Source organism: Pseudoduganella sp. jia 9 (genome assembly GCF_055502615.1).
Window position 1 is genome coordinate 111,829 of sequence record NZ_JBUPWE010000014.1, and the last position, 56,045, is coordinate 167,873.

General features: G+C 65.0%; 54 protein-coding genes and 1 riboswitch (2 of these 55 only partly in view). Of the genes, 18 read left to right on the top strand and 36 right to left on the bottom strand.

The window, feature by feature from the left end; translation table 11 throughout:
• The 3 genes in view from ACY34H_RS19690 to ACY34H_RS19700 are tightly spaced (at most 34 nt apart) and all read right to left on the bottom strand, a layout consistent with a single transcriptional unit that may run on beyond the window.
• Nucleotides 1-195, bottom strand: partial view of a hypothetical protein gene (locus ACY34H_RS19690; protein WP_464979159.1) — the 5' portion only. The gene continues 30 nt to the left of window position 1, outside the view; 195 of the gene's 225 nt are visible here — the first part of the coding sequence; the start codon lies at nt 193-195; its stop codon lies beyond the left edge, outside the window.
• Nucleotides 196-222: 27 nt separating this feature from the next.
• A complete protein-coding gene (gene proC / locus ACY34H_RS19695; protein ID WP_464979160.1) occupies nt 223-1,062 on the bottom strand; it encodes a pyrroline-5-carboxylate reductase in 840 nt (279 codons plus the stop codon).
• A gap of 34 nt (nt 1,063-1,096) precedes the next feature.
• The gene (locus ACY34H_RS19700) at nt 1,097-1,792 is read right to left on the bottom strand and encodes a YggS family pyridoxal phosphate-dependent enzyme (protein WP_464979161.1); all 696 of its coding nucleotides are present in this window, start codon (nt 1,790-1,792) and stop codon (nt 1,097-1,099) included.
• A gap of 61 nt (nt 1,793-1,853) precedes the next feature.
• Here ACY34H_RS19700 and ACY34H_RS19705 point away from each other — a divergent pair, with 61 nt between their 5' ends.
• The 3 genes from ACY34H_RS19705 to ACY34H_RS19715 are packed head-to-tail and all read left to right on the top strand — an operon-like array spanning nt 1,854 to nt 4,556.
• Entirely contained in the window at nt 1,854-2,897 is a 1,044-nt protein-coding gene (locus ACY34H_RS19705; protein WP_464979162.1) for a type IV pilus twitching motility protein PilT, read from the top strand.
• A 9-nt stretch (nt 2,898-2,906) separates the two neighbouring features.
• Nucleotides 2,907-4,040 (top strand): PilT/PilU family type 4a pilus ATPase, encoded by a 1,134-nt coding sequence (locus ACY34H_RS19710; RefSeq protein ID WP_464979163.1) that lies wholly within the window; start codon nt 2,907-2,909, stop codon nt 4,038-4,040.
• Nucleotides 4,041-4,076: 36 nt separating this feature from the next.
• Nucleotides 4,077-4,556: a glutathione peroxidase gene (locus ACY34H_RS19715; protein ID WP_464979164.1), complete on the top strand. Its 480-nt coding sequence runs from the start codon at nt 4,077-4,079 to the stop codon at nt 4,554-4,556.
• 4 nt (nt 4,557-4,560) lie between these two features.
• Here the strand turns inward: ACY34H_RS19715 and ACY34H_RS19720 are convergent, their stop codons facing one another.
• A complete protein-coding gene (locus tag ACY34H_RS19720; protein ID WP_464979165.1) occupies nt 4,561-6,036 on the bottom strand; it encodes an FAD-linked oxidase C-terminal domain-containing protein in 1,476 nt (491 codons plus the stop codon).
• Nucleotides 6,037-6,123: 87 nt separating this feature from the next.
• Between ACY34H_RS19720 and ACY34H_RS19725 the strand changes: the two genes are divergently transcribed.
• The gene (locus tag ACY34H_RS19725) at nt 6,124-6,678 is read left to right on the top strand and encodes a cob(I)yrinic acid a,c-diamide adenosyltransferase (protein WP_464979166.1); all 555 of its coding nucleotides are present in this window, start codon (nt 6,124-6,126) and stop codon (nt 6,676-6,678) included.
• Nucleotides 6,679-6,700: 22 nt separating this feature from the next.
• Here the strand turns inward: ACY34H_RS19725 and ACY34H_RS19730 are convergent, their stop codons facing one another.
• The 4 genes from ACY34H_RS19730 to ACY34H_RS19745 form a co-directional block, all read right to left on the bottom strand.
• Nucleotides 6,701-7,534 carry a hypothetical protein gene (locus ACY34H_RS19730; protein WP_464979167.1) on the bottom strand — a complete coding sequence of 278 codons (834 nt, stop codon included), beginning with the start codon at nt 7,532-7,534 and terminating at the stop codon, nt 6,701-6,703.
• Nucleotides 7,535-7,545: 11 nt separating this feature from the next.
• Entirely contained in the window at nt 7,546-8,295 is a 750-nt protein-coding gene (locus tag ACY34H_RS19735) for a hypothetical protein (RefSeq protein WP_464979168.1), read from the bottom strand.
• Entirely contained in the window at nt 8,292-9,461 is a 1,170-nt protein-coding gene (locus tag ACY34H_RS19740; protein WP_464979169.1) for a sialidase family protein, read from the bottom strand. The genes ACY34H_RS19735 and ACY34H_RS19740 overlap by 4 nt, the downstream gene beginning before the upstream one ends.
• A 260-nt stretch (nt 9,462-9,721) precedes the next feature.
• Complete coding sequence (locus ACY34H_RS19745; RefSeq protein WP_464979170.1) at nt 9,722-10,624, bottom strand: LysR family transcriptional regulator; 903 nt, start codon at nt 10,622-10,624, stop codon at nt 9,722-9,724.
• A gap of 114 nt (nt 10,625-10,738) precedes the next feature.
• Here ACY34H_RS19745 and ACY34H_RS19750 point away from each other — a divergent pair, with 114 nt between their 5' ends.
• On the top strand, nt 10,739-12,019 hold the full coding sequence (locus ACY34H_RS19750; protein WP_464979171.1) for an SGNH/GDSL hydrolase family protein: 1,281 nt from the start codon (nt 10,739-10,741) through the stop codon (nt 12,017-12,019).
• 42 nt (nt 12,020-12,061) lie between these two features.
• Here the strand turns inward: ACY34H_RS19750 and dxs are convergent, their stop codons facing one another.
• Genes dxs through ACY34H_RS19765 form a run of 3 tightly spaced genes read right to left on the bottom strand, consistent with a single transcriptional unit; the run spans nt 12,062 to nt 15,093 of the window.
• Entirely contained in the window at nt 12,062-13,933 is a 1,872-nt protein-coding gene (gene dxs / locus ACY34H_RS19755) for a 1-deoxy-D-xylulose-5-phosphate synthase (RefSeq protein ID WP_464979172.1), read from the bottom strand.
• Nucleotides 13,934-14,830, bottom strand: a complete 897-nt coding sequence (locus ACY34H_RS19760; RefSeq protein WP_464979173.1) for a polyprenyl synthetase family protein — start codon at nt 14,828-14,830, stop codon at nt 13,934-13,936. It abuts the gene before it with no gap.
• Nucleotides 14,827-15,093 carry an exodeoxyribonuclease VII small subunit gene (locus ACY34H_RS19765; RefSeq protein WP_464979174.1) on the bottom strand — a complete coding sequence of 89 codons (267 nt, stop codon included), beginning with the start codon at nt 15,091-15,093 and terminating at the stop codon, nt 14,827-14,829. The genes ACY34H_RS19760 and ACY34H_RS19765 overlap by 4 nt, the downstream gene beginning before the upstream one ends.
• Nucleotides 15,094-15,400: 307 nt before the next feature.
• On the opposite strand from ACY34H_RS19765, the gene ACY34H_RS19770 reads away from it, so the two are divergent.
• The 3 genes from ACY34H_RS19770 to ACY34H_RS19780 all read left to right on the top strand — a co-directional run bounded on the left by ACY34H_RS19770 (nt 15,401) and on the right by ACY34H_RS19780 (nt 18,361).
• Nucleotides 15,401-16,501, top strand: a complete 1,101-nt coding sequence (locus ACY34H_RS19770) for an aromatic ring-hydroxylating oxygenase subunit alpha (protein ID WP_464979175.1) — start codon at nt 15,401-15,403, stop codon at nt 16,499-16,501.
• 72 nt (nt 16,502-16,573) lie between these two features.
• A complete protein-coding gene (locus tag ACY34H_RS19775) occupies nt 16,574-17,497 on the top strand; it encodes a DMT family transporter (RefSeq protein ID WP_464979176.1) in 924 nt (307 codons plus the stop codon).
• A 9-nt stretch (nt 17,498-17,506) separates the two neighbouring features.
• On the top strand, nt 17,507-18,361 hold the full coding sequence (locus tag ACY34H_RS19780; protein WP_464979177.1) for a sulfurtransferase: 855 nt from the start codon (nt 17,507-17,509) through the stop codon (nt 18,359-18,361).
• Between the two features lie 181 nt (nt 18,362-18,542).
• Here the strand turns inward: ACY34H_RS19780 and ACY34H_RS19785 are convergent, their stop codons facing one another.
• The 6 genes from ACY34H_RS19785 to ACY34H_RS19810 all read right to left on the bottom strand — a co-directional run bounded on the left by ACY34H_RS19785 (nt 18,543) and on the right by ACY34H_RS19810 (nt 22,351).
• Nucleotides 18,543-18,869, bottom strand: a complete 327-nt coding sequence (locus tag ACY34H_RS19785; RefSeq protein ID WP_464979178.1) for a hypothetical protein — start codon at nt 18,867-18,869, stop codon at nt 18,543-18,545.
• Nucleotides 18,870-18,895: 26 nt separating this feature from the next.
• Nucleotides 18,896-19,135: an RHS repeat domain-containing protein gene (locus ACY34H_RS19790; protein ID WP_464979179.1), complete on the bottom strand. Its 240-nt coding sequence runs from the start codon at nt 19,133-19,135 to the stop codon at nt 18,896-18,898.
• A complete protein-coding gene (locus ACY34H_RS19795) occupies nt 19,132-19,596 on the bottom strand; it encodes a hypothetical protein (protein WP_464979180.1) in 465 nt (154 codons plus the stop codon). The genes ACY34H_RS19790 and ACY34H_RS19795 overlap by 4 nt, the downstream gene beginning before the upstream one ends.
• A 221-nt stretch (nt 19,597-19,817) precedes the next feature.
• Complete coding sequence (locus ACY34H_RS19800; RefSeq protein ID WP_464979181.1) at nt 19,818-20,333, bottom strand: hypothetical protein; 516 nt, start codon at nt 20,331-20,333, stop codon at nt 19,818-19,820.
• A gap of 368 nt (nt 20,334-20,701) precedes the next feature.
• Entirely contained in the window at nt 20,702-21,511 is an 810-nt protein-coding gene (locus ACY34H_RS19805; protein WP_464979182.1) for a hypothetical protein, read from the bottom strand.
• 135 nt (nt 21,512-21,646) lie between these two features.
• The gene (locus ACY34H_RS19810) at nt 21,647-22,351 is read right to left on the bottom strand and encodes a ZIP family metal transporter (protein ID WP_464979285.1); all 705 of its coding nucleotides are present in this window, start codon (nt 22,349-22,351) and stop codon (nt 21,647-21,649) included.
• On the opposite strand from ACY34H_RS19810, the gene ACY34H_RS19815 reads away from it, so the two are divergent.
• Nucleotides 22,287-22,547 carry a hypothetical protein gene (locus ACY34H_RS19815; protein WP_464979183.1) on the top strand — a complete coding sequence of 87 codons (261 nt, stop codon included), beginning with the start codon at nt 22,287-22,289 and terminating at the stop codon, nt 22,545-22,547. The genes ACY34H_RS19810 and ACY34H_RS19815 overlap by 65 nt on opposite strands.
• Nucleotides 22,548-22,588: 41 nt before the next feature.
• Here the strand turns inward: ACY34H_RS19815 and ACY34H_RS19820 are convergent, their stop codons facing one another.
• Both ACY34H_RS19820 and polA read right to left on the bottom strand, forming a co-directional pair.
• Entirely contained in the window at nt 22,589-23,464 is an 876-nt protein-coding gene (locus tag ACY34H_RS19820) for a dienelactone hydrolase family protein (protein ID WP_464979184.1), read from the bottom strand.
• A gap of 325 nt (nt 23,465-23,789) precedes the next feature.
• Complete coding sequence (gene polA, locus ACY34H_RS19825) at nt 23,790-26,540, bottom strand: DNA polymerase I (RefSeq protein WP_464979185.1); 2,751 nt, start codon at nt 26,538-26,540, stop codon at nt 23,790-23,792.
• 168 nt (nt 26,541-26,708) lie between these two features.
• On the opposite strand from polA, the gene ACY34H_RS19830 reads away from it, so the two are divergent.
• The 4 genes from ACY34H_RS19830 to ACY34H_RS19845 all read left to right on the top strand — a co-directional run bounded on the left by ACY34H_RS19830 (nt 26,709) and on the right by ACY34H_RS19845 (nt 31,324).
• Nucleotides 26,709-27,125 carry a hypothetical protein gene (locus ACY34H_RS19830; RefSeq protein WP_464979186.1) on the top strand — a complete coding sequence of 139 codons (417 nt, stop codon included), beginning with the start codon at nt 26,709-26,711 and terminating at the stop codon, nt 27,123-27,125.
• Nucleotides 27,126-27,196: 71 nt separating this feature from the next.
• On the top strand, nt 27,197-28,156 hold the full coding sequence (locus tag ACY34H_RS19835; RefSeq protein ID WP_464979187.1) for a homoserine kinase: 960 nt from the start codon (nt 27,197-27,199) through the stop codon (nt 28,154-28,156).
• On the top strand, nt 28,153-28,932 hold the full coding sequence (locus ACY34H_RS19840) for a BPSS1780 family membrane protein (protein ID WP_464979188.1): 780 nt from the start codon (nt 28,153-28,155) through the stop codon (nt 28,930-28,932). Before ACY34H_RS19835 ends, ACY34H_RS19840 begins: the two co-directional genes overlap by 4 nt.
• Before the next feature lie 85 nt (nt 28,933-29,017).
• Entirely contained in the window at nt 29,018-31,324 is a 2,307-nt protein-coding gene (locus ACY34H_RS19845; protein ID WP_464979189.1) for a UvrD-helicase domain-containing protein, read from the top strand.
• 67 nt (nt 31,325-31,391) lie between these two features.
• Here the strand turns inward: ACY34H_RS19845 and ACY34H_RS19850 are convergent, their stop codons facing one another.
• From ACY34H_RS19850 to thiC, 9 genes are all read right to left on the bottom strand, one after another.
• Complete coding sequence (locus ACY34H_RS19850) at nt 31,392-33,674, bottom strand: M56 family metallopeptidase (protein WP_464979190.1); 2,283 nt, start codon at nt 33,672-33,674, stop codon at nt 31,392-31,394.
• Nucleotides 33,675-34,029: 355 nt separating this feature from the next.
• The gene (locus ACY34H_RS19855; protein WP_464979191.1) at nt 34,030-35,136 is read right to left on the bottom strand and encodes an S-(hydroxymethyl)glutathione dehydrogenase/class III alcohol dehydrogenase; all 1,107 of its coding nucleotides are present in this window, start codon (nt 35,134-35,136) and stop codon (nt 34,030-34,032) included.
• 102 nt (nt 35,137-35,238) lie between these two features.
• Entirely contained in the window at nt 35,239-35,643 is a 405-nt protein-coding gene (locus tag ACY34H_RS19860; RefSeq protein WP_464979192.1) for a response regulator, read from the bottom strand.
• A gap of 206 nt (nt 35,644-35,849) precedes the next feature.
• A complete protein-coding gene (locus ACY34H_RS19865; RefSeq protein ID WP_281610027.1) occupies nt 35,850-36,479 on the bottom strand; it encodes an ANTAR domain-containing response regulator in 630 nt (209 codons plus the stop codon).
• Nucleotides 36,480-36,708: 229 nt separating this feature from the next.
• The gene (gene thiE / locus ACY34H_RS19870; protein ID WP_464979193.1) at nt 36,709-37,323 is read right to left on the bottom strand and encodes a thiamine phosphate synthase; all 615 of its coding nucleotides are present in this window, start codon (nt 37,321-37,323) and stop codon (nt 36,709-36,711) included.
• 79 nt (nt 37,324-37,402) lie between these two features.
• The gene (gene thiD / locus ACY34H_RS19875) at nt 37,403-38,206 is read right to left on the bottom strand and encodes a bifunctional hydroxymethylpyrimidine kinase/phosphomethylpyrimidine kinase (RefSeq protein WP_464979194.1); all 804 of its coding nucleotides are present in this window, start codon (nt 38,204-38,206) and stop codon (nt 37,403-37,405) included.
• Nucleotides 38,207-38,243: 37 nt separating this feature from the next.
• Nucleotides 38,244-39,035 carry a thiazole synthase gene (locus ACY34H_RS19880; RefSeq protein ID WP_464979195.1) on the bottom strand — a complete coding sequence of 264 codons (792 nt, stop codon included), beginning with the start codon at nt 39,033-39,035 and terminating at the stop codon, nt 38,244-38,246.
• A gap of 16 nt (nt 39,036-39,051) precedes the next feature.
• A complete protein-coding gene (thiS, locus tag ACY34H_RS19885; RefSeq protein ID WP_464979196.1) occupies nt 39,052-39,252 on the bottom strand; it encodes a sulfur carrier protein ThiS in 201 nt (66 codons plus the stop codon).
• A 99-nt stretch (nt 39,253-39,351) separates the two neighbouring features.
• The gene (thiC, locus tag ACY34H_RS19890; protein WP_464979197.1) at nt 39,352-41,232 is read right to left on the bottom strand and encodes a phosphomethylpyrimidine synthase ThiC; all 1,881 of its coding nucleotides are present in this window, start codon (nt 41,230-41,232) and stop codon (nt 39,352-39,354) included.
• 65 nt (nt 41,233-41,297) lie between these two features.
• Nucleotides 41,298-41,404, bottom strand: a riboswitch (TPP riboswitch).
• 96 nt (nt 41,405-41,500) lie between these two features.
• Here thiC and ACY34H_RS19895 point away from each other — a divergent pair.
• From ACY34H_RS19895 to ACY34H_RS19910, 4 genes are all read left to right on the top strand, one after another.
• Nucleotides 41,501-42,169 (top strand): hypothetical protein, encoded by a 669-nt coding sequence (locus ACY34H_RS19895; RefSeq protein WP_464979198.1) that lies wholly within the window; start codon nt 41,501-41,503, stop codon nt 42,167-42,169.
• Nucleotides 42,170-42,400: 231 nt separating this feature from the next.
• Nucleotides 42,401-44,002, top strand: coding sequence for a methyl-accepting chemotaxis protein (locus ACY34H_RS19900; protein WP_464979199.1), 1,602 nt, complete (start codon nt 42,401-42,403; stop codon nt 44,000-44,002).
• 158 nt (nt 44,003-44,160) lie between these two features.
• Nucleotides 44,161-46,962: a valine--tRNA ligase gene (locus ACY34H_RS19905; protein WP_464979200.1), complete on the top strand. Its 2,802-nt coding sequence runs from the start codon at nt 44,161-44,163 to the stop codon at nt 46,960-46,962.
• 99 nt (nt 46,963-47,061) lie between these two features.
• On the top strand, nt 47,062-47,520 hold the full coding sequence (locus tag ACY34H_RS19910; RefSeq protein WP_464979201.1) for a DUF2147 domain-containing protein: 459 nt from the start codon (nt 47,062-47,064) through the stop codon (nt 47,518-47,520).
• Nucleotides 47,521-47,887: 367 nt separating this feature from the next.
• On the opposite strand, the gene ACY34H_RS19915 is transcribed toward ACY34H_RS19910, so the two are convergent.
• From ACY34H_RS19915 to dusB, 8 genes are all read right to left on the bottom strand, one after another.
• Nucleotides 47,888-48,658 carry a glutaminyl-peptide cyclotransferase gene (locus ACY34H_RS19915; protein WP_464979202.1) on the bottom strand — a complete coding sequence of 257 codons (771 nt, stop codon included), beginning with the start codon at nt 48,656-48,658 and terminating at the stop codon, nt 47,888-47,890.
• A 25-nt stretch (nt 48,659-48,683) separates the two neighbouring features.
• Nucleotides 48,684-49,136, bottom strand: coding sequence for a YaiI/YqxD family protein (locus ACY34H_RS19920; protein ID WP_464979203.1), 453 nt, complete (start codon nt 49,134-49,136; stop codon nt 48,684-48,686).
• 13 nt (nt 49,137-49,149) lie between these two features.
• On the bottom strand, nt 49,150-50,199 hold the full coding sequence (gene ruvB, locus ACY34H_RS19925) for a Holliday junction branch migration DNA helicase RuvB (RefSeq protein WP_464979204.1): 1,050 nt from the start codon (nt 50,197-50,199) through the stop codon (nt 49,150-49,152).
• Nucleotides 50,200-50,202: 3 nt separating this feature from the next.
• On the bottom strand, nt 50,203-50,784 hold the full coding sequence (gene ruvA, locus ACY34H_RS19930) for a Holliday junction branch migration protein RuvA (RefSeq protein WP_464979205.1): 582 nt from the start codon (nt 50,782-50,784) through the stop codon (nt 50,203-50,205).
• A 34-nt stretch (nt 50,785-50,818) separates the two neighbouring features.
• Entirely contained in the window at nt 50,819-51,349 is a 531-nt protein-coding gene (gene ruvC, locus ACY34H_RS19935) for a crossover junction endodeoxyribonuclease RuvC (RefSeq protein WP_464979206.1), read from the bottom strand.
• 143 nt (nt 51,350-51,492) lie between these two features.
• Nucleotides 51,493-53,079: a bifunctional phosphoribosylaminoimidazolecarboxamide formyltransferase/IMP cyclohydrolase gene (purH, locus tag ACY34H_RS19940; protein ID WP_464979207.1), complete on the bottom strand. Its 1,587-nt coding sequence runs from the start codon at nt 53,077-53,079 to the stop codon at nt 51,493-51,495.
• Nucleotides 53,080-53,171: 92 nt separating this feature from the next.
• Nucleotides 53,172-53,405 carry a helix-turn-helix domain-containing protein gene (locus ACY34H_RS19945; protein ID WP_131147721.1) on the bottom strand — a complete coding sequence of 78 codons (234 nt, stop codon included), beginning with the start codon at nt 53,403-53,405 and terminating at the stop codon, nt 53,172-53,174.
• Nucleotides 53,406-53,447: 42 nt separating this feature from the next.
• Entirely contained in the window at nt 53,448-54,464 is a 1,017-nt protein-coding gene (gene dusB, locus ACY34H_RS19950; RefSeq protein ID WP_464979208.1) for a tRNA dihydrouridine synthase DusB, read from the bottom strand.
• A gap of 260 nt (nt 54,465-54,724) precedes the next feature.
• Here dusB and ACY34H_RS19955 point away from each other — a divergent pair, with 260 nt between their 5' ends.
• On the top strand, nt 54,725-56,045 hold the 5' portion of the coding sequence (locus ACY34H_RS19955) for a glycoside hydrolase family 31 protein (protein WP_464979209.1). It continues 1,070 nt past the right edge of the window; 1,321 of the gene's 2,391 nt are visible here — the first part of the coding sequence; the start codon lies at nt 54,725-54,727; the stop codon falls past the right edge of the window.

Genomic DNA, 56,045 nt, shown 5'->3' on the forward strand with positions numbered 1-56,045 from the left:
TAGCGCCAGCAGCCAGCCACCGAACGAATACAGCTTCCAGCACGCGCCGAAGCAGAGGAAGTACAGGATGGCCTGATAGGGATTCATCCCGGTCAGCGTCGGCAATCCGGCGCCTTCGGTCAGGTACAGCGTCGTCATCGTCGTCAGGATGCTGACCAGCATCACGAACCACGGTTTTCTCTCCAGCTTGTCCATGCAGCCTCCCCCGTATCGCGATCGACTTCAGCTATCCCCGCCCATCTGTTCGCCCAGTTCCTTGCCGCGCGCCGCAGCGGCCTTCACGGCGGTGACGATCGCCGCCTTCACACCGCTCTCTTCCATGCTGGTCAGTGCCGCATGGGTGGTGCCGCCCTTCGACGTGACCCGCTCGCGCAGCAGCGCCACCGGCTCATCCGACCGGGCAGCCAGTTGCGCGGCGCCGGTAAAGGTGGCCTTCGCCAGCTCCAGCCCCTGCTCGGCCGTCAACCCCAGCTCGACGGAGGCCTGCTGCATGGCCTCGATGAAGTAGAACACGTAGGCCGGGCCGCTGCCGGAAACCCCGGTCACCGCATCGATCTTTTCTTCGTCGTCCAGCCACACGGTAGCGCCGACGGCTTTCAATACCTGGTCGGCTGCCTGGCGCTGCGATGCCGTCACGCCCGGCGAGGCGACGAGACCCGAGATGCCCATGCCGATCAGCGCCGGCGTGTTCGGCATGCAGCGCACGATCGCGCCATAGCCGCCGAGCCAGCGCGACAGGTCGGCGCTGCGGATGCCGGCGGCGATCGACAGCACCAGCGGCGCATGCTTTCCATGCGGGCCGGCGTTCGCCAGCAACGGCACCAGCGGCGCCACGGCCTCGCGCATGCTCTGCGGTTTCACGGCCAGCACGATCACCTCGGCCGCGCTGACGGCGTCGTCGATCGCCGATGCCGTCGTCACGCCATGCTGCGCATGCAGCGCTTCCAATGCGGCCGGATTCGGATCGACGACGTGGATATTGGCGCCCGGCGTAACCTTGCCGGCCAGGCCGGCGATCAGCGCGGCGGCCATGTTGCCGCCGCCGATGAATGCAATCTTCATGGATATCCCTTGCTTGTCTCTGTTAATTGCTCAGTTATTTGTTATAAGTTCGCGCGCCGAAAATGGCGCTGCCCACGCGGACGATGGTGGCACCTTCCAGGATCGCCGCGCGCATGTCGGCGGACATCCCCATCGACAGCGTGTCGAAACCAGGCCCGAATTTGTCGCGCAGTCGTTCGAACAGTTCATGCATCGCAGCGAAGGGTGCACGCTGCGCTGCAAAGTCGTCCGCGGGTTCCGGGATCGCCATCAACCCGCGCAATGCGAGGTTCGGCAGCCGCGCCACCGCCTCTGCCAGCGACTCGACCTCGTCCGGCGTGGCGCCGCTCTTGCTGGCCTCGCCGCTGATGTTGACCTGCACGCACACGTTCAGCGGCCCCAGCGCCGGCGGGCGCTGTTCGGACAGCCGCACGGCGATCTTCTCGCGCTCGACCGTATGCACCCAGTCGAAGTGTTCGGCAATGGGCCGCGTCTTGTTGCTCTGGATCGGGCCGATGAAATGCCATGCCAGGCCCAGCTCTTTCAATGCCTGGATCTTGTCCACGCCTTCCTGTACATAGTTTTCGCCGAACGCGCGCTGCCCGGCCTGGGCGGCCGCGAGCACGGCATCGGCGCCGAAGGTCTTCGACACGGCCAGCAGCTGCACGCAGCCAGCGGGGCGCCGCGCCTCGCCGCACGCGGCCACAATGGCATTTTCGACAGCTTGCAAACGCTCTGGGATTCCGGACATAATCTGAAGCGCCAGCTTGGGGACCATAGCTGGCATTATTTTTTAGGCACAGGGATTATAAATGGACATCTCCGATCTGCTCGCGTTCTCCGTGAAAAACAAGGCTTCCGACCTGCACCTGTCGGCCGGCCTGCCGCCGATGATCCGCGTGCACGGCGATGTGCGCCGCCTGAACGTGGATCCGCTGGAGCACAAGGAAGTGCACCGCATGATCTATGACATCATGAACGACTCCCAGCGCAAGGCGTACGAAGAGATGCTCGAAGTCGATTTCAGCTTTGCCATCCCCGGCCTGGCGCGCTTCCGTGTCAATGCCTACAACCAGGACCGCGGCGCCTCGGCCGTGCTGCGCACGATCCCGTCGAAGATCCTCACGCTGGAAGACCTGAACGCGCCGAAGATCTTCGGCGAGTTCGCGCTGAAGCCGCGCGGCCTGGTGCTCGTCACCGGCCCCACCGGCTCCGGCAAGTCGACCACGCTGGCCGCCATGGTGAATCACCTGAACGAGCATGAATACGGCCACATCCTCACCATCGAGGACCCGATCGAGTTCGTGCATGAATCGAAGAAGTGCCTGATCAACCAGCGCGAAGTGGGTCCGCACACGCTGTCGTTCAGCAATGCGCTGCGCTCGGCGCTGCGCGAAGACCCGGACGCGATCCTGGTCGGCGAGCTGCGCGACCTGGAAACGATCCGCCTGGCCCTGTCCGCCGCGGAGACGGGCCACCTGGTGTTCGGCACGCTGCACACGTCGTCCGCCGCGAAAACGATCGACCGCATCGTCGACGTGTTCCCCGCCGAGGAAAAGGAAATGGTGCGGGCCATGCTGTCCGAATCGCTGCAAGCGGTGATTTCGCAGACGCTGCTGAAGACCAAGGATGGTGCCGGCCGGGTAGCCGCGCACGAGATCATGGTGGGCACGCCGGCGATCCGCAACCTGATCCGCGAAGCCAAGATCGCGCAGATGTACTCGGCGATCCAGACCGGCAGCAATGCCGGCATGCAGACGCTGGACCAGAACCTGACCGACCTGGTACGCCGCAACGTGATCTCGGCGGCCACCGCGCGCTCGGCTGCCAAGATCCCCGAAAACTTTCCCGGATAAGAAGCCGTCATGGAACGCGACCAGGCCAGTAAATTCATGTTCGACCTGCTGCGCCTGATGGTCGGCAAAAAAGGATCGGACCTCTTCATTACCGCCGGCTTCCCGCCGGCGATGAAAATCGACGGCAAGCTCACGCCCGTCTCCGCGCAGCCGCTGACGGCCGCGCATACGGCCGACCTGGCCCGTTCGATCATGAACGACAAGCAGGCCGCCACGTTCGAGCAGACCAAGGAAGCGAACTTCGCCATCAGCCCCGGCGACCTGGGGCGCTTCCGCGTCTCGGCCTTCGTGCAGATGGGCGCCGCCGGCATGGTGCTGCGGGTCATCAACAGCAAGATTCCCGACCTGGACGAGCTGGCCCTGCCGCCCGTGCTGAAGGAAGTCGTCATGGCCAAGCGCGGCCTGGTGATCATGGTCGGCGCCACCGGCTCCGGCAAGTCGACGACGCTGGCGGCAATGGTCGGCTACCGCAACGAGCACAGCTACGGCCACATCATCACGATCGAGGATCCGGTCGAATTCGTGCACCCGCACCGCAACTGCATCGTCACGCAGCGCGAGGTCGGCGTCGACACGGAAGACTGGGAGATCGCCCTGAAGAATACGCTGCGCCAGGCGCCGGACGTGATCCAGATTGGCGAGATCCGCGACCGCGAAACGATGGACCATGCGATCGCGTTTGCCGAAACGGGCCACCTGTGCCTGGCCACGCTGCACGCCAACAGTGCCAACCAGGCGCTGGACCGCATCATCAACTTCTTCCCCGAAGAGCGCCGCCAGCAGTTGCTGATGGACCTGTCACTGAACCTGAAGGGCATGATCTCGCAACGCCTGATTCCGCTGAAGGAAAGCCGCGGGCGCGCGGTGGCGATCGAAATCCTGCTCAATTCCCCGCTGATCTCCGACCTGATCTTCCAGGGCAAGGTGCATGAGATCAAGGAGCTGATGAAGAAGTCGCGCGAGCTGGGCATGCAGACGTTCGACCAGTCGCTGTTCGATCTCTACGAGGCGGACAAGATCAGCTACGAGGATGCGCTGCGCAATGCCGACTCCGTCAACGACCTGCGCCTGGCCATCAAGCTCGAAGGCAAAGGCGCGCACCGCGACCTGTCGTCCGGCACCGAACACCTGGGCCTGATCTAGAGAAACAAAAGAACCACGAGAACCCGAGGAGACCACATGAGCACCGTCTTTGATTTTTCCGCTGTCGGGCTGGCCGGGCAACCGGTGGACCTGGGCCAGTACCAGGACAAGGTGCTGCTGATCGTGAACACTGCCAGTGCCTGCGGCTTCACGCCGCAGTACGCCGGCCTGGAAAAGCTGCACGAACGCTTCCGCGAGCGGGGCTTCGAAGTGCTGGGCTTCCCCTGCAACCAGTTCGGCGCGCAGGAACCGGGCACGCACGAGGAAATCGGCGCCTTCTGCGAAAAGAACTATGGCGTCACATTCCCGCTGTTCGCCAAGATCGACGTCAACGGCGACAATGCCCACCCGCTGTTCCAGCACCTGAAGAAAACAGCGCCTGGCGTGCTGGGCACCGAAGGCATCAAGTGGAATTTCACGAAATTCCTGGTGCGCCGGGACGGCAGCGTGGCCAAGCGCTATGCGCCGTCGACCAAGCCGGACGACATCGCCGCCGATATCGAGGCGCTGCTGTAGGACGCTAGAACCGCGGCAGGTCCGGATGCGGCAGCACGCCGCCCGTCACGCGCATTCGGCCGAACTCGGCGCAGCGCTGCAGCGTGGGAATGGCCTTGTCCGGATTGAGCAGCGATGGCGGATCGAAGGCGCGCTTGACGCCGAAGAAGGCGTTCAGCTCGCCGGCACCGAACTGCACGCACATCGAATCGATCTTCTCGATGCCCACGCCATGCTCGCCGGTGATCGTGCCGCCGACAGCCACGCACAGCGCAAGGATATCGGCGCCGAACGCCTCGGCGCGCGCCAGTTCGTCCGGCACGTTGGCATCGAACAGGATCAGCGGGTGCAGGTTGCCGTCGCCGGCATGGAACACGTTGGCACAGCGCAGGCCATATTTCACTTCCATCTGTGCGATGCCCGATAACACCCGCGCCAGGTGCCTGCGGGGAATCGTGCCGTCCATGCAGTAATAATCGGGCGAAATGCGGCCGGCGGCCGGGAATGCGTTCTTGCGGCCCGACCAGAACCTCAGCCGCTCGGCCTCGCTGGCCGACACCGCGATGGCGGTCGCGCCGGCTTCCTGCAGCACGGCCGCCATGCGCGCGATCTCGTCTTCCACTTCTTCGGGCGTGCCGTCGGCCTCGCACAGCAGGATCGCCGCGGCGTCGAGATCGTAGCCGGCGTGGACGAACGGCTCGACCATGCGCGACGAAGTCTGGTCCATCATTTCCAGGCCGGCGGGAATGATGCCGGCAGCGATCACGCGCGCCACCGCGTTGGCACCGGTGACGATATCGCCGAACGACGCCATGATCACGCGCTGCACCGCCGGCTTCGGCACCAGTTTTACGGTGACCTCCGTGACGATGCCCAGCATGCCTTCCGAACCGATGAACACGGCCAGCAGGTCGAGCCCCGGCGCGTCGGGGGCTTCGCTGCCCAGTTCGACGACGTGCCCGTCGATGGTGGCCACGCGCACGCGCAGCACATTGTGCACGGTGAGGCCGTACTTCAGGCAATGCACGCCGCCGGAATTCTCCGCCACGTTGCCGCCGATGGTGCAGGCGATCTGCGACGAGGGATCGGGGGCGTAGTACAGGCCGTACGGCGCGGCGGCCTCGGAAATGGCCAGATTGCGCACGCCTGGCTGCACGACGGCGGTGCGCGCATGGGCATCGACCCGCACGATACGGTTCAGCTTCGCGGTGGACAGCACCACGCCGTCGGCGATCGGCATCGCCCCGCCGGACAGCCCGGTGCCGGCGCCGCGCGGCACGATCGGCACGTTCATGCGGCGGCACACGTCCAGCACCGCCAGCACCTGCGCCTCGTCCTGCGGCAGCGCGACGATCATCGGCGGCTGGCGGAACGCGGACAGGCCGTCGCATTCGTACGGGCGGGTATCTTCCAGGCGGGACAGCACGCAGGCCGGCGGCAACACGGCGCCCAGGGCCCGTGCGACGTCGCGCTGGCGGCTTTCGGTGAACGGCATGCTCATGGGCCGATTGTAGGGCGAAACGGCAGGCCATGGCGGACGGCGGCGATTCTGGCGTATGCTCGCACCTTTCAACCTACGGAGACGAGCATGGGCAACCGGCTATCGAAGATCGCGACCCGCACGGGCGACAACGGCACCACCGGCCTGGGCGACGGCAGCCGCACCCGCAAGGACAGCGTGCGCGTGCACGCCATGGGCGATGTCGACGAACTGAATTCGAACCTGGGCGTGCTGCTGTGCGAAGCGCTGCCGGACGAACTGCGCGAGGAACTGGTATCGATCCAGCACGACCTGTTCGACCTGGGCGGTGAACTGTGCATTCCCGGCTACCAGCTCATCAAGGAAGAGCACGTCGAGCGGCTCGACGCGCTGCTGGAGAAATACAACGGTACCCTGCCGGCGCTGACGGAGTTCATCCTGCCGGCCGGTTCGCGCGCCGCGGCGCTGGCGCACGTATGCCGCACCGTGTGCCGGCGCGCCGAGCGCAGTATCGTCACGCTGGGCAGCGAGGAAACCATCCACGACCACCCGCGCCAGTACGTCAACCGCCTGTCGGACCTGCTGTTCGTGCTGGCCCGCGTGCTGAACCGTTTTGCCGGCGGCAGCGACGTGCTATGGCACCACGACCGGAAGAGAAGCTGACCGGCCCGGCCGGGGCGACGGGTTACTCCTTGCCGTTCGGGTGCAGTGCCAGGTACGGTTCGGCACCGGCGCCGGCGCTCAGCAGCCAGCCGGTCAGCAGCAGGAATACCAGCAGCATCGCGAACAGCGTGCCCACGCGGCGGCTGTCGGCCGGCGTTTCAAAGATGGGCCGCTTGCCGTAGCCGATGCCGAGGAAGTAGGCGACAAAGACGGTGGCCAGATAGTGCACCGCGCCGAACATTTCGCCCAGCTCGCCCTTGCGCGGGTGGTCGATCACCAGGTGGGAAATCGCCACCAGCACGATGTAGACCACCGATGCGGACAAGGGCGGCAGGTACAGGCCGAAACGCTCGACGAAGTCGCGTACCGCCGGGCGCTTGCGGGCCAGCAGCGGCAGCACGATATTGTGCGTCAGGCCGGCGATGGCGATGAGCTTCAGCAGGATCGTCTTGTGGATGCTGCCCTTTTCGCCGATGGCCAGGTTGTGCAGGTTGGTTTCGCCCTGGCGGTTGTTCTGCGCGAAGTACTCCGGCGTGGCGACGTTCAGGATGCGCTGGAACCAGCTGATTTCCTCCAGCGCGGCCAGCGCCACGATGCCGGCCAGGCCGGCCAGCGCCAGCAGCGGCAGGTCGATGCGCCGTTCGCGCTGCCAATGTTCGACGGCGGCAAAGGCCAGCAGGCCTGACGTCACCGCGAAGCACAGGAACTGCATCCATTCGACGATGCCGTCTTCCACCAGCAGGCGCTGCAGCTTTGCCGGGTCGCCGGACCAGGCAATGGCAAGCCCCATCACGAAGACATTGATGAGGACCGCCACGGCGATCGCCGGATGAACATACCACTTGTTCTGAACCACGTATTACTCCCTTACCGTTTGATTTGTTCGATTGCGGCCGCGCGCGCCGGCGCGGCGTCGGGCACCAGCGCCAGGACGGGTTCCAGGCCCGCTTGCTGCCCCGCTTGCGGCTGCGGTTGCGGTTGCGGCTGGGCTTGCGGCCGCATTGCCGGCACGCGCGCGCCGGCCGCCTGGCGTACGCCGGCGGCAACGGCCGAGCCCAGTGCCCACATCCATAGCAGCGGATCGAGCAGCGCATCCCACAGGTTCCCCGTCGGCAGCCGCAGCAGTGCGTACAGCAGCAGGCCGGCCAGCAGTGCCAGCGCCGGCTGCAGTGCCAGGCCGCGCCAGATGGCGAACGCGCAGGCCGCGATCGCCACGAAACCCAGCAGCGGCGCGCCGACGGCGCCGAAGCCGCCATGGTACAGGCCCAGGGCCAGCACGCCAAAGGTGTCCAGGTACAGGACCACGCCGGCCAGCACCAGCGGCAGCGCCAGCGCCAGCGGCAACACGAGGCGCGGTTTGCTCCCCTGGCGGCGGCGCTCCAGCGACACCAGGCCGAGCCCGGCCAGCAGGCCGCTCGGGTACTGGAAGGCCAGCGTCAGCCAGTAGCTGGGCGACCACTCGCCGGGCAGTACGCACAGGATGGCGAAGGCGGCGGCCACGCCACGCCAGTGGCGCTGCGCCAGGCCGGGCGCGCAGGCCAGCAGCAGGGCCACCAGTACCAGCGCCCAGGCCACTTTGCCGTAAACGATCTGCAGCGCGAGATCGGGCAGCGTCATAACGGATCCTTTCCAGGCGTGATGCGCAGCAGGTGATGGGCGATCGCCTGGCGCTGGTGCGTATACGTGATGTGGAGCTTGTCGCCCACCTGCTGCATGGTCGGATAGGAGAACTCGTCGCCCGGCTTGCCGCTGACGATGTCGGCCAGCGGGCGCCACGTGCGCGCATCGGTCGACAGCGCCAGCGACAGCACGTTGCGGTCGGAGCCGCCCGCGGCCACGTGGTTGTACAGCATCAGGAAGGCGCCGCTCGACAGGCGCAGCGCGGCCAGCGACGTGCTCTGGTTCGCCAGTTGCGTGGGTGCCAGGTCTTCCCAGCTGGCGCCGCCGTCGCGGCTGATCGCCTGCTGCACGCGCTGCTCCTCGCCGGCGTCGCGCATCCAGGCGCGCACTTCGGTGGCCGATACCGGCACGATGGCCGGCTGCAGCGACGAGGTGCCGGTGCCGATGCGGGCCATGCGGCGTGGCGCGCCGCCGGCGTCGAACGCCAGCAGCATCGGGTACTTGTTGCCGATCTCGAAATAGACCGGCAGCCACCAGCCGCCGTCGGCCAGCGGCACCGGCGACGTGCGCACCAGCGTGCTGGTATTGAACAGCGGCGACAGCGGCAATACGCGGCGTACCGCGAAGGTAGCGCCATCATCGCGCGATTGCAGCTGGACGATGCGCGAAGCGGCCCAGCCGCCCAGGCCGGTGGCCACCACGTACAGGTGCACCGTGCCGTCGGGCGCGGTCCAGGCCACCGGATTGCCGATGCGGCGCACGCCGAAGCCGAGCGCCTTGCCCAGCGATTCTCGGCTGGCCACCACCCAGTTACCGCTCCAGGTGCCGTTCGACCAGCGCGATGCATACACTTTCACATCCGGCCCGCTTTCGCGGCTGCCGGCCCACCAGAACGACAGCAGGTCGCCGCCCGGCAGCGCCGCCAGCGCGCTGGCGTGCGCCGAAGGCACGCCGGCCGGCATCGGGATGATCGAATGGCTGACTTCGTTGATGGCGACGGGAGCGGGTGCCGCAACCGTGCTCGCGATGGCGGGCTGCTCGGCCTGCCGTGTAGCGCCGGACCAGCGCAGTGCTTCCGCGGCGGCGGCGCTTGCCACCGCAATGATGCAGGCCAGCGCGACCAGCCTGCCGGTGCGCTGGACAGATGGGGGTACTGCTCCCATTCCGTCTCCGAAAAAGATGGACATGAGAACAGATGACGTGTGTTCCTGCCCGATATGATTTCCAGCCCGCGCGCCTTGATTAGCCGCAGGCTTCAGCTTGATTATCGTCAAGCGTTTTGCGCGGACGAAAGTCGGTATCCTACAGGAAAAAGTAAAGGAAGGGGTAAGCCAGCGGGTCGTCGATCCGGGTAAATTGTGTGCAGCGCACGCTTCGTTAAACACCCAGAAATATTTCCATTGTCACCTTCGCCACGCCGGCGTCAAGCGGCGGCCATGCTGAAGCCGGGCAGTGCCGGCAGGCGCCCAGCGAGAAATTCGATGAACACCCGCGCCCGGGCGCTGCGATACCGTCCCGCCAGCAGGTGCACTTCCTGCGGCACACCATGCCAGCCCGGCAGCACGGGCTGCAGCGTGCCCGCTTCCAGCAGGTCGCCCACCAGCCATTGCGGGCACAGGCCGATGCCGGCACCCTGGACCAGGCTGTCGCGGATCGCCAGCGCGTGGTTCACGCGATAGCGGCTTTTCACCGTGATCGCCATGCTGCGGCTGCCGTCCTGCAGCGTGATGACATCGCCGGCCGGCAGCCACGCGAAGCGCACGTAATCGTGTTGCGCCAGATGATCCGGCGTTCGCGGCAAGGCATGGCGCGCCAGGTACGCCGGCGCCGCCACCAGCAGCCTTGCCGAGACCGCGACCTTGCGCGCCACCATGTCCTGCGGCAGCGCGCCGCCCAGCCGGACGGCCACGTCGATACCTTCCTCCACCAGGTCGACCATCCGGTCGTTCAGGATCAGCTCCAGTTCGATTCCCGGATGCAGCGCCAGGAACTCCAGCACCAGCCCGTTCAGGCGCAACTGCCCCAGCGCCACCGGAGCGCTGACGCGCAGCAGCCCGCGCAACGAGCCGCCGCCGCGCGCCTCCGTCACGGCGGCATCGAAATCGGCCAGCAGGCCGCGCGCCCTGTCGTGAAAGCGCCGCCCTTCGGCGGTCGGCGCCAGGCTGGTGGTCGAGCGTTCCAGCAGGCGCACGCCGACATCGCGCTCCAGCGCCGCGATGATCTTGCTGACGGTCGGTTGCGTCACGCCCTCTTCGCGGGCCACCGCGGACAGGCTGCCCAGCTCCACCGTGCGGACAAAATAGTGCAGCGAACGCATCATATCCATGGCAGGCCTCATTCCAGATCGGCATTAACTATAGTCGATTCCCGCGTCTACCGCGACAGTATGGAATGACCGAACATGCCCTCTCCCGCTGTTTTTCATTCACAAGGAGCCACCATGTTCACGATCCGATCCCTTGCCGCCGCCGTGCTGGCCGCCGTAGTGGCCATGCCTGCCCCTGCATCGCCCCCTGCATCGTCTGCCCTTGCATCGTCCGCCCTTGCATCGCCCGACTGGCAGGCCAGCTGGTACGCGGCGCCGCAACCGGCCTGGCCGCCCGGTTTCGCCCTCGCCACCAACGTGCCGGCGACGGTTGCCGGCAGCACGGTGCGCGAGGTACTGCGGCTTTCCACGGGCGGCACCGCCATCCGCGTGGTGCTGTCGAACCGCTACGGCACGGTGCCGCTGCTGGTCGGTGCCGCGCGCCTTGCCCGCACCGCAGGCGAGCCAGGCGCCACGTCCGCCATCGACACCGCCAGCGACCGGGTAATCACCTTCGCCGGCCGCCCGGAGGTCACGATTCCGCCCGGCGGCACCGCGGCCAGCGATCCCGTCCCATTCCGGGTCGCGGCACTCGAACGCCTGACGGTATCGGCCTGGTTCCCCGGGCCGGCGCCGCTGGCGACCTTCCACTGGGGCGCGCAGCAAACCGGCTATATCGCCCCCGGCAACGCGACGGCGGCGGCGGCACTGGACGATGCGCCACGCCTGCACGGCCGCGCCTTCCTGGCCGCCGTCCACGTCGCCGGACAGGGCGGCACCATCGTCGCACTGGGCGATTCGATCACCGACGGCAATGGCTCGACGCCGGACCGCCACCGCCGCTGGCCGGACTTCCTGGCCCAACGGCTCGCCCCGCAAGGCACGGCCGTCGCCAATGCGGGCATTTCCGGCGCCCGGCTGCTGTCGTCGAAGATGGGGCTAAAGGCAATCGAGCGGCTCGATGCGGACGTGCTGGAGCAGCCCGGCGTGACCGCCGTGGTGGTCCTGCTGGGGACCAACGACATCGGCTGGCCCGGCACGGCCTTCGCGCCGCATGACCCGGCCATGACGGCAGGGCGGCTGATCGACGGCTATCGTGTACTGATCGCCCGCGCCCGTGCACGCGGCGTCCGGGTGATCGGCGGCACGCTGCCACCTTTCGGCAACGCGCTGCCCGGCACGCCGTTCGCGGGTTACTGGACGCCTGCCAAGGAAGCGGTGCGCCGGCAGGTCAACACGTGGATCAGGGACAGCGGGGAATTCGACGCCATGGCCGATTTCGATGCGGCGCTGCGCGATCCGGCCGAGCCGGCGCATCTGCGGCCCGAATATGACTCGGGCGACCACCTGCATCCGAACGATGCGGGATTCGCGGCGATGGCGCGGGCCGTGCCGGCGCTGGCGAGCACGCAATGAAAAACGGCGCCGCGGCGCCGTTCTTATGCAGGTCCGAGCCGGTCAGCCGTTGCTGACCACCAGCCGCGGCTCGCCGCCGAGGAAGCGCGCCTTGATCGACCTGGCGATGCCATCGGCGTCCAGGCCCACGCTGGCCAGCAGCTTGGCCGGGTCGCCGTGGTCGATGAACTTGTCGGGCAGGCCGAGGATCAGCAGCGGCTTGGCGATGCCCGCTTCGGCCAGCGCCTCGGCCACCGCGGCCCCGGCGCCGCCCATCACGCAGCCCTCTTCCACCGTGACCAGGTAGTCGTGCGAAGCGGCCAGTTCCTTCACCAGCTCCACGTCCAGCGGCTTCACGAAGCGCATGTTGGCCACCGTGGCGTTCAGCGTGTCGCCCGCCTTGATCGACGGCGCCACCATCGCGCCGAATGCCAGGATGGCCACGCGCTCGCCCTGGCGGCGCAGTTCGCCCTTGCCCAGGTCGATCGCCGCCAGCGCCGGCGAAGTGGCCGCGCCGATGCCGGCGCCGCGCGGATAGCGCACCGCGGCCGGTCCGGGATACTGGTAGGCGGTGGTCAGCATCTGGCGGCACTCGTTCTCGTCCGATGCGGCCATCACCACCATGTTCGGGATGCAGCGCAGGTACGCCAGGTCGTAGTTGCCGGCGTGCGTGGCGCCGTCGGCACCCACCAGGCCGGCGCGGTCCAGCGCGAACGTCACGTCAAGGTTCTGCAGCGCCACGTCGTGGATCAGCTGGTCGTAGGCGCGCTGCAGGAAGGTCGAGTAGATCGCCACCACCGGCTTCATGCCTTCGCAGGCCAGGCCGCCGGCGAACGTGACGGAGTGCTGCTCGGCGATGCCCACGTCGAAGTAGCGCTGCGGGTATTCGGCATGGAAGCGCACCATGCCCGACCCCTCGCGCATTGCCGGCGTGATGCCGACCAGGCGTTCGTCCTGCGCCGCCATGTCGCACAGCCAGTTGCCGAACACTTCGGTGTAGGTCAGCTTGGCCGGTGCCGCGGCCGGCTTGATGCCTTCGGCCGGATTGAACTTGCCGGTGCCGTGGTACAGGATCGGTTCCGCCTCGGCCAGCTTGTAGCCCTGGCCTTTTTTCGTGACCACGTGGAGGAACTGCGGCCCTTTCAGGTTGCGGATGTTCTGCAGCGTGGGAACCAGCGAATCGAGGTCGTGGCCGTCGATCGGGCCGATGTAGTTGAAGCCGAATTCCTCGAACATCGTGGCCGGCACCACCATGCCCTTGGCATGTTCTTCCAGCTTCTTCGCCAGTTCCAGCATCGGCGCCGGCAGCACCGACTTGCCGACGTTTTTCGCGGCGGCGTAGAACTGGCCGGACATCAGCCGTGCCAGGTAGCGGTTCAGCGCGCCGACCGGCGGCGAGATCGACATGTCGTTGTCGTTCAGGATCACCAGCAGGTTGCAGTCTTCTTCCACGCCGGCGTTGTTCAGCGCCTCGAACGCCATGCCGGCCGTCATCGAGCCGTCGCCGATCACGGCGATCGCGTGGCGCTGTTCGCCCTTGATCTTCGCGGCCATGGCCATGCCCAGCGCGGCGGAGATCGACGTGGACGAGTGCGCGGTGCCGAACGTGTCGTATTCGCTTTCGACGCGGCGCGGGAAGCCGGAAATACCGTCCAGCTGGCGCAGCGTGTGGAACTGGTCGCGCCGGCCGGTGAGGATCTTGTGCGTATAGGTCTGGTGGCCCACGTCCCACACGATGCGATCGTGCGGCGTGTTGAAGACGTAATGCAATGCGACAGTCAGTTCGACGGTACCGAGGTTGGACGACAGGTGGCCGCCCGTCTTCGAGACGGAATCGAGCAGGAAGCTGCGCAGTTCGCTGGCCAGCGGCACCAGCTGGTGGCGCGGCAGCTTGCGCAGGTCGGCCGGGTTGTTAATGGTTTGAAGCAGGTTCATTTATGCCTTCCGCTGCACGATCAGGTCCGCGAGTTCGCGCAGGCGCTGTGCGCCGTCGCCAAAGGCGCCAAGCGCCGCGTGGGCGTCGCGCCGCAATTGTTCGGCCAGGGCGACGGATTCGTCGAGCCCGAGGATCGAGACGTAGGTGGGTTTGTTGTCGGCGGCATCCTTGCCGGCCGTCTTGCCGAGGGTCGCCGAGTCGGCGGTGGCGTCGAGCACGTCGTCGACGACCTGGAAGGCCAGGCCGATCGCGCGGCTGTACGCGTGCAGTGCTGCCAGTTCGGCCGGGGACAGGTCCTTGCCGGCCAGCGCGCCGAGCACCACGGAGGCACGCAGCAGCGCGCCAGTCTTCAACTGGTGCATGCGCTCCAGCTGTTCCAGCGTCAGCGGCAGGCCCACGCTGTCCAGGTCGATCGCCTGGCCGCCGCACATGCCGGCGGAACCCGCCGCATCGGCCAGCAGCCGCACCATGGCCAGCAGGCGTGCCGGCGACACGTCGTCGCACCCGGCCAGAACGGTGAATGCCTGCGATTGCAGCGCATCGCCGACCAGCAGCGCGGTCGCTTCGTCGTACGCCACGTGCACCGTGGGTTTGCCGCGGCGCAGTGCATCGTCGTCCATGCACGGCATGTCGTCGTGCACCAGCGAATACGCATGGATCATCTCCACGGCGGCGGCGGCGCGCGACAGCGTTTGCGCATCGGCGCCGAACAGGGCGCCGGCCGCATACACCAGCAGCGGGCGCACGCGCTTGCCGCCGCCCAGCAGCGCATAGCGCATCGCTGCATGCAGTTTCGCGGGTTCGGCATTGCCGGCAGGCAAATACGCGGACATATCCGCTTCCATGCCCGACTGGATACTGCGCATCCAGTCCTGGAACGTGACTGCTTCCGTCATGGCGCGCCCTCGTCGCCGTCGGCGAAGGGCTTGAGCATGTCGCCTTCGAGGACCTTCACCTGCGATTCCACCTTGTCCAGCTGGCTCGCGCAGAACTTCACCAGTTCCGAACCGCGTGCGTAGGCCGCGACCGACGCCTCCAGCGGCAGCTGCCCGGATTCCATCTGCGTGACGAGCTGCGCCAGTTCGGCCATTGCCTCTTCAAAAGAAGCTGGCGCGGACGCGGACGCGGCATTTTCAGCGATGTTTGTTTTATTGACCATGACTTGATTTTGACTCAGTGCTGGAGTTTAGCCCGTTATTTTAGAACAAAGTGTCCCGCACGGTCCAAAATGACAACGCGGCCAGGCGTGCCATGTTGCAATTGCCGCCAAGGCGGCACCCCTGTTTAACGAAAGGGAGCACAATGCCGGCCACCCCGGGGATGAAACGAAGATTTATCGGCAGAACCAAGCCGTTCACGCTATAATCGCCGGTTCTGTCCGAAATACCGTTCTCATACTCTGAATTCAGGTCTTTGCGGATTCTGTCTCTTCTTGGTTTGCAGTACTTTAATTAAGGGGGGTTGGGATGTCCGATCTGGGTACCCACGCCAGGCTGGCGCGCTCGAATGCGCAACTTCCGGTCCACGTCTATTTTGACGAAGCGCTACTGCAGCGTGAAATGCAGCAATTGTTTCAGAACGGCCCACGTTATGTGGGCCATGAACTGATGGTGCCGAACATCGGCGACTTTACGACCCTCGCTTCGGAAAACGAGGGGCGCATGCTGGTCCGTAATGCCCAGGGTATCGAACTGCTGTCGAATGTGTGCCGGCACCGCCAGGCGCTGATGTTCAACGGACGCGGCAATGCCAACACGATCGTCTGTCCGCTGCATCGCTGGACCTACGACCTGAAGGGCGAACTGATCGGCGCCCCGCATTTCCCGGAAACGCCATGCCTGAACCTGCCGAAAGCGCCGCTGCAAAGCTGGAACGGCCTGCTGTTCGAGCAGAACGGCTACAACGTGATGGAAAAGCTGAAGGACATGTCCGTGACGAAGGACCTGGACTTCAGCGGCTACATGCTCGATCACGTGGAAGTGCACCACTGCGACTACAACTGGAAGACCTTCATCGAGGTCTACCTCGAGGATTACCACGTCGAGCCGTTCCACCCCGGCCTGGGCGGCTTCGTCTCCTGCGACGACCTGCGCTGGGAATTCGGCGCCGATTACTCGGTGCAGACGGTGGGCGTGAACCGCGGCCTGAAGAAGTCGGGTTCGGACGTCTACCAGCGCTGGCAGGAACAGGTGCTGAAGTTCCGCAATGGCGAAGCGCCGCCCTATGGCGCCATCTGGCTGACGCTGTACCCGAACATCATGGTGGAGTGGTATCCGCACGTGCTGGTGGTGTCGACCTTGTGGCCGGAAGGCCCGAACCGCACGAAGAACGTGGTGGAGTTCTATTATCCCGAGGAGATCGTACTGTTCGAGCGCGAATTCGTGGATGCGGAACGCGCGGCCTACATGGAAACCTGCGTCGAGGACGACGAGATCGCGCAGCGCATGGATGCCGGCCGCAAGATCCTGCTGGACCGGGGCACATCGGACGCGGGGCCTTACCAGAGCCCGATGGAAGACGGCATGCAGCACTTCCACGAATGGTACCGAAGTAAAATCGCCGTATAGATAAATGAAAAAACAAGGGGACAGATCCGGATCGCAACGGACTGTCCCCTTGAACCTTTTTGGGACCATGTAATGCAATCGCTTTGGATGTTGTTCGCCAGTTTCCTGTTTGCCGCCATGGGCGTCTGCGTCAAGCTGGCCTCCGATATGTTCTCCACCTCGGAGATCGTGATGTACCGCGGCATCGTGGGCGTGACCGTGCTGCTGGTGCTGATCCGCCTGCAGGGCGGCACGTTGAAGACACGCTTCGCGATGGGGCACCTGTGGCGCAGCATCGTCGGCGTGATCTCGCTGTGGCTGTGGTTCTTCTCGATCGCCAAGCTGCCGCTGGCCACGGCGATGACCCTGAACTACCTGTCGCCGATCTGGATCGCCGTATGGCTGTTTGCGCACGGCTGGTGGCAGGCGAAGAACCAGGTGGCATGGCCGCTGCTGGTGGCGGTGGCCATGAGCTTCGTGGGTGTCGTGCTGCTGCTGCAGCCGGCGTTCCAGTCCGACCAGCTGGTGTACGCGCTGATCGCGATCTTCTCGTCGATCCTCACGGCGGTGGCCTACATGCAGGTGCGCAAGCTGGGCCTGGCGGGCGAGCCGGAAAACCGCGTGGTGTTTTATTTCGCCGTGTCGAACGTGGTGGCCGGCCTGCTCGGCACCTTCGCCGAAGCGGGCGGCGGCCCGGCCGTATTCCATTCGCTGAACACGGGCCACGGCTTCCTGCTGCTGCTCGGTATCGGCCTGTTCGCCACCGCCGCGCAGATTTCGATGACGCGCGCCTACCGCCTCGGCAATACCCTGGTGGTCGCCAACCTGCAGTACACGGGCATCGTGTTCTCCAGTATCTGGGGCGTGCTCGTGTTCTCCGACTCGTTCGACTGGCACAGCTGGCTGGGCATCGGCATCATCCTCGCCTCGGGCAGCGCCGCCACGTTCTACAATACCCGGAACACCGAGCGCGGCAAGGCCGTTGCCTCGACCGACCCCATCGCCAGCGAAGTTTGAGGAGAGTACATGTTCACCACCCTGATCGACGCCGCCGCCCTGGCCGCGCATATCGACGATCCAGAATGGGTCGTGCTGGATTGCCGCCACGATCTGCTAAACCCCGCCTTCGGCCGTGACGCCTTCGCCGCCGGCCACCTGCCCGGCGCGCAGTTCGCCAGCATCGACGACGATTTATCGGGGCCGAAGACCGGCGCCGGCAGCACGTTCCGCGGCCGGCATCCGCTGCCGGAGCGCGCCGCACTGGTCGAGGCACTGCGCCGCTTCGGCATCGACGACGACAGCCAGGTAGTGGCCTACGACGCGCACGGCGGCATGTACGCGGCGCGGCTGTGGTGGCTGCTGCGCTGGATCGGCCATGAAGCGGTGGCCGTGCTCGATGGCGGCTTGCCGGCATGGCAGGCCGCGGGCCAGCCCGTAACGGCCGACCTGGCGCCGCCGCGCGCGGCCGGCACGATCGGCGAACGGCCATCGCTGACGCGCATGGTGTCAGTGGACGACGTGGTGGCAAACCTGTCCACGCAAGCCTTTACCGTCGTCGATGCCCGTGCCAGCGACCGCTTCCGCGGCGAGAACGAGACCATCGACCCGGTCGGCGGCCATATCCCCGGCGCGAAGAACCGCTTCTTCAAGGACAACCTGGGCCCCGACGGCAAGTTCAAGCCTGCCGCCCGGTTGCAGGAAGAGTTCGCGCCACTGTTTACTTCGCCCGCCTCCGCGGTGATGCAGTGCGGCTCCGGCGTGACCGCCTGCCACAATCTGCTGGCACTGGAAGTGGCCGGCATGCCGGGCGCGGCGCTGTATCCCGGCTCGTGGTCGGAATGGTGCGCGGCGCCGGAGCGGCCGGTGGCGACCGGGGCGTGACCTCCGCCGATCGCGCGTTTCGGGATGCAGTGGGAATGGTCAGCGACCGTTCTTGCCTCGAACAATGCCCGACCAAGATGCATATGGCACCGGCGCTGGCCGACCAGATTCCAGCGGTACTGCGCGGCGATGGTTCCTTTGGATGAGCTGAAGCCCTGCATCGATACCAGGCGAATGCCGGTTAATGAATCGAGCGACAACGCCGTGGCGTCCTGTCGTCCGCCCGTTCGAATTCATACGCGCCTTCGTTGACGAAGCCGCGGAATCCATTGGCCAGCCGTATCTCGTAGATGAGGTAAGCCTTGACGTCGATGCACGCGATGACTTCGGCCCGTTCGCCGGCCCGCAACTGCCGCTGCACGGCGGCGGCCGGCTGCAACGCGGCGGCTTGCGTCGCATGCACCGGCACCGGCCCGCGGGCCACCAGGAACAGGTCCGATGGCCTCCGTGCCAGCGCGACGACGAGAGCGGCCATCGACAGGCACGCAAGGACAGCCAGAATCCGCATTACCATTCACCTCACCATCCGCTCCATCATCCTCCGTTCATGTCAAGGTTCGCCGTGCCACCAGCATTACCGCCATCATATTCGAACACCGTGCTGGTCCAGCCGGGGTAATCCTCGCGTACCAACCGGTTCAATGCATCGTACTTGAAGGTCGTCGTGATGCCATGCGCATCGGTACGCGATGCAAGGTTGCCATTGGTATCGAAGGCGTTACTGCTCTTGCCGGCAGGATTACGATTATCAAGCGAAACACCCCAGCTATTCACTCTCGCACTTTCGCAACAATTCCTGCCAATTCCGCAATTGAGCGAGCATTTCGCACCCTTTTAAGAATATTATTTAAGTGGGTCAAATCCGAGATGGATCGCGACAGAATCTCCTCTACCATTTCCCTGGCATCCTTAATGGTTGCAGATCGAATATAAGTTAATCTGAGCCGCACCAAAAGCGGCGTAGACAACGATATCCATCCAAAAAATAATAAAAGAATATATGCAAAGATCGGGGCTCCCAACGTGCGCGGACCAGGTATCCCCTTGACTAATACTCCGTCAATATTCGACATGGCGAACTTATGATCCAGCAGGCGCGCACCTTTCAACTTCCCAGATAGCAGCCATCCCAGTGGAAGCAGGTACATACCCGCATCCACCTCGACAAACCGCACCATGCTTGTAACGGACTCTTCCTTATTCAAAATAAGAAGTGCGACATTATTTGCAGGCACAGTTATCACCCAGTCCCGTCGTCAAAATACCTGGACCAATGCCCCCTTTGAACCCAACCAGGCGCGCCAAGGACCGTTCGGGTGATCGGATATCTATTATGGAAAAGTCGTGCCAACCATTAGTTTTCATGGTGAGATAGGCTCCTCTTAGCTGACAAAAATACTCCATGCACCCATTCTCTTGAAGCTATATCAAGCAATTATGTCAGCCGGATTCCGGATTACGGCTCTTTACCATGCTCCATGCGATCTCTTGCCGCCGCATGAGTTGCGTCCGGGTTACCCTTGAAAACACTTACTATCTGGACGACTTGGCTTGAATAATATTCAGGCTTCTCCTTGAACTGTATGCTCTCGATTCCACCGCAAAAAAATGCAACTTGAGCGATTTGCGTCTTCCCCCTCACTGCTATACGTACATTAATAACGTTATCCTCAAACTCCAGGCCAGACAAAGGCCGTGCTGAACGCACGTAAAGTCTGCAGTAAAATCTCGGCAGGCTGACCCTTTTATTCGACCGCTGCACAAAAATCCGGCAACTTAGCAAGCCATGTAAACATTTTTGAATTTCGTCGTCAAAAAAAGAAAATGCAGCGATCAACACTTTTTCTTCATGTGGCCGCAATCTCCAGCTTCCCTCACCAGTCAGGGAATAGACCAGGTCCCACAATAAATTCAAAAGACTTTTAACGACATCCACATTACCCTCCAGAAATTCCGGCTCCCCGGAAAGCATATTTCATCCCCACTATCCGCAAACACCGGGGCCACGACGGCCAGCCCGGCAAGCAACGAAAGAAATCTCACAGATTGTTTCATTCCACCCCGCTCCTTTTTTATGGAAACGGACAAAATGCTAGCACAGCAATAATATGAAAAAACCTTGTAATAAATATATTTTTAAACTACCAATTCAATAGTCGAAAAGTCGACTGCAACAAAAGTACCGAACAGGAAATAATATATTCCAGGATTAATATCCCGCTGTTATTTTTATCGACCGACAGCCGTTGGCATACAGCACAACGGCCGCCTAGATTACAATTCCCGTTCCGCCGCTGCCTTCAGTGTCTGCGCGATCCACGCCATCGCCGGCGGATCGCATCAGCTGCCGCAGCCGCCCCCGCCGCAGCCTCCGCCGCAACTGCCGCCGCCTCCGCTGTCACCGCCATCGGCGGCGCTGGCGACATTTCCGGCCACGTCGCAAGCCACCTCGCAAGTCACCTCGGTGGCGTTGCCGGCCACCCCGCCCCTGTCGCGCGCCTGGCCGCCGGGCAGCCACCCTTCGGAATCGATCCTGGCGATCAGGCCGGCGGCAAGCAGGAAGTCCGGCGTCAATGCGGGATGCACCTGCCCCGTCCCCACCATTTGCCCTCGCCGGTCGATGCGCGAGCAAACCAGGTCGCTGCCGCGCAACGCATAGGCAAAGCCGCCGGGCATGCGCAGGACGCGGTCCGTGCCGAACAGTCCAGGCACGCTGGGGGCGGCCAGTGGCAGCCCATCCAGCCTGCGTGCGGTGACCAGGGACATGGCCAGCGGCAGCGCCATGCCACCGGCCATGTCGCCTGCTTCGACATGGGGAATGCGCTGGCCGAAATGGCGCTCGCAGAAGGCATCCAGCGTCGCAGGCGAGTGGCGCAGCCATGCGTGCCAGACCGAATCGGCTGCCATCGACGGCAAGGCGCACGGGCGGATGTTGCGCCTGACGCACTCGAAGAAATCCAGCAGCGCATCGGCGGCACGGACATAAAAAAAGGCATCCCGTGGGATGCCTTGGAATTCGGTCTGCGCCGTGCGCGACCAGTATTCGTATAGTGTCGGGGGCAAGTCGCACAGTGCCTTGCGGTGGCGCGACGTGATCAGATGCCAGATGGCCCGGGCATTTCCGATGGGTTTCGACAGGATGTTCAGCATGTGTTGGCTCCGTGGTTTTGTTGTTGTCATTGTCGAAGCCATGCTGGCACAGTGTCATGACAGACATGTGACATGCGGCGCGGTCGGGATGAGCGGCGTCAACCCGCATGCCGCGCCGGCGCGATCAGGGGCGGCTCAGTGGCGTCCCGCCGTCAGGAACAGCACGATGCCCACGCCCAGAGCGATCAGCAGCACCTGCGGCACGGTTTCCTTCATCGTGGCGCGGCGCTGCATCTGCGGCATCAGGTCGCTGACGGCGATATAGATGAAGCCGGACGATGCAAACACCAGCACATACGGAATCAGGTTGCTGGCGCGGTCCAGCGTGAAGTAGCCGAGCAGGCCGCCGGCCACGGCCAGCAGGCTGCAGAGCAGGTTGTAGACATAGGCCCGCGTGCGCGAAAAACCGGCATTGAGCAGCACGATGAAGTCGCCGATCTCCTGCGGGATTTCATGCGCGATGATGGCCACGGCGGCCACGATGCCCAGGTGCGGGTCGGCCAGGAACGCGGCGGCGATCAGGATGCCGTCGGTGAAGTTGTGCATGCCGTCGCCGACCAGGATCATCCAGCCGGCGCGGCCGGCTTCGTGCTTGTCGTGGCCATGCGCATGGTGGTGGCCGTCGCCCTCGTGGTGATGCGAGTGGCGCAGGATCGCCAGCTTCTCCAGCATGAAGAACGTCAGCAGGCCAGCCAGCAGCGTGGCGAACAGCGTGCGCGGGTCGGCGCCCGATTCGAAGGCTTCCGGCAGCGCATGCAGCAACGAAGTGGACAGCATGATGCCGACCGACAGGCTGACCATCCGCTCGACGACCCGCGCCAGCAGCGTGAACGAAAACAGCGCCGCGGCAGTGATGCTGGCGGCGCCGGCGAGCGTGGTGGCCAGCAGGATGGAAGTGAGTACCGGATCGATTTTGGAGCCTCTCGTGCGCTTTACCGCGCGCGCGGCTCCGGGGCCCGGGCAGCGCGCAAACCGGACATTTTACCGTCCAGCTCGCGCTTCTGCTGAAAATACAGTATCAATAAGCCGAAAATAAGGCGAGAATAAGGCGAAAACCCGGGCGGACAGGGGAACGGATCAGGCCACGCCGTGCTGCTTGAACCAGTCCAGCGCGCGCTTCCAGCCATCCTTCGCGTCCGCTTCCACATAGCTGGGACGGTAGTCGGCATGGAAGGCGTGACCGGCGTTCTCGTAGATGACGAAGGTGGAGCCGGACTTCCCTTTCGCCAGCTCGGCCTTCATCTTTTCCACGGAGTCGAGCGGTATGCCGCTGTCCTTGGCGCCGTACAGGCCCAGCACCGCTGCTTTCAGCGCGGCAGCCACGTCGACAGGATGCTTGGGCGTATTGGGAGTGGATTCCCCTAGTAACCTCCCGTACCAGGCCACCCCGGCCTTGACGGCCGGGTTGTGCACGGCATACAGCCATGTGATGCGGCCGCCCCAGCAGAAGCCGGTGATGCCCAGCTTGTCCGCCGCGCCGCCATTCTGGCCGGCCCAGGCGACGATCGCGTCGAGATCCTTGAATACCTGGATGTCCGGCGTCTTGCTGATGATGTTCTTTTGCAGGTCGGCGATCGAGGCTTCCTTTTGCGGATCGCCCTGGCGCGCGAACAGGTTCGGCGCCAGTGCCAGGTAGCCCTGCTTTGCAAAGCGGCGCGCCACGTCGGCGATGTGCTCGTGCACGCCGAAGATTTCCGAAATCACGAGGATGACCGGCAAGCCCGTCTTGCCGGCGGGCTGGGCCCGGTACACGGGCACCGGATAGCCGTCGACCGTCACGTTCACGGTGCCGGCCGTGAGGCCGTCGGTATCGGTCTTTACCACGGTCTCGGCGCTGACAGGCAGCACGGCGGCGGCGAACCCCGTACCGAGCGCCGCCTTCAGCAGGTCGCGGCGGCTGATGCCTTCCGCTTCGCCGATCAGGCTGGCGGCATCGTTGTGCAGGTCTTTCATGGATTCTCCAGGAAGTGTGTTATCGGGAAATTGAAACACAGTGGTAGTGAAAAGCCAACAAATTTGGTATTGCACTTCGGCGGCGTATGCAAAAGGCTGGGGTCAGTCCCCTGACCAGGCGAGCAGCAAGCGCGCTTGCCAACACTTACCGGGGACAGACCCCGGAATGCGAACGCCGTGTGCGACATCCGTCAGCGAGCGGGAGCGCCTGAAAACGCATGCGCGGTGTGCGCGGAAGCGCCTGAAAACGCATGCGCGGTGTGCGCGGAAGCGCCTGAAAACGCATGCGCGGTGTGCGCGGAAGCGCCTGAAAACGCATGCGTTTTCAGTGCGCTTCCTCCCAGTTCTTCCCGACGCCGACTTCGGCGACCAGCGGCACCTTCAGCTCGGCCACGCCGGCCATCAGCTTCGGCAGCGTCTCGCGCACCAGCGCCAATTCGCCGTCCGGCACTTCGAGCACCAGTTCGTCGTGCACCTGCATGATCATGCGCGAGGCCAGGTTTTCCTTCTCGATCCAGTCCTGCACGGCGATCATGGCCAGCTTGATCAGGTCGGCCGCGGTGCCCTGCATCGGCGCGTTGATGGCGGCGCGTTCGGCGGCTTGCCGGCGCGGGCCGTTCGGGGAATTGATCTCGGGGAGCCACAGCCGGCGGCCGAACACCGTCTTCACGTAGCCGTTCGCCTTGGCTTCCAGGCGCGTTTCGTCCATGTAGCGCTTCACGCCATGGAAGCGCTGGAAATAGCGGTCGATGTAGTTCTGCGCGGCGGTGCGGTCGATGCCCAGGTTGGCGGCCAGTCCGAAAGCGCTCATGCCGTAGATCAGGCCGAAGTTGATCACCTTGGCATAGCGGCGCTGCTCGCTGTTCACTTCGTCCGGCGGCACGCCGAAGATCTCGGCGGCGGTGGCGCGGTGGATGTCGACGCCTTCGGCGAAGGCGCGCAGCATCGCTTCATCCTCGGAGATGTGCGCCATGATGCGCAGTTCGATCTGCGAATAGTCGGCCGAAACCAGATGGCTGCCTTCCGGCGCGATGAACGCTTCGCGAATGCGGCGCCCCTCGGCCGTGCGGATCGGGATGTTCTGCAGGTTCGGATCGTTCGACGCCAGGCGCCCCGTCACCGCCACGGCCTGCGCATAATTGGTGTGCACGCGGCCGGTCTGCGGGTTGATCATCTTCGGCAGCTTGTCCGTGTACGTCGACTTCAGCTTGGCCATGCCGCGGTATTCCAGCAGCACTTTCGGCAGCGGGTAATCCTCGGCCAGCTTTTGCAGCACTTCCTCGTCGGTCGACGGCGCGCCGCTCGGCGTTTTCTTGACGACCGGCAGTTTCAGCTTGTTGAAGAAGATCTCGCCGATCTGCTTCGGCGAGCCCAGGTTGAACGGCCCTTCGGCCAGTTCGTACGCCTTCTGCTCCAGTTCGACGATGCGCGCGCCCAGCTCGCTGGACTGCGTGGCCAGCAGGCCCGCGTCGATCAGCACGCCGTTGCGCTCGATCTTCTGCAGCACCACGGCGGTCGGCAGCTCGATCTTGCCGTACACGGCGGTCAGGCCTTCGTCGGCCGTCACGTGGCCGTGCATCGCCAGGTGCAGGCGCAGCGTGATGTCGGCATCTTCGGCCGCGTAATCGGTGGCGCGCTGCAGTTCCACCTGGTCGAAGCAGATCTGGCCGGCGCCCTTGCCGCACACTTCTTCGTACGCGATCGTCTTGTGGTTCAGGTGGCGCATCGCCAGGCTGTCCATGTCGTGCGTGCGGTGCGATTCGAACACGTAGGACTGCAGCAGCGTGTCGTGCACGATGCCGCGCAGCGTCACGCCGTGGTTGGCGAAGATGTGCGCGTCGTATTTCAGGTTCTGGCCCAGCTTCGGCTTCGCGGCATCTTCCAGCCAGGGTTTCAGCCTGGCCAGCACTTCCTCGCGCGACAGCTGGTCGGGCACGCCCGCATAGCGGTGCGCCACCGGGATATAGCACGCCAGGCCCGGCTCGGTCGCCAGCGAAATGCCGACCAGCTGCGCGTTCATCGGTTCGAGCGACGTGGTTTCCGTGTCGAGCGCCACCAGTTCGGCAGCTTCGATGCGCGCGATCCATTCATCCAGCTGCGCCGTCGTCACCACCAGGTCGTAGCGCACGTTGGCCGGCGGCTGGGCGAACATGTCGCCGGTCGGGCCTTCCGGCGCGGCCGGGCCGGTCTGGCCGGGCACCTGCGCCGACGGCGTCAGTGCCTTCAGTTCGCGCAGCAGCGTCTTGAAACCGTATTTATTGAAGAACGCCAGCAGCGATTCATGGTCTTCCTCGCGCGCCACCAGCGATTCCGAGATCGACATCATGTGCTTGGCCAGGTCGCAGTCGGTCTTCACGGTGATCAGTTCGCGGCCCTTCGGCAGCCAGGGCAGCGCCGCCTTCAGGTTGGCGCCGACCGCGCCGCCGATCTGGTCGGCATTGGCGATCACGCCATCCAGGCTGTCGTACTGGGTCAGCCATTTGACGGCCGTCTTCGGGCCGCATTTCGCCACGCCGGGCACGTTGTCGACGGTATCGCCGATCAGCGTCAGGTAATCGATGATGCGGTTCGGCGGCACGCCGAATTTCGCCAGCACGCCGGCTTCGTCGAGCTTTTCGTTGCTCATCGTGTTGATCAGCGTGACGTGCGGCGTGACCAGCTGTGCCAGGTCCTTGTCGCCGGTGGAGATGATCACGTCCATGCCGTTCTTCTCGGCCGTGACGGAGAGCGTGCCGATCACGTCGTCCGCCTCGACACCTTCGACCATCAGGATCGGCCAGCCCATCGCCTTCACGGCTTCATGGATCGGCTCGATCTGCAGCGACAGGTCGGACGGCATCGACGGCCGCGTCGCCTTGTAGTCCGGATAGAGGTCGTCGCGGAAGGTCTTGCCCTTGGCATCGAACACGCAGGCGATGTAGGCGGCAGGGTAATCGGCGCGCAGGCGGCGCAGCATGTTGACCATGCCGTGCATGGCGCCGGTCGGGTGGCCGTCCGGGCTGCGCAGGTCGGGCAACGCGTGGAAGGCACGGTAGAGATAGCTGGAACCGTCGACCAGCAGCAAGGTCTTTTGCATGTTTGCAAGTGGGGTAGTCTGATGCGAATCCGGCATTATCGCAGAGAACAAGCGGCGGCGAATCGTGCGCCGCCGCCGCGGAAATCGCCGTTCACAGCGGAAACGGGTGTCAGTTTGTTACAATGATCCGTACACCAATATCATGGTTAATCCATAAAGGCTCCTATCATGCGCCCCTCGATCGTTCCCGCCATCCTGCTGGCCCTGGCCGCCGGCTCCGCCAGTGCCCAGAGCGGCACGCCGCCGAAGCTGGAACCGGTGCCGGACACCGATACGCCGATCACGGTCACGCCGAAACCGGGGCGCGAAACCACTACCACGGTGCGCCGCGAAGGCGGCCGCATCGCGGAAGAAACCGTGCAGGCGGGCGGCAGCACCTACACGGTGAAGCCGGCCAACCCCAACAGCACGCAGTTGCCGGGTGATGCCGGCGGCCCGCAGGTGCGGGGCCCGCAATGGACCGTGATGCAATTCGATATCGCCAAGAAGCAAAAACAGCGCAGTGCCGATGCCGCGGCCGCAGCCGCGGCGGACAACGCGGCAGAAGTGCCGCCGCCTCCTCCGATGCCACCCGTAACGGAGTGATGCAGCGTTCCCGCCCGGGCGGAAGGCATGCCCGGCGCAGCTCATCCATCCTCGAACCTTACTGATTTCTCATGGCAGTCTTTACCTCGGTCAGCCTGGACGATGTCCAGCCCTGGATCGCGCAATTTCCCCTCGGCCGCGCGGTGGCCCTCAAAGGCATCGCATCCGGCATCGAAAACAGCAATTTCTTCCTGACGACGGAACGCGGCGAATACGTCCTCACCATCTTTGAAAACCTGAGCTTCGAGCAGTTGCCGTTCTACCTGCGGCTGATGGAGCACCTGGCCGCACGCGGCGTGCTGGTGCCGGCGCCGGTAGCGAACGACAAGGGTGAACTCTGCGTGCCGCTGCACGGCAAGCCGGCGGCGATCGTATCGAAGCTCGTCGGCAGCTCCGAACTGGCGCCCCGGCCCGTGCATTGCGCCGAAGTGGGCGCGATGCTGGCGAAGATGCACCTGGCGGGCCGCGACTTCCCGCTGCACCAGCCGAACCTGCGCGGCCTGGCCTGGTGGCATGGCGCCGCCCCGGCCGTGCTGCCGCACATGGCCGAGCCGGAAGCGGCACTGCTGCGCGCCGAGATGGATTTCCAGCAGGCGTTCCATGCCAGCGACCTCTACGCCCGCCTGCAGCAGGGCCCGGTGCATGCCGACCTGTTCCGCAATAACGTGATGTTCGACGGCGAACGCCTGACCGGCTTCTTCGACTTCTACTTCGCCGGCTGCGACACCTGGCTGTTCGACGTGGCCGTGACCATCAACGACTGGTGCGTGGACCTGGACACCGGCGTGCTGGACGTGGCGCGCGTGCGTGCCTTCCTCGATGCCTACCACGCAGTGCGGCCCTTCACGGCCGACGAGCAGGAGGCCTGGCAGCCGATGCTGCGCGCCGGCGCACTGCGCTTCTGGCTGTCGCGCCTGTACGACCTGCACCAGCCGCGCGAGGCGGAAATGCTGACACCGCACGACCCCACCCACTTCGAGCGCATCCTGCGTGAGCGCATCGCCACCCCCGCACCAAGTTTGCTCCAATGAATCAGACACCGGCAAGATCAGGATGGGAATGGGTCAAACAGGGCTTCGGCATGCTGAAAAAGCAGCCGGCCGGCCTGTCGACGCTGTTCTTCGGTTACATGCTGCTGACCACGCTGCTGCTCGTGGTGCCGCTGCTCGGGCAGGTCGCGCACAGCGTGCTGATGCCCGTGTTCGCGATCGGCTTCATGGCGGCGGCACGCGAGATCGGCGCCGGCAAGCCGGTCACGCCCGCCCTGCTGGTCGCCGGCTTCCGCGGCCCGGCACTGCGCAAGCTGTGCATGCTCGGCGTGATCCACTTGCTGGTGTTCCTGGCCGCCGGCGCCATCGGCGTGATGCTGTTCGCGAATACCGATGCACTGCGCGACGCCACGCTGGCCGAACTGCAGACGAACCGGCAGCTGGTGCTCGAGTCCGGCCTGGTGCCGACGATGCTGGCCACCGCCGTGCTGTACATCCCGGCGCTGCTGGTGATCAGCTTTGCCGCGCCGCTGGTCCACTGGAACGGCATGGGTGCCGGCAAGGCGCTGTTCTACAGTTTCTTCGCGATCAAGCGCGCGGCGGGCGCCTTCTTCATGTTCGCTGTCAGCCTGTTCGCGATCACGGTGCTGGTGCTGCTGCTGGTGCGCGCCGTGTTCGGCTTCGGCACGATGGGCTTCGCACTGATGCGCATGCTTTCCGAAGTGCTGTACGGCGTGGCCCATTGCGCGCTGTACGTGGCCTACGCGCAGATTTTCGCGGCACCGCCGGCCGACGCCGTCTCACTCGACAAACCCTGAGAAAACCCGCAAACGGCGCGCCGTCGCGGGCGCGCCGCCGCGAACGGACGGGGTGCGCATGCGCGCCGAACGATATAATGGCGGGATGCAGAATCTCCTCCACAATCTCAATCCCGAACAACTCGCCGCCGTTACCCTGCCGCCGCAGAACGCCCTGATCCTGGCGGGCGCGGGCTCGGGCAAGACGCGCGTGCTGACCACGCGCATCGCCTGGCTGATCCAGACCGGGCAGGTGTCGCCGGGCGGCATCCTGGCCGTCACGTTCACCAACAAGGCGGCCAAGGAGATGCTGGCGCGCCTGTCGGCAATGATGCCGATTAATACACGCGGCATGTGGGTCGGTACCTTCCACGGCCTGTGCAACCGCCTGCTGCGCACCCACTACCGCGATGCCGCCCTGCCCCAGTCGTTCCAGATCCTCGACACGCAGGACCAGCTGTCGATGATCAAGCGCCTGCTGAAGGCGAACAATGTGGACGATGAAAAATTCCCGCCGAAATCGGTGATGTATTTCATCAATAACAACAAGGACCAGGGCTTGCGCGCCAGCCAGGTCGAGGCCTACGACGCCAACGAGCGCAAGCTGGTCGAGCTGTACGGGCTGTACGACGACCAGTGCCAGCGCGAAGGCGTGGTCGACTTCGCCGAACTGCTGCTGCGCACGTATGAACTGCTGTCGCGCAACCAGCCGCTGCGCGAGCATTACCAGCAGCGCTTCCGCCACATCCTCGTCGACGAGTTTCAGGACACCAACAACCTGCAATATGCGTGGCTGAAGCTGATCGCCGGTCACGGCACCGGCCATGGCGGCGCCCTGTTCGCCGTCGGCGACGACGACCAGAGCATCTATGCGTTCCGCGGCGCCAACGTGGGCAATATGGTGGCGTTCGAGTCCGAGTTCAGCGTGAAGAACCTGATCAAGCTGGAACAGAACTACCGCTCGCATGGCCACATCCTCGATGCGGCCAACGTGCTGATCGCCAACAACAGCCGCCGCCTCGGCAAGAACCTGCGCACCGACGCGGGCCACGGCGAACCGGTGCGCGTGTACGAAGCCACGTCCGACCTGCAGGAAGCGCAATGGCTGGTCGACGAAGCAAAGAACCTGATCGGCGAAGGCACGCGGCGCAGCGAGATCGCCGTGCTGTACCGCTCGAACGCGCAATCGCGGGTGATCGAACATGCGCTGTTCTCGGCCGGCATTCCGTACACCGTGTACGGCGGCCTGCGCTACTTCCAGCGCGCCGAGGTGAAGCACGCGATCGCCTACCTGCAGTTGATGGACAATCCGCACAACGATTCGGCCTTCCTGCGCGTGGTGAACTTCCCGGCGCGCGGCATCGGTGCGCGCACGCTGGAACAATTGCAGAACGCGGCCGAGACCTATGGCATCTCGATGTATGCGGCGGTGCCGTACATGGTCGGCAAGGCCGGTGCGTCGCTCGGTGGCTTCGTCAAGCTGATCGAAGGCGTGCGCTTTGAAACGCAGCAGATGGCGCTGCCGGAGCTGGTGCGCATCACGCTGGAATCTTCCGGCCTGCTGCAGCACTACGCCAACGAGAAGGAAGGCGCCGACCGGGTGGAAAACCTGGAGCAGATGGTCAGCGCGGCCACCCAGTTCGTCGGCGAGGAAGGCTACGGCCAGGGCGCGCCGGCGCACCTCGGCCCGCCGGCCGACGCGCAGGCGGGTGCGGCGATCATCAATGCCGACGGCGTCGAGATCATGGATGCCGATGCGCCGCTGGCCACCGTGATGTCGCCGCTGTCGGCCTTCCTCGCGCATGCCTCGCTGGAAGCGGGCGACAACCAGGCGCAGGCCGGCCAGGATGCGATGCAGCTGATGACGGTGCACTCGGCCAAGGGCCTGGAATTCGACAACGTGTTCATCACCGGCCTGGAAGAAGGCCTGTTCCCGCACGAGAGCAGTTCGAAGGAGGAAGGCGGCGTCGAGGAAGAGCGGCGGCTGATGTACGTGGCGATCACGCGGGCCAGGAAGCGCCTGTACATGTGCTTCTGCCAGACCCGCATGCTGCACGGCCAGACGCGCTACAACATGAAGTCGCGCTTCTTCGACGAACTGCCGGAAGAATCGCTGAAGTGGCTGTCGCCGCGCGTGCAGGCGCACTGGTTCGCCAACAAGAAGTCACAGTGGGAAGACGTGCAGCTCAATGGCGGCAGCGACAACGCGATCGCCCAGCGCATCGCGCAGAAGTCGAATGCCGGCTCGGGCTGGCGCATCGGCGAATCGGTGGCGCACGCCAAGTTCGGCGAAGGCGTGATCGTCAACATCGAAGGCAGCGGCGCCAACTGCCGCGCGCAGATCAACTTCGGCAGCGCGGGCATGAAGGTGCTGGATCTGTCGGTGGCGAAGCTGGAGCGGCTGGGCAGGTAATGCCGCGGAAACATCGGTGGCGGGAATTGTTTCCTGCCACCGATGTTTCCCGCTTTCATTGCAGGCATCAGCCTTGTGCGCCCACTTCGGTAGCCTGGCCCTTGCGCAGCGCTTCATCGATCACCGCACGCGTGGCCTTGTCGGCTTCGCGACTCAGCCGGCCCTGTTCGCGGCCCAGTTGCCCCATCTTGCGGCCGTGTTCTTCCATCGGCTTCGACAGCTCGGCCATCCGGGCATGCAGGGACTTCATCGGTTCACGGCTGGCATCCACCCTGGCATGCTCGCGCGCCATCGACTCGGACAGGCGGCTCATCCGCTCCTGCAACGGCTCCATCTGCTTCTGGAGCGCCGCCATCTGGCGCGACAGCGTCTCGCGCCGGGCTTCGCTGTCGGCCGTGGCCATGCGCTGGCCCAGCTCTTCCATGCGATTGCCCAGACGCTCCTGCGTGCGTCCCACGACCGCCATCTGGCGCTCGACGCTGCGTTCCATGTCGGTGTCGAACACCGCCGCCATCCGGGCACCGATCTCTTCGCCGATCGCTTCCATCCGCTTGCCCTGCCGCTCCATCGCCGCGCCCTGCTTTTCCATGTCGGCACCCAGTTTTTCAGAAGGTGCCCAGGCAGTGCGCACCCTGGCGACGAGCGCCGGGTCCTTGACGACATATGACTTGCCGTCCTTCCTGAAATAGATGAAGTCGCCCTTGAAGCCTTCCTTCACGCATTGCAGATCCTTGATGTCGCGCGTGTCGAGCGCGTTGACCCGCATCGGCGCAGTGCCGCCGCGAACGATCGCATAGGATTCGAGCGAGCGGCCCGGTTGGACGATGTGCACGCCGTCCCGCATGCCGATCGACGGTGCCGGTGGCGCCGCCGGGGCCAGCGGCGCAGGTGGGGCCGGTGGTGCTGGCGGTGCAGGCGGCGCCGCCAGCATGGGAGCGGCGGGAGCGGCGGGGGCCACCTTGATGGTCATCGGTGGCGCGGGCGGTGCCGGTGGTACGCCCATCCTTGCCATCGGCGGGGCGGGCGGCGCGTCCGGCGCGTCCGGCGGTGCTGGCGGCTCTGGCGGGACTGGTGCGGACCAGCCCGCATCCGTCGCGTGCATTGCGGCGGCCTGGGCGGCTTCGGCGGCGGCGCCTGCTGCCTCGGCACCGGCCGCGGCCGCGGCATCGGCGGCCTTCGATGCTTCCTGCGCGGCGGATGCCTGCGCCGCAGCCGCTGCGGTGGCCGCCTTCGCTGCCTCGGCGGCACTGGCGCCTTTCCGTGCCTCGGCGCCGGCGGCAGTGCTTGCCTGCTGTGCCGCGCCGGCAGCCGCGGACGATGTTTCCGGCTGCGCATGGGCATACAGCATGACGCAGGCCGTGCACAGGCCCAGCAGCGGCGTGGCGATTTTCCAGCTCAGCGGTTGCGCATCGGGGCGCACCAGGCGTTTGATACGGGACATGAGGTCTCCTCCGTGCGCCGCGGGGGCGAAATGCGAGGTTGAAAACTGGAACTTGTCCAGTTCGGAAAGTGCCATTGCCAGGCGGCGCGGTTCGCCGAGCGCGCCGGCTGCCAGGTCGTCGGCAATCTGTTCCCGCTCGATGCGGATGCGCTTGCTCAGCATCCACACGCTCGGGTGGTAGAACAGCAGGATCTCGATCGCGCTCTGCACCAGGTTCACCAGATAATCATGGCGCCGGATATGCGCCAGTTCATGCGCCAGCAAGGCTTCCAGCAGGTGCGGCGGCATGCCGGTGACGAGCGACGCCGGCAGCAGGACGATCGGACGCCAGCACCCCGCCGTCATCGGGCCTTCCAGGTCCTCGCCGGAGACACCGAGGCGTACCGGGCGGGTAATACCGATGCGCAGCGCGAGGCGATCCAGGCGCTGCTGCCACTCGTGATCCGGATGGTAATGGCCGGCCAGCGTGCGCTGGCGTACCCACTGCAAACCCAGCGACAGCCGCAATGTCATCAGCGCGGCGCCGCCGGCCCACAGCAGCACCAGCCACGGCATCTGCCGGCGCAGCAGGTATTCGAACGACGTCAGCTGATCGGCATCGACCAGCACCGGCACATGCGCCGCGGGTATCGCCCCTGCCCCGACGGCCCCGAGCAAGGGGTCGAGCGGCACCGGCATGGAGTAGCCGGCTTGCAGCGCTTCCTGCACGCGCCAGGCGATACTGCCCACCGGCAGCGCGGCGCACAGCAGCAGCGCGGCACACGCGATGGCGTAGCGGGCCTGCGGCCGGGCATTGCGCAGCAGGTGCAGCGCCAGCAACGCGGCCCAGCCGATCAGCAGGCCCTGCCAGACGAAATGCAGCAGCGACCAGCCGATCGCCGGCACCAGCGTCTCGAACGGAATAGTCATGCCGGGTCTCCTGTGGCGGCGTGGGCGATCGCGGACCGGTGGTCGTTGTTCATGGGGCGGCTCCTGGTGAAGTGGAAACCAGATTAATTTATGTAGAAAAGTTTGTCTAGAACTTTTTGTCTACATTGGGATGCGACGGGGTCATTGCACTATATTCAATGCACGCGTGGATGCGGGGGATTTGCGACGGACTGCGGGATATGCGGGCTGGAATGCTTCAGCCGTGCTGCACGCGCTGGACGTTCGGGGCGATCGTTGCGCGGCAGCGCGGGAGACGAAATTGCCACCGAAGCCGGAGGGAGTGCCTGTTGCGGCAATACGGCAACAGGCACGAACACATCAATACATCAACACATCAATACATCACGACCGAGCGGATCGATTCGCCCTTCTTCATCAGGTCGAAGCCTTCGTTGATCTGGTCCAGCGACAGCTTGTGGGTGATCAGGTCATCGATGTTGAGCTTGCCATCCATGTACCAGTCGACGATCTTCGGCACGTCGGTGCGGCCGCGCGCGCCGCCGAACGCGGAGCCCTTCCACTCGCGGCCGGTCACCAGCTGGAATGGACGGGTACTGATTTCCTGGCCGGCCGCGGCCACGCCGATGATGATCGACTTGCCCCAGCCCTTGTGGCAGCACTCGAGCGCCTGGCGCATCAGGGTGGTGTTGCCCACGCACTCGAAGCTGTAGTCGGCGCCGCCGTCGGTCAGCTGGATGATGCTGTCGACCACGTTTTCCACGTCGTTCGGATTGATGAAGTGGGTCATGCCGAACTGGCGCGCCATCGCTTCGCGGCCCGGATTGATGTCGACACCGATGATCTTGTCCGCGCCGACCATTTTCGCCGCCTGGATCACGTTCAGGCCGATGCCGCCGAGGCCGAACACCACCACGTTCGCGCCCGCTTCCACCTTGGCGGTGAACAGCACGGCGCCCACGCCCGTGGTGACGCCGCAACCGATGTAGCAAACCTTGTCGAACGGCGCGTCTTCACGGATTTTCGCCAGCGCGATCTCCGGCACCACGATGTAGTTCGAGAAGGTGGAGGTGCCCATGTAGTGGAAGATGGGCTTGCCGTCGAGTGAGAAGCGGCTGGTCGCGTCCGGCATCAGGCCGCGGCCCTGCGTGGAGCGGATCGCCTGGCACAGGTTGGTCTTTTGCGACAGGCAGAACTTGCACTGCCGGCATTCCGGCGTGTACAGCGGGATGACGTGGTCATCCTTCTTCAGGCTCTTGACGCCGGGCCCGACATCGACGACGACGCCGGCGCCCTCATGGCCCAGGATGGCCGGGAAAATGCCTTCCGGATCGGCGCCGGAAAGCGTGTAGTAGTCGGTATGGCAAATGCCGGTGGCCTTGATCTCGACGAGGACTTCGCCTTCCCTTGGACCGCCCAGCTCGACTTCTTCGATCGTCAGCGGAGCGCCCGCTTTCCATGCCACTGCTGCCCTGGTTTTCATCGTTCGCGTTCCTCGGATGTGAAAAAACCGCCATGATAGCAAACGATGCAAGGCGTAAGCGGTGCCAAACGACATGCCGCGCCGACGGCGGCCAGCCGCGGCTCAGTGGCGCACGGCGAGATCGAGTTCCAGCAGGCGGCACACGGCCTGCCACAGCTGGCGCGGCGACGTCCACGGTTTCGGCAGGTAGGCATGGGCCTGGTGATGCAGGCTGGGCTGCCGCGCAGAATACAGCAGCACGGGCGTATGGGAGCCGCGCGCGCGCACGCCATCGACCAGCGCCTGGCCGTCGCCGTCCGGCAAGTCGGCGTCGACGATGATCAGGTCGAATCGTTCGTTTTCCAGCCGGGTGGCGGCCTGTTCCATCGAGCACGCGCGGCTGACGCGGATTTCCGGCACCAGCAGGGTGGCCAGGATCAGGGCGGTGGAATCGTCGCCATCCACGTGCAGCACGTGGGGAGCGGGAGCGATCGGCTTGCAGGCCTCGAGGGCGTCGGTCATGTTCATCGTGTTTCTCCGCATTGGATGATGCAGGAGCCTGGAACCATGCGCCGCGGGAGCGGGGTCGGTTGGTATCCGGGCTGCTGGTCGGCGGAGCTGGGCCGATGAAATCGAGACGGCTGCGGTGGCGGGGCAGGCGTGACAGGGAAGCGCACCGGCCGCGCCGGTGTACAAATGCAAGCTTAACGCAAATTAATGCGCATTGGAAACAATTATTTCTTCAGCCTCGCATTGAACGCCGCATGCAGGCTGTTCAACGTTTCCTCGGCGGCAAGCAGCTGGTCGGCCACTTCGTTGACCTTGCGCCGGCTCGAGCGGGCGTGGTCGCGCAGCACTTCGAACGCGGTGTTCCGGTCGGTCTGGAACTTGCACATCAACAGCCCCACGGCCAGGCTCGTTTCGCGGCCAGCCGCCAGCGCGGCATTCAGGTTCAACTCGGTGCGGCGCAGCTGGCGGATCTCGTCGGCCCGCGCCAGCCCCGCTTCGAAGGCCGGCATCAGCTGCTTTTCATCGACCGGCTTGACGAGGAAGCCGACCGCGCCATACGCCGCGGCCTGCTTGCCGGCATCGGCATCGCCGCGGCCGGACAGGAACATGAACGGCACCGATGTTTCACGGTTCAGCTGCTTGGCCAGTTCCAGGCCCGACATGCCGGGCATGTGGATGTCCAGCAGCGCCATGTCCGGCTCGCGCTCGGCGACCAGGCGCAGCGCATGATCGGCGGAATGTGCCTGCACTGTTTCGTACCCGGCATTGCGCAGCACGACGCTGAGGAATTCGGCAAGGAGCTGGTCGTCGTCGACGATCAAGATCAGGCGTTTCGCGGCGGCTGGTGCGGGCATGTCGGGCAATCGGATGAATGAACGTGGACCGATTATACGGGCCTTTATTTCATCGGCAAGGGGGATTCATGGTTACACGGATCGGGCGATGGGCCGCTACCACACTGCCGCGCGGCGGCCATCCGGCCGGCTGCCGGGGTGCCAGCCGGGAGCTGCCTGGTTGCCGCTTGCCAGCCACCCGGATGCAGCCCCGCCTTCCGGCCGGCGCCCTGGCACCACCGGTTGCCCGTCAGCGCCGCTCGAACAGCTGGCGGAACGCGCCGACGGCGGCCGCCACATCGGCTGCGCCGTACACGCTGCTGATCGCCGCCACCATGTGCGCGCCGCGGGCCACCAGCGGCGCCGCGTTCTCCGGCGTCATGCCGCCGATGACCACGCAGGGCACGCGCACGGCGGTGCGCGCATCGTCGACGATCGATGGCGGTGTCGTCACCGCATAGCGCTTCACGCGCGACGGATAGAAGCCGCCGAACGCCACGTAGCTGGCGCCGGCCCGTTCCGCATCGATGGCCAGCTGCAGGTCGCCATAGCAGGAGGCGCCGACGATCTTTTCCGGTCCGATGGTGTCGCGCACCTGCGCCACCGAGATATCGGTGCCGCCGACGTGCACGCCGTCGGCGCCGATCTCGCGGGCCAGTTCGACATGATCGTTGACGATGAATGGCACGCCGTGGCGGCGGCACAGCGCCAGCAGCGCGGCGGCCTGCTCGCGCCGCAGTTCCGGCGTGGCCGTCTTGTGCCGGTATTGCAGCAGCGCCAGGCCGGCGCCCAGCGCCGCCTCGGTGCGCGACAGCAGCGCGGCGGTATCGTCCCAATCGCGGGTAACGAGATAAAGTCCCTGCATGGATGTTCTCCGTTGATTGTAGGGAACCGCTGATTTATTCATGGCGGCGACCTTAGCCTTGAGAAAACGCAGCGCTTCCCTAGCGCTGCGGTATGCGCTGGCCGGCGGCGATCGCGTAGGCCGCCTCCAGCGTGCGATGGGTATAGGCCTGGGCCCGGGCGAGCGCCTGCGCGACCGGGCATCCCTGGGCCAGCAGCGCCGCCACCGCCGCGGCCAGCGTGCAGCCGCTGCCATGGAAACCGCCTTCGAGCCGCGGCCAGTGCCAGTTCTGCTGGCGGGCCGGGCCCAGCCAGCGATTGACGATGACATCGCCGCCGGCGTGCCCGCCGGTGACGAGCACGTGCTCGCAGCCGATCTGCCGCAGCACCTGCGCATGCGCGAGCGCCGCCACGTCGCTCGACGGCGGCGGAATGTGCTGCTGGTGTGCCTTCGCCAGCGCGGCCGCCTCGGGGCCGTTCGGCGTGATCACGGTACTCAAGGGCAGCAGCGGCGCCAGCGCGGCGATCGCGTTGCCGCGCCCCAGCCGGTCGCCATGGCCGCTGGCGAGCACCGGGTCGAGCACCACCGGCAGCGCCGGGTTGTCGTCGCGCAGGCCGGCGATCACGCGGGCGATCGCCTGCGCATTTTCGGCACTGCCGGGAATGCCGATCTTGACGGCGGCGATGCGGAACGCCGCGGCTACCGCCAGCGCCTGGCGCATCACCACGTCGTGCTCCACCGGCAGCACCTCGTGCACGCGGTTGTTGTCCTGCACCGTCAGCGCCGTGATCACCGGCAGCGGATGGGCATCGAGCGCCGCGATGGCGCCGATGTCGGCGGCAATGCCGGCACCGCCCGAAGGATCGGCGCCGGAAAATACCAGCACGCACGGTCGCCCGCTCATTGCCGCTCTTTCATGGCCGCTTGCATGACCCGGCCCTTCACGCCAGCCGGCCGGCCATCGGCGATGACGGCGATGCCGCGAACTTGCGCGGCATGCGGCCGGCCAGGTACGCATCGCGCCCGGCCTCCACCGCCAGGCGCATGGCGCGCGCCATCCGCACCGGATCGCGCGCCGCCGCGATGGCCGTGTTCATCAGCACGCCGTCGCAGCCGAGTTCCATGGCGATCGCCGCATCCGATGCCGTGCCGACGCCGGCATCGACCAGCACCGGCACATTGGCCTGCTCGATGATCAGCGACAGGTTCCACGGATTCAGGATGCCCATGCCGGAACCGATCAGCGATGCCAGCGGCATCACGGCCACGCAGCCGATATCCTCCAGCATGCGCGCCTGGATCGGATCGTCGCTGCAGTACACCATCACGTCGAAACCGTCCTTCACCAGCTCCCTGGCGGCCACCAGGGTTTCCGGCATGTTGGGGAACAGCGTACGCTCGTCGCCCAGCACTTCGAGCTTGACGAGCTTGTGGCCATCGAGCAGCTCGCGCGCCAGCTGCAGCGTGTAGACCGCATCCTTCGCCGTATAGCAGCCGGCCGTATTGGGCAGGATCGTGAAGTCACGGGGCGGCACCACGTCCAGCAGGTTCGGCGCATGCGGATCCTGGCCGATGTTGACGCGGCGGATCGCCACCGTGATGATTTCCGCGCCGGCCGCCAGCGTGGCGGCGCGGGTCTGCTCGAGGTCGCGGTACTTGCCGCTGCCCACCAGCAGGCGCGAGCGGTATTGCCGGCCTGCGATGGTCAGCAGGTCTTCTTCATTCGTTTGCATCGTCTGTCTCCTTTGTTCATCCGCCACCGATGGCGCGGACGATATCCACACGGTCTTGCGCACTCAGCGCCACCTCGGCCCAGCGTTGCCGCGGCACGACGCTGCGATTGACCGCCAGCGCCAGCGCCTGCCCTTCCAGTTGCAGCGCCGCCACGAGCTCCGCCAGCGTCTGCCCCGGCGGCAACGGCCGGGGCGCGCCATTCAATACGATTTCCATAGTCGTGTACTCGAAAGTTGCCTTAAACCGGGGTCAGACCCCGAATTTAAGAAATGTTTCCAAAAATCGGGGTCTGACCCCGGTTTTTGGAAATGTTCGCTACGCTTTGCTGTACAGCTGGCTGCCGGTCTTGACGAATTCGATGGCTTTTTCCTGCATGCCGCTGGCGGCGTATTCACGTACTTCCTGGGTGATCTTCATCGAGCAGAAGTGCGGGCCGCACATCGAGCAGAAGTGCGCCACTTTCGACGATTCCTTCGGCAGCGTTTCGTCGTGGAACGAGCGGGCGCGGTCGGGGTCGAGGCCCAGGTTGAACTGGTCTTCCCAGCGGAATTCAAAGCGCGCTTTCGACAGCGCGTTGTCGCGGATCTGGGCGCCCGGATGGCCCTTGGCCAGGTCGGCGGCGTGGGCGGCGATCTTGTAGGTGATCATGCCTTCCTTGACGTCGTCCTTGTTCGGCAGGCCCAGGTGCTCCTTCGGCGTCACGTAGCACAGCATCGCGGTGCCGTACCAGCCGATCTGCGCGGCGCCGATGCCGGAGGTGATGTGGTCGTAGCCGGGCGCGATGTCGGTGGTCAGGGGGCCGAGCGTGTAGAACGGCGCCTCGCCGCACTGCTCCAGCTGCAGGTCCATGTTTTCCTTGATCAGCTGCATCGGCACGTGGCCGGGGCCTTCGATCATGACCTGCACGTCGTGCTTCCAGGCGATCTGCGTCAGTTCGCCGAGCGTCTTCAGTTCGCCCAGCTGCGCGGCGTCGTTGGCGTCGTAGATCGAGCCGGGGCGCAGGCCGTCGCCCAGGCTGAACGACACGTCGTACGCCTTCATGATCCGGCAGATGTCCTCGAAGTGCGTGTACAGGAAGTTTTCCTGGTGATGCGCCAGGCACCACTTGGCCATGATGGAACCGCCGCGCGAGACGATGCCGGTCAGCCGGTTCGCCGTCAGCGGCACATAGCGCAGCAGCACGCCGGCGTGGATGGTGAAGTAGTCGACGCCCTGCTCGGCCTGCTCGATCAGTGTGTCGCGGAAGATTTCCCAGGTCAGGTCCTCGGCCTTGCCGTTCACTTTTTCCAGCGCCTGGTAGATCGGCACCGTGCCGATCGGCACCGGGCTGTTGCGCACGATCCATTCGCGCGTTTCATGGATGTGCTTGCCGGTCGACAGGTCCATCACCGTGTCGCCGCCCCAGCGGATCGCCCACGTCATCTTCTCGACTTCCTCGCCGATCGACGAGGTCACGGCGGAATTGCCGATATTGGCATTGACCTTCACGAGGAAATTGCGGCCGATGATCATCGGCTCGAGTTCCGGGTGGTTGATGTTGGCGGGGATGATGGCGCGGCCGCGGGCGATTTCTTCGCGCACGAATTCGGCGGTGATTTCCTGCGGGATGGCGGCGCCGAACGATTCGCCGCGATGCTGCCGGCCCAGCAGTTCGGCCATCCTCGTGCCCAGCGGGCCGGCTTCCCGCATCGCCGCGAGGTACTCCTGCCGCCGCAGGTTTTCACGGATCGCCACGAACTCCATCTCGGGCGTGACGATGCCCTGCCGCGCATAATGCATCTGCGTCACGCAGGCACCGGCTTTGGCGCAGCGCGGCAGGCGGTGCAGGTTGAAGCGCAGCGCTTCCAGCGAGGCATCGGCCAGCCGTGCCTTGCCGTATTCCGAGGTCGGACCGGCCAGTTCCTCGGTGTCGCCGCGCGTAACGATCCAGCCGGCGCGCACCGGCGCGAGGCCGGCGCGGATGTCGATCGACACGTCCGGATCCGTGTAGGGACCGGAGGTGTCGTACACCGTCACCGGCGGATTGATTTCATGGCCGAACGAGGCGGACGTGTCGGCCTGGCTGATTTCGCGCATCGGCACGCGGATGTCCGGCCGGCTGCCGGTCACGTAGATCTTGCGGGAATTGGGCAGCGGCGCGATGGCGGCGCTGTCGACCTCGGCCGTACTGGCCAAAAATTTCTGGTGGGCGTTCAACTATGGCTCCTTTGGGCAGGAGCCAGCAAAGGAGATGAGGCCGAGCGCACCCGTGCGGCATGGGTGCGACGATCCTTAAGCTTCCCTTCGCTGGCATTATCCAGATCAGGTTCGGAGGGTATTTCTCACCCGTGCACGGCTGTAGCCATGCGCAGGACCCCTAGCGTTTGCCGCCCTCGATGAAGGCAGCGACGCCATTATAGCCATGAACCGTGCCTTTACTGCAAGCACTAACGCCTATAATCGGTATCTCGACGAAAGGATAACGATGCGCAAGTGGGTAGGCGCCGCGGTGGCGGCAGCGATGCAGGCGGGTGCGGCAATGGCGGCCCCGGAATCACGGACGGCCACGCCGGCGGAACAGGAGTCGTTCTTCGACTGGTACAACACGCACGCCGCCGCGCAGGCAGGCCGCGGCCTGCTGCGGCCGCAGTTCAACGTGAGCCGTGAGAAAGGAAAACGCGGCAAGCGCCGTGTTACCGCCACCGTCGACGGCCCGGCGCAACGTGCCGTGCTGCCGCTGTGCCGCCAGCCGCGTGCCGTGTACGAATACGATCCGCGCGGCAGCAAGGAAGCGCGCTGGCGCGAATCCGGCCCGCCGCAGACGCTGGTCTGGATCCACCATGCGCCACAATGCGGTGCCCAGCCCGACACGCCGGTGCGGCTGTTCCAGCCGCTGGCGGAAATGGACATCCTGATGCTGCTTCAGCAACATCCCGGTATCCTCGGCAGCGCCCGCCTGCTGATGGCGGGGAACACGTCGTGCGCGCCGTCGCGCTCGCGCGGCTACCGGCTCACCGGCCTCGACCGTGGCAAGGATGGCTTGCCGGTGCTCGTGTTCGAGAACGACATCGCCGGCGAAGCCCGTGTCGCGGTGCGGCGCACCCGCAACGAACTGCTGCCGTGGAGCGTGAGCTGCCCCGGCCCGCGCGGCTAGCAGCCGGGCTGGCGGCAACCTGCCACCGGCAACATGTCGCCCCAGACTGTTGCCCGCAGGATACATTCCGCTATTCTTCGCCACTTCTCTCTGATAAGCTTGCATCCGACTTCCGACGGCCTCATCCCAGCCGTCATCGATGCCCGTGGCATCACCTACTGTCCCCCAGCCAGTGCGACGCATGCCGATGCCCCGGCATCCCTTACCAGACCGACAAGAAAGCGATCAACCATGCGGACCAACCTGCCCGTTACCGGCCATGAAGTCCTTCTCGAGGAAGGCAAGACCATCGTTTCGACGACGGACCTGCAAGGCAACATCACCTACGCGAATCCGTACTTCATCAGCATTTCCGGCTTTACGGAAGAAGAGCTGATCGGTGCTCCGCAGAATATCCTGCGCCATCCGGACATGCCGCCCGAGGCATTCGCCGACCTGTGGCGCGCGATCCGCCTCGGCTTTCCCTGGACCGGCATGGTCAAGAATCGCTGCAAGAACGGCGACTTCTACTGGGTCCTGGCCAACATCACGCCGGTGATCGAAAACGGCAAGCCGGTCGGCTACATGTCGGTGCGCACCCGGCCGAGCCGGGAGATGGTCGAGCAGGCCGCGCAGGCGTATGCCGCGTTCAGGAATGGCAAGGCGCAGGGCCTGAAGATCAGCCGCGGCAAGGTGGTGGCGGATGGCCCGCTGCAACGCCTGCGCGCGCGCCTGCGCCTGTCGCTGGGATGCCGCCTGGTGCTGGCCGGCGTCCTGCCGGCGGTGGTCCTGGCGGCCTGCGCGGCCAACCTCTTCGGCAACGGCAGCAATGTACTGGCCACGCTCGCCACGGCGACGGCGCTGGCCTCGCTGTACCTGGGCTGGACGCTGCATGGCGCGCTTGCCGCACCGCTGCGCACGGCCACCGGCCTGGCCCGGCAACTGGCCGGCGGCGACCTGACCGCCACCTTCGAGGCCGCGCGCGACGATGAAACGGGCGAACTGCTGGCCGCGCTGCGCCAGATGACCATCAACCTGCGCAGCATCATCGGCGACGTGCGCAGCAATTTCGCCATGATCGAACGGGCCACCGGCGAAATCGCCAGCGGCAATATGGACCTGTCGGGCCGCACCGAGTCGCAGGCATCGAGCCTGCAGGAAACCGCGGCCAGCATGGAACAGCTCAATTCCACCGTGCGGCAGAGCGCCACCAACGTGGCCGATGCCGACCGGCTGGCCGAGCGCGCTTCGGAAATGGCCGGCCAGGGCGGCGACGTGGTCTCGCAGGTGGTCACCACGATGGAAGGCATCAGCGCTTCGTCGCACCGGGTTCTCGACATCATCGGCATCATCGACGGCATCGCCTTCCAGACCAATATCCTGGCCCTGAACGCGGCCGTCGAAGCGGCCCGCGCGGGCGAACAGGGCCGCGGTTTTGCGGTGGTGGCTTCCGAAGTGCGCGCGCTGGCCCAGCGCTCCGCCTCCGCGGCCAAGGAGATCAAGACACTGATCGACCAGTCGATCGACAAGGTCGATGCCGGCACCCGGCTGACCGGCAGCGCCGGCACGATCATGGCCGACGTCATTGCCTCCGTCGCGCAGGTGAAGCAGGTGATGAACGAGATTTCCAACACGGCGACGGAACAAAGCCTCGGCATCGGCCAGGTCAACCAGGCCGTGGCCTCGATCGACGACATCACGCAGCAGAACGCCGCGCTGGTCGAACAGGCCGCCGCCGCCGCCGGTGAACTGGTGCAGCAAACGCGCTGCGTGGCGCAGGCCATTGCCGTGTTCAAGGTGGAAGGCCAGCGCGCCAGCCAGCGCCCCCGCGAACGCGCCAGGCTGGCGGCTTGATACAGTCAAAACCGGGGACAGGCCGCCGCGCTGCGGCGCATCCCCGTGGAAATATTTCCTGAAAACCGGTGCCTGTCACCGGTTTTCTTTTTTCCGCGGCATCCGGGTGGCCCGGCCGCTTTATAATGGTCGTTTTCGCCAAAATTACATCCCGGATCATGGAATTAGCCAAGTCTTTCGAGCCTGCCGACATTGAACAGTTCTGGCGCAGCGAATGGGAGAAGCGCGGTTACTACGCCGCTTCGATGGATCTCTCGCAGCCCTCCTTCAGCATCCAGCTGCCACCGCCGAACGTGACCGGCACGCTGCACATGGGCCACGCGTTCAACCAGACGATCATGGACGGCCTGACCCGCTACCACCGCATGCTGGGCCATAACACGGCCTGGATCCCGGGAACCGACCATGCCGGCATCGCCACGCAGATCGTGGTGGAGCGCCAGCTCGACGCGCAAAAGATTTCGCGCCATGACCTGGGCCGCGAAAAGTTCGTCGAGAAAGTCTGGGAGTGGAAGGAAAAATCCGGCTCGACGATCACCGGCCAGATGCGCCGCCTGGGCACCTCGCCGGACTGGAACCGCGAATACTTCACGATGGACGAGCCGCGCTCGAAGGTCGTCTCGGAAGTGTTCGTGCGCCTGTTCGAACAGGGCCTGATCTACCGCGGCAAGCGGCTGGTCAACTGGGACCCGGTGCTGGGCACCGCCGTTTCCGACCTGGAAGTGGTATCGGAAGAAGAAGACGGCTCGATGTGGTACATCAAGTACCCGCTGGCCGACGGCAGCGGCACGCTGACGGTGGCAACGACCCGTCCGGAAACCATGCTGGGCGACGTGGCCGTGGCCGTCGACCCGACCGACGAGCGCTATGAAGCGCTGGTGGGCAAGCTGCTGAAGCTGCCGCTGACCGATCGCGAGATCCCCGTCATCGCCGACTCGTATGTCGACAAGGCCTTCGGTACCGGCTGCGTGAAGATCACGCCGGCGCACGACTTCAACGACTACGCGGTGGGCCAGCGCCACAACCTGGACATGCCGTCGATCCTGACGCTGGATGCGAAGATCGCCGACGACGCGCCGGAAGCCTACCGTGGCCTGGACCGCTTCGCCGCGCGCAAGCAGATCGTCGCCGACCTGGAGGCGCTGGGCCTGCTGGAACAGGTCAAGCCGCACAAGCTGATGGTGCCGCGCGGCGACCGCACCGGCGTGGTCATCGAACCGATGCTGACGGACCAGTGGTTCGTCGCCATGAGCAAGCCGGCGCCGGAAGGCACGTTCAATCCGGGCAAGTCGATCACCGATGTGGCGCTGGAAAAAGTCGCTTCGGGCGAAATCAAATTCGTGCCGGAAAACTGGACCACGACCTACAACCAGTGGCTGAACAACATCCAGGACTGGTGCATCTCGCGCCAGCTGTGGTGGGGCCACCAGATCCCGGCGTGGTACGACGAAGCCGGCAATATCTTCGTCGCCCGCACCGAGGAAGAAGCGCTGGCGAAACAGCAGGCGGCCGGCAGCACCGGTGCGCTGCGCCGCGACAGCGATGTGCTGGATACGTGGTTCTCGTCCGCGCTGGTGCCGTTCTCCACGCTGGGCTGGCCGCAGGAAACCCCTGACCTGAAGGCGTTCCTGCCCTCCTCCGTGCTGGTGACGGGCTTCGACATCATCTTCTTCTGGGTCGCCCGGATGGTGATGATGACCGCCCACTTCACCGGCAAGGTGCCGTTCGAGACCGTGTACGTGCACGGCCTGGTGCGCGACTCGCAGGGCCAGAAGATGTCGAAGTCGAAAGGCAACACGCTCGACCCGATCGACCTGATCGACGGCATCGGCATCGAGGAACTGGTGGCCAAGCGCACCACGGGCCTGATGAATCCGAAGGCCGCGGAAAAGATCGCCAAGGCCACGCGCAAGGAATTCCCGGAAGGGATCGCGGCCTACGGCACCGACGCGGTGCGCTTCACGATGGCCAGCTATGCTTCGCTGGGCCGCAACATCAACTTCGACCTGGGCCGCGCCGAAGGCTACCGCAACTTCTGCAACAAGCTGTGGAACGCCACACGTTTTGTGCTGATGAACACCGAAGGCAAGGATTGCAGCGCCAGCGATGCAGACCTGTCGCCGGCCGACAAATGGATCGTCTCGCTGCTCAACCGCACCGAGCAGGAAGTGGCGAAAGGCTTTGCCGACTACCGCTTCGACAATATCGCCACCGCGATCTACAAGTTCGTGTGGGACGAGTACTGCGACTGGTACCTGGAGCTGGCCAAGGTGCAGGTGCAGCAGGGCACCGAAGGCCAGCAGCGCGCCACCCGCAACACGCTGCTGCGCGTGCTGGAAGTGGTGCTGCGCATGGCGCATCCGGTGATCCCGTTCGTGACGGAACAGCTGTGGCAGACGGTGGCGCCCCTTGCTGGCAAGGGCGACACCGAAGGCAAGTCGATCATGGTGCAGCCGTACCCGATCGCCAACGAAGCCGCCATCGACACGGCCGCCGAGGCATGGATCGCCGAGCTGAAGGGCCTGACCGATGCCACGCGCAACCTGCGCGGCGAGATGAAGCTGTCGCCGTCGGTGCGCGTGCCGCTGATCGTCGAAGCCACCGCTGCCGACAAGGACAAGATCGCCGCCTTCGCACCGTACGTGCAAATGCTGGGCAAGCTGTCCGAAGTACAGATCGTCGATGCGCTGCCGGAGTCGCCGGCCGCCGTGTCCGTGGTCGGCACCACCAAGCTGATGCTGAAGGTGGAGATCGACGTGAAGGCCGAGCGCGAGCGCCTGTCGAAGGAAATCGCCCGCCTGGAAGGCGAAGTGGCCAAGGCTTCCGGCAAGCTGTCGTCGGAGAGTTTCGTGGCGCGTGCGCCGGCCGCCGTGGTAGCGCAGGAAAAGGAACGTGTCGCCACGTTCTCGGCCACGCTCGACAAGCTGCGCGAGCAGTTCGCCAAGCTGCCGGCCGAGTAAGTTCCGCCAGCGCCTGCAAAGCCGGACCGGGTTCGCCCGCTCCGGCTTTTTTATCGGCTGCGTTACACTGCGCGGACAATCATTCCAAAGGAGACGCCGATGCGAGCCGCGCGCTGCACCGCCCCGCTATTTTTCACTCTTTCCCTCCTCGCCACCGCCCTGCCCGCGCTTGCCGACAACGCTTCCGCCGTGGGCTTGTGGAAAAACATCGATGACCAGACCGGCAAGCCGAAGGCCGACATCCGCATCAGCGAGTCGAACGGCGTGCTGATGGGGCGCGTCGAAAAGCTGTACCGCGCCGCCGGCGAAGACCAGCATCCGACCTGCGACAAGTGCCAGGGCGAGGACAAGGGCCGGCCAGTCATCGGCCTGTCGATCATCGACGGCATGAAAAAGGATGGCGACGGCTACAGCGGCGGCACCATCCTCGATCCGGAAAACGGCAAGGTCTATAAAAGCAGGATGAAGCTGGTGGATGGGGGCAGGAAGCTCGAAGTGCGGGGCTATATCGGCGTGCCGATGCTGGGCAGGTCGCAGACCTGGATCAGGCAGGATTGATCAGGGCAGACACAAAAAGCCGGGGGCCGAAGCCCCCGAAAATACAACACTTCCTGCCACTTGGCGCTGGCGGAGCCGTTTCCGGTCGTACCGGGAAACCGGTTCCTGTCTGGTATCCGCCGCCACTTCCAGGCGGCGAATGATCATCTAATACCTGCATTATGCGGACCCGCGTCGCATAAGGATTCAGTGAGATTGCCGGAAAATTGTAAGCAGCCGGCGACAAACCGCCCGGCATTCGGCCGCGGCGACTCTGGCTCAAGAGACCTGCTGCGATAGAAGACTTGGTGCGATAGAAGACTTGGTGCGATGAGACTTGGTGCGATAGCTGACGCCCATTGGCCAGGCGCCATTTATTGCCTTGATGCTATTTGCCCAGGCGTCTCGTCAGGCGGATCTCGAACAGTTTCGGCCAGCGCTTGCCGGTGACGAACAGGCGCCGCGTCTTGCTGTCCCAGGCGATGCCGTTCAGCACATTGTCCGAACCCGGCGCGGTACCGGCCAGTTCGTCGAGCCCGGTCAGGTCGATCCAGCCGCGTACCTGGCCGGACACGGGATCGATGCGGGCAATACGGTCGGTCTGCCAGATGTTGGCGAAGATTTCATTGCCCACCCATTCGAGCTCGTTGATCTGCGCGACGGGGATGCCGTCGGCCGTGACGCGGATGCGGCGCAGCACGCCCATCGTGGCCGGATCGAGCACGCGGATGAAGGCCGTGCCGTCGCTCATGTACAGCACCTTGCCGTCGCCGGTCAGGCCCCAGCCCTGGCCCTGGTAGCCGAACGAGCCAGTCTGCTCGAACGTATCGATGTCGAAGATGAAGCCCCGTTCGTTGGTCCATGTGAGGCTGTAGATGCGCTCGCCGACAGGCGCGATGCCTTCGCCGAAATAATTGGCCGGCAGGTCGCGTTTTTGCAGCACCTCGCCCGTTTCCAGTTCCACCTTGCGGATCGACGAGGCGCCATACTGGCCGGTGCTTTCGTACAGCACGTCGTCGCGATAGAACAGGCCCTGGGTGAAGGCGGCCGGGTCGTGCGGATACGTGTTCCTGACGACATAGTCGTAGACGGGCACGGCGGCCTGCACTATCGCGCTGCAGGCGAATGCCAGCGCGGCAACGAATGTTCTGGTCAGCATGGTCGGCCTCCGGCTGTCGGGTGACTTACTTTTTCAGGTGGCGGCGCAGGTGCCCGTCCAGCGCGTTGGCAAAGCGCTGGCGGTCGGCCTGGCCATACGCGGAAGGGCCGCCGGTATCGACGCCGCTGCCGCGCAGTTCGTCGAGAAATGCGCGCATCGTCAGCTGTTGCGCGATATTGTCCGGCGTATAGAAATCGCCGCGCGGGTTCAAGGCATGGGCGCCTTTCTTCAGTATATCCGCCGCCAGCGGAATGTCAGCCGTGATCACCAGGTCGCCGGGCTCGGCCAGGCGCACGATCTCGCGGTCGGCCACATCGAAACCGGCGGGCACCTGCACGGAGCGTACGTACTTCGACGGCGGCACGCGCAGCAACTGGTTGGCGACCAGCGTGACATCGACCTGCACGCGCTCGGCCACGCGGTACAGGATTTCCTTGACGGCCCCCGGGCAGGCGTCGGCATCGACCCAGATCTTCATGGCATCGCCCGCATTACCAGAGTTCGCCGGTGAGGCTGGTGCGCGGCGGCTTCAGGCCGAAGTGTTCGTAGGCCGCCGGCGTGGCCACGCGGCCGCGCGGCGTACGCTGCAAATACCCCTGCTGGATCAGGTAGGGTTCCAGCACGTCCTCGATCGTGTCGGCGGCCTCGCCGATGGCCGCGGCCAGGTTGCCGATGCCGACCGGACCGCCGTTGAACTTGAACAGCACGGCTTCGAGCAGCTTGCGGTCCATCACGTCGAAGCCGACCGTATCGACATCGAGCATGACCAGCGCGGCATCGGCCACGTCCTTGGTGATGTCGCCGTTGCTTTTCACTTCCGCGTAATCGCGCACGCGGCGCAGCAGGCGGTTGGCGATGCGCGGCGTGCCGCGCGCGCGGCGGGCAATTTCCAGCGCGCCCGTGTCGTCGATGTTCGCCTTCAGCAGCGCGGCGCTGCGCGTGACGATCTTCGCCAGTTCCTCGGTGGTGTAGAACTCCAGGCGGGCGACGATGCCGAAGCGGTCGCGCAGCGGGTTGGTCAGCATGCCGGCGCGGGTGGTGGCGCCCACCAGCGTGAACGGCTGCAGGTCCAGCTTCACGGAGCGGGCGGCCGGCCCTTCGCCGATCATGATATCGATCTGGTAATCCTCCAGCGCCGGGTAGAGGATTTCCTCGACGACCGGCGACAGGCGGTGGATCTCGTCGATGAACAGCACGTCGTTCGCTTCGAGGTTGGTCAGCAGCGCGGCCAGGTCGCCGGGGCGCTCCAGCACCGGGCCGGACGTCTGGCGCAGGTTGACGCCCATCTCGCGGGCGATGATGTTGGCCAGCGTGGTCTTGCCCAGGCCCGGCGGGCCGAACAGCAGCGTGTGGTCCAGTGCCTCGCTGCGCTTCTTCGCGGCGGAAATGAAGATCTCGAGCTGTTCGCGGATCTTCTGCTGGCCCACGTATTCGTCGAGCAGCTTGGGGCGCAGCGCGCGTTCGATCGCTTCCTCGTTCGGCGACGAGGGCGCTGCATCGATGATGCGCTGTTCGGTGAAACTATCGGTCTGGATAGTCATCATTTATCCTTTGGAGAGCGCCTTCAGCGCCTGCTTGATGCCGTCGGACACCGAGGCGCCGGCCGGCACGGTCTTCAGCGCCAGCAGCGCTTCCTTGTCCGAGTAGCCGAGCGCGATCAGCGCGTTCAGGATATCGGTCTGCGCATCCGGTACCGCGGCGACACCGCCGGCGGCGCCCAGGTCCGCGCCCAGCTTGCCCTTCAGTTCCAGCAGCAGGCGCTCGGCGGTCTTCTTGCCGATGCCCGGTATCTTGACGAGGCGCCCCGCTTCCTGGCGCGTGACGGCCTGCGACAGGTCGGCGATCGACATGCCGGACAGGATGGCCAGCGCCATGCGCGCGCCGATGCCGCTGATCTTGATGAGCTGCCGGAAGACGACGCGTTCCTCCGCGTGGCCGAAGCCGTACAGCAGGTGGGCATCCTCGCGCACGGTCAGGTGGGTGAACAGGGTTACGCGCTCGCCCGTGTGCGGCAGGTTGTAGAAGGTGCTCATCGGCACGTCGACCTCGTAGCCGACCCCTTGCACGTCGACCAGCAACTGGGGCGGATTTTTTTCAAGCAGAACACCGGAGAGACGTCCGATCATGGCACAGCCTTACGTTTTCAAAGATGGGAAGAGTTTAGCCGACCAGGCGGCCGCGCTTCATGTGCAGTTGTGTCATACCCGTGGCGGCAATGGCTGCCAGCGTGTCATGCGAATTGGCGTGGCAGATCGCCACGCCGAGCGCGTCGGCCGCGTCGGTGCCGGGCAGCCCGGGCAGCGTCAGCAGCCGCGCCACCATCTGCTGCACCTGTTCCTTGGCCGCCTTGCCGGTGCCCGTCACGGCCTGCTTGATCTGCGTGGGCGAGTACTCGGCCACCGACAGCGCCCCGCTCACCAGCCCGCAAATGGCGGCGCCGCGGGCCTGGCCCAGCAGCAGCGTGGATTGGGGGTTGACGTTGACGAAGACTTTTTCGATGGCGGCGCAGTCCGGCTGGTAAGTAGCCGTGAGTTCCATGACGCCGTCGAGGATGACCTTCAGGCGCGTGGGCAGATCCCCCTCGCCGCTTTTGATGGTGCCGGACGCAACATAGCGCAGCTTCGTGCCCTGCTTGTGGATGACGCCGAAGCCGGTGGTGCGCAGGCCAGGGTCGATGCCGAGAATGATCATCTGGGGATTATATGCAGGAAACAAAGCGCCCGCTAGTCGCGGGCGCTGTGGGGTGCGGCATTGCTGCCGAGCCAGTGTTGTCGGACCAGATTCCGACTGCCAGGCAGTGGAATCATCGGTCCCGCATCACGGGCTGAGCACTATTAATGCCGGAAGTGGCGCGTACCCGTGTACAGCATCACCACACCGCGCTCGTCGGCGGCATCGATCACTTCCTGGTCGCGCATCGAGCCGCCCGGCTGGATCACGCAGGTCGCGCCGGCGTCCACCACCACGTCCAGGCCGTCGCGGAACGGGAAGAACGCATCGGAAGCCACCACGGAACCGGCCAGCGTCAGCCCGGCGTTCTGCGCCTTGATCGAGGCGATGCGCGCGGAATCGATACGGCTCATCTGGCCGGCACCCACGCCCAGCGTCATGTTATTGCCGCAGAAGACGATCGCGTTCGACTTCACGTACTTCGCCACCTTCCACGCGAACATCAGGTCGGCCAGCTGCTGCGGCGTCGGCTGCTTCTTCGTCACCACGCGGGTATCGGCCAGCAGCACGTTCTTGGCATCGGCCGACTGCACCAGCAGGCCGCCGCCGACGCGTTTGAAGTCGAAGGTATTGACACCCGCGCCCAGGGCGATTTCCAGCAGGCGCACGTTCTGCTTGGCCGACATGATCTTCTTTGCTTCATCGGTGAACGACGGCGCGATCAGCACTTCGACGAACAGCTTGGCCAGCTCGGTGGCCGCAGCGGCATCGACTTCCACATTGAAGGCGATGATGCCGCCGAACGCCGAGGTCGGATCGGTCTGCAGCGCGCGGCCGTAGGCTTCCACGGCCGAGCCGCCCAGCGCCACGCCGCACGGGTTGGCATGCTTGACGATCACGCAGGCGGCCGGCTGGTCCATGCCCGTGAAGCTCTTCACGCATTCCCATGCCGCGTCGGCATCGGCGATATTGTTGAACGACAGTTCCTTGCCCTGCAGCTGGCGGTAGTTCGCCAGCGCGCCCGGCACCGCCTTGGTGTCGCGGTAGAACGCGGCGCCCTGGTGCGGGTTTTCGCCGTAGCGCATGTCCTGCACCTTTTCAAACGCGACGTTCAGCGTCTGCGGATACGCGCCGCGGCTGGCGTGCGCGCGGTCCGGGCCCAGGCTGGACAGGTAGTTCGTGATCGCGCCGTCGTAGGCGGCGGTGTGCGCGTAGACCTTCTTGGCCAGCCTGAAGCGCGTTTCGTAGCTGATGTAGCCCGGCGAGTTATCGGTGGTCTTCATCTCGGCCAGGATCTGGCCGTAATCGGACGGGTCGCAGATCACCACGACATCCTTGTGGTTCTTCGCCGCCGAGCGCAGCATGGCCGGGCCGCCGATATCGATGTTCTCGATGGCGTCATCCAGCGTGCAGTCGTCCTTGGCCACCGTGGCCTGGAACGGGTACAGGTTGACGACCACCATGTCGATCGTCGGAATGCCATGCTCATCCAGCTTGGCCATGTGCTCCGGGAAGTCGCGGCGGGCCAGGATGCCGCCGTGTACTTTCGGGTGCAGCGTCTTCACGCGGCCATCCAGCATTTCCGGGAAGCCGGTGTAATCGGCGACTTCGGTCACGGCCAGGCCGTTTTCCTGCAGCAGCTTGGCGGTGCCGCCAGTGGACAGGAGATTGACGCCCATCGCCGACAGGGCACGGGCGAAATCGAGAACGCCGGTCTTGTCGGAAACGGAGAGGAGAGCTTGTTTGATCATGGCTGTAGTCCAGGTTGAAAATTCTTGTTATCGAGCGGTCGCCGGCACGAAGCGGCCGCCGCAGCCACTCCCAAGAGGCCGGACGAAAAGCCTTACAGCAGGCCGTGTTCCTGCAATTTCTTGCGCAGCGTATTGCGGTTGATGCCCAGCATTTGCGCGGCGTGCGACTGGTTGCCGTCGGCACGGTGCATCACCACTTGCAGGATCGGCCGTTCGACGGTCATCACGACCATGTCGTAGATGTTCGACGGTTGCTGTTCGCCCAGGTCGTTGAAATACTCTTCGAGGCTCTTCGTGACAACTTCCTGGATACTTTCTTTGCTCATGTTCTTCTATTTAACGTAATAATTTGCCGATCTGGCGCCAAGTCAGGCGGCCAGCATGTCTTCGGCGAGGCGGTATTGTAACCGCTCGCCATGCTTCCACTGGGATTCGAAGAAGCTGTCCACGGCGCGCAATTGTTCGGTGGTGGACTCGAGGCGGTTCATCTCCTGGCGGAAATCCTCCCCGCCCGGGAGGTCGCGCACATACCAGCCGATATGCTTGCGCGCGGTGCGCACGCCCAGGTACTCGCCATAGAAGGCGTAGTGGGCACGCAGGTGTTCGTCCATCAGCTTGCGCACTTCGGCCACCAGCGGCGGCGGCAGGTGGGCACCCGTGCGAAGGTAATGATCGATCTCGCGGAAAATCCACGGGCGGCCCTGGGCGGCGCGGCCGATCATCACCGCGTCGGCGCCGGTCCGGTCCAGCACGAAGCGGGCCTTTTCAGGCGTGGTGATGTCGCCGTTGGCCACCACCGGGATGCTGACGGCTGCCTTGACGGCGGCGATGGTGTCGTATTCCGCATCGCCGGTATAGCCGTCGGCGCGGGTGCGGCCGTGCAGCGTCAGCATGCGGATGCCGGCATCCTCGGCGATGCGGGCGATGTTCAGCGCATTCTTGTTTTCGCGGTTCCAGCCGGTGCGGAACTTCAATGTGACGGGCACGTCCACCGCTCCGACCACGGCATGCAATATCCGTTCGACCAGGTCTTCGAACTGCAGCAGCGCCGAGCCGCACCAGTTGTTGCACACCTTTTTCACGGGGCAGCCCATGTTGATGTCGATGATCTGGGCACCTTTGTCCACGTTGAACTTCGCGCAGTCGGCCAGTTCCTGCGGATCGGAACCGGCGATCTGCACCGCTTTCGGTTCCATTTCGCCGGTGTGATCGGTACGGCGCGCGCTTTTCTCGCTGGCCCACACGCGCGGGTTGGCCGCCGCCATCTCGGAAACGGCATAGCCGGCACCGAGTTCCTTGCAGAGTTGCCGGAATGGCCTGTCGGTCACGCCCGCCATCGGGGCGACAAACACGTTATTGCGCAGCTGATAAGGACCGATTTGCACTTGGGTATCAAAGGAGACTTGCCGGAGGAACCTGCAATTCTAACCCAAGCGCTGCTCAATTAATACGCACTAATCTGTATTAAACGGGCAAGTGTGCAGCTTTCCGGTTATGAAACAAGGAGTTATGCATGGAAATTTTTCGGACGGGCGTGCCGATGGAAGCCGCCTTTTCCAGCGGTTGACATAACGCCAATGCTCGCCGATCATCGAGGTAGCGCTAACAATGGCGTGTTATATAACATATGGAGATGAGCAAGGACATGGAAACGAGGATCACGACCGCGCGCCGTCCGGCTGGCTGCGCCCCTACCCGGCTGGCCACGGCCATTGCTTCGGCCTTCCTGCTGGCCGGCACCGCCGGAACCGTCTGTTCCGCGCCGCTGGCGACGCTCGACCGCAACGGCGCCTTCGTGTCGGTCGAAGCCTACGGCCCCAATATCGTCCACGTGACGATCGCGGTCGACAAGGCCGAGGTACTGAAGGGCCCGGGTCATGGGATCATCGCGCAACATGCCGACAACAAGGCATTCCAGCACCGCCCCGCCGCCGATGGCGACACGTTCGCGTCGACCGGCATGACGCTGCGGATCAATCCCGCGGCCGAGCCGAAGACTCCCACGCAGAGCCAGAAGTACTTCGCGCCGTCGCTGGCGCCGGTGGGGCTGGAAGTGCGCAATGCACAGGGGCAGCAGATCCTGAAGATGTCGGGCTGGGAAATGTCGCCGCACACCGTCAACGAGGAAAAGACTTACCAGGTCGGTGCCGAGTTCCACGCGCCGGCCGACGAGCATTACTACGGCATGGGCCAGAACCAGGAATCGCTGTCCGGCCTGGACTTGCGCGGCCGTACGCTCGACTGCAAGCACTGGTACGACGCGCCGGGCGGCGAAACCGTCTGCGTGCCGTTCATGGTGTCGTCGAAGGGCTATGGCATCGTGTGGGACAACCCGTCCGCCACCCGGTTCAGCGCAGGCGTACTCGGCAGCACGCGCTTCCAGTCCAATGTGGGCGAGCGGGTCAGCTTCTTCATCATTACCGGCAAGAACGCCGACGAACTGTATTCCGGCTATGCGCGGCTGACGGGCAAGACGCCGATCCCACCCAAGGCCGCCTTCGGCCTGATCCAGTCGAAGGCACGCTACGACAGCCAGGACCAGGTGCTGCGCATCGCCAAGACCTACCGTGAAAAACGCTACCCGCTCGACATCATGGTGGTCGACTGGTTCTACTGGACGCGCATGGGCCAGCTCGACATCGACCCGGCGCAATTCCCCGACCCGGAAGGCATGAACAAGCAGCTGCACGAGATGGGCATGCAGTCGATCATCTCGGTCTGGCCGCGCTTCGAGACGGCGGGCCGCTATTTCAACGAACTGGATGCCAAGGGCTACCTGCTGAAAGACAAGGACGGCAAGACGCAGGATGGCTTGCCGTTCCGTTCCGACCGTACCGGCGGCCTGATCGATTCCACCAACCCGGCTGCCCGCAAATGGTTCTTTGAAAAGGTGCGCGACAACGTGCTGTCGCGCGGCTTCGACTACCCATGGCTGGATGAGACCGAACCTGACCTGGTGCCGGACG

Bases quoted from the DNA above. Each gene is read 5' to 3' on its own strand.
- ACY34H_RS19855 (WP_464979191.1), bottom strand. From the start codon at position 35,136: ATGAAAACCAGGGCAGCAGTGGCATGGAAAGCGGGCGCTCCGCTGACG.
- ruvA (WP_464979205.1), bottom strand. From the start codon at position 50,784: ATGATCGGACGTCTCTCCGGTGTTCTGCTTGAAAAAAATCCGCCCCAG.
- ACY34H_RS19910 (WP_464979201.1), top strand. From the start codon at position 47,062: ATGCGAGCCGCGCGCTGCACCGCCCCGCTATTTTTCACTCTTTCCCTC.
- ACY34H_RS19725 (WP_464979166.1), top strand. From the start codon at position 6,124: ATGGGCAACCGGCTATCGAAGATCGCGACCCGCACGGGCGACAACGGC.
- ACY34H_RS19765 (WP_464979174.1), bottom strand. From the start codon at position 15,093: ATGGTCAATAAAACAAACATCGCTGAAAATGCCGCGTCCGCGTCCGCG.
- ACY34H_RS19815 (WP_464979183.1), top strand. From the start codon at position 22,287: ATGATGCCGACCGACAGGCTGACCATCCGCTCGACGACCCGCGCCAGC.
- ACY34H_RS19700 (WP_464979161.1), bottom strand. From the start codon at position 1,792: ATGTCCGGAATCCCAGAGCGTTTGCAAGCTGTCGAAAATGCCATTGTG.
- ACY34H_RS19850 (WP_464979190.1), bottom strand. From the start codon at position 33,674: ATGACTATTCCGTTCGAGACGCTGGTGCCGGCGATCGGCTGGTCGCTG.
- thiS (WP_464979196.1), bottom strand. From the start codon at position 39,252: ATGGAAATCGTATTGAATGGCGCGCCCCGGCCGTTGCCGCCGGGGCAG.
- ACY34H_RS19860 (WP_464979192.1), bottom strand. From the start codon at position 35,643: ATGAACATGACCGACGCCCTCGAGGCCTGCAAGCCGATCGCTCCCGCT.
- ACY34H_RS19915 (WP_464979202.1), bottom strand. From the start codon at position 48,658: ATGCTGACCAGAACATTCGTTGCCGCGCTGGCATTCGCCTGCAGCGCG.
- ACY34H_RS19785 (WP_464979178.1), bottom strand. From the start codon at position 18,869: ATGCGGATTCTGGCTGTCCTTGCGTGCCTGTCGATGGCCGCTCTCGTC.
- ACY34H_RS19740 (WP_464979169.1), bottom strand. From the start codon at position 9,461: ATGGGAGCAGTACCCCCATCTGTCCAGCGCACCGGCAGGCTGGTCGCG.
- proC (WP_464979160.1), bottom strand. From the start codon at position 1,062: ATGAAGATTGCATTCATCGGCGGCGGCAACATGGCCGCCGCGCTGATC.
- ACY34H_RS19705 (WP_464979162.1), top strand. From the start codon at position 1,854: ATGGACATCTCCGATCTGCTCGCGTTCTCCGTGAAAAACAAGGCTTCC.
- ACY34H_RS19865 (WP_281610027.1), bottom strand. From the start codon at position 36,479: ATGCCCGCACCAGCCGCCGCGAAACGCCTGATCTTGATCGTCGACGAC.
- ACY34H_RS19770 (WP_464979175.1), top strand. From the start codon at position 15,401: ATGTCCGATCTGGGTACCCACGCCAGGCTGGCGCGCTCGAATGCGCAA.
- ACY34H_RS19710 (WP_464979163.1), top strand. From the start codon at position 2,907: ATGGAACGCGACCAGGCCAGTAAATTCATGTTCGACCTGCTGCGCCTG.
- ACY34H_RS19845 (WP_464979189.1), top strand. From the start codon at position 29,018: ATGCAGAATCTCCTCCACAATCTCAATCCCGAACAACTCGCCGCCGTT.
- ACY34H_RS19830 (WP_464979186.1), top strand. From the start codon at position 26,709: ATGCGCCCCTCGATCGTTCCCGCCATCCTGCTGGCCCTGGCCGCCGGC.
- ACY34H_RS19905 (WP_464979200.1), top strand. From the start codon at position 44,161: ATGGAATTAGCCAAGTCTTTCGAGCCTGCCGACATTGAACAGTTCTGG.
- ACY34H_RS19920 (WP_464979203.1), bottom strand. From the start codon at position 49,136: ATGAAGATCTGGGTCGATGCCGACGCCTGCCCGGGGGCCGTCAAGGAA.
- ACY34H_RS19840 (WP_464979188.1), top strand. From the start codon at position 28,153: ATGAATCAGACACCGGCAAGATCAGGATGGGAATGGGTCAAACAGGGC.
- ACY34H_RS19735 (WP_464979168.1), bottom strand. From the start codon at position 8,295: ATGACGCTGCCCGATCTCGCGCTGCAGATCGTTTACGGCAAAGTGGCC.
- ACY34H_RS19900 (WP_464979199.1), top strand. From the start codon at position 42,401: ATGCGGACCAACCTGCCCGTTACCGGCCATGAAGTCCTTCTCGAGGAA.
- ACY34H_RS19895 (WP_464979198.1), top strand. From the start codon at position 41,501: ATGCGCAAGTGGGTAGGCGCCGCGGTGGCGGCAGCGATGCAGGCGGGT.
- purH (WP_464979207.1), bottom strand. From the start codon at position 53,079: ATGATCAAACAAGCTCTCCTCTCCGTTTCCGACAAGACCGGCGTTCTC.
- ACY34H_RS19745 (WP_464979170.1), bottom strand. From the start codon at position 10,624: ATGGATATGATGCGTTCGCTGCACTATTTTGTCCGCACGGTGGAGCTG.
- polA (WP_464979185.1), bottom strand. From the start codon at position 26,540: ATGCAAAAGACCTTGCTGCTGGTCGACGGTTCCAGCTATCTCTACCGT.
- ACY34H_RS19760 (WP_464979173.1), bottom strand. From the start codon at position 14,830: ATGACGGAAGCAGTCACGTTCCAGGACTGGATGCGCAGTATCCAGTCG.
- ACY34H_RS19835 (WP_464979187.1), top strand. From the start codon at position 27,197: ATGGCAGTCTTTACCTCGGTCAGCCTGGACGATGTCCAGCCCTGGATC.
- ACY34H_RS19820 (WP_464979184.1), bottom strand. From the start codon at position 23,464: ATGAAAGACCTGCACAACGATGCCGCCAGCCTGATCGGCGAAGCGGAA.
- ACY34H_RS19750 (WP_464979171.1), top strand. From the start codon at position 10,739: ATGTTCACGATCCGATCCCTTGCCGCCGCCGTGCTGGCCGCCGTAGTG.
- dxs (WP_464979172.1), bottom strand. From the start codon at position 13,933: ATGAACCTGCTTCAAACCATTAACAACCCGGCCGACCTGCGCAAGCTG.
- ACY34H_RS19945 (WP_131147721.1), bottom strand. From the start codon at position 53,405: ATGAGCAAAGAAAGTATCCAGGAAGTTGTCACGAAGAGCCTCGAAGAG.
- ACY34H_RS19805 (WP_464979182.1), bottom strand. From the start codon at position 21,511: ATGCTGAACATCCTGTCGAAACCCATCGGAAATGCCCGGGCCATCTGG.
- thiD (WP_464979194.1), bottom strand. From the start codon at position 38,206: ATGAGCGGGCGACCGTGCGTGCTGGTATTTTCCGGCGCCGATCCTTCG.
- ACY34H_RS19775 (WP_464979176.1), top strand. From the start codon at position 16,574: ATGCAATCGCTTTGGATGTTGTTCGCCAGTTTCCTGTTTGCCGCCATG.
- ACY34H_RS19780 (WP_464979177.1), top strand. From the start codon at position 17,507: ATGTTCACCACCCTGATCGACGCCGCCGCCCTGGCCGCGCATATCGAC.
- thiE (WP_464979193.1), bottom strand. From the start codon at position 37,323: ATGCAGGGACTTTATCTCGTTACCCGCGATTGGGACGATACCGCCGCG.
- ACY34H_RS19720 (WP_464979165.1), bottom strand. From the start codon at position 6,036: ATGAGCATGCCGTTCACCGAAAGCCGCCAGCGCGACGTCGCACGGGCC.
- ACY34H_RS19715 (WP_464979164.1), top strand. From the start codon at position 4,077: ATGAGCACCGTCTTTGATTTTTCCGCTGTCGGGCTGGCCGGGCAACCG.
- ruvC (WP_464979206.1), bottom strand. From the start codon at position 51,349: ATGATCATTCTCGGCATCGACCCTGGCCTGCGCACCACCGGCTTCGGC.
- ACY34H_RS19800 (WP_464979181.1), bottom strand. From the start codon at position 20,333: ATGCTTTCCGGGGAGCCGGAATTTCTGGAGGGTAATGTGGATGTCGTT.
- ACY34H_RS19880 (WP_464979195.1), bottom strand. From the start codon at position 39,035: ATGCAAACGAATGAAGAAGACCTGCTGACCATCGCAGGCCGGCAATAC.
- ruvB (WP_464979204.1), bottom strand. From the start codon at position 50,199: ATGACTATCCAGACCGATAGTTTCACCGAACAGCGCATCATCGATGCA.